The organism is Frigoribacterium sp. Leaf186 (assembly GCF_001423905.1).
In the GTDB taxonomy this organism is placed as follows: domain Bacteria; phylum Actinomycetota; class Actinomycetes; order Actinomycetales; family Microbacteriaceae; genus Frigoribacterium.
Genome location: NZ_LMPQ01000011.1, coordinates 2,942 through 60,085, shown reverse-complemented (window position 1 = coordinate 60,085; position 57,144 = coordinate 2,942). Strand labels below are relative to the sequence as shown.

General features: G+C 72.6%; 47 protein-coding genes (1 of these 47 running past the window's edge). 27 read left to right on the top strand and 20 right to left on the bottom strand.

The features are described 5' to 3' along the window. Both ASG05_RS11905 and ASG05_RS11900 read right to left on the bottom strand, forming a co-directional pair. Positions 1-1,314: the 5' end (the start) of an AAA family ATPase gene (locus tag ASG05_RS11905; RefSeq protein WP_056261016.1), read on the bottom strand. 1,689 nt of this gene lie to the left of the window's left edge; 1,314 of the gene's 3,003 nt are visible here — the first part of the coding sequence; the start codon lies at positions 1,312-1,314; the stop codon falls past the left edge of the window. Further along, positions 1,311-2,627, bottom strand: a complete 1,317-nt coding sequence (locus ASG05_RS11900) for an exonuclease SbcCD subunit D C-terminal domain-containing protein (protein ID WP_056261636.1) — start codon at positions 2,625-2,627, stop codon at positions 1,311-1,313. Before ASG05_RS11900 ends, ASG05_RS11905 begins: the two co-directional genes overlap by 4 nt. 207 nt (positions 2,628-2,834) lie before the next feature. On the opposite strand from ASG05_RS11900, the gene ASG05_RS11895 reads away from it, so the two are divergent. Next, positions 2,835-4,046: a M20/M25/M40 family metallo-hydrolase gene (locus ASG05_RS11895; protein ID WP_082486739.1), complete on the top strand. Its 1,212-nt coding sequence runs from the start codon at positions 2,835-2,837 to the stop codon at positions 4,044-4,046. Between the two features lie 130 nt (positions 4,047-4,176). Here the strand turns inward: ASG05_RS11895 and ASG05_RS11890 are convergent, their stop codons facing one another. The 3 genes from ASG05_RS11890 to ASG05_RS11880 form a co-directional block, all read right to left on the bottom strand. Then, positions 4,177-5,196 (bottom strand): hypothetical protein, encoded by a 1,020-nt coding sequence (locus ASG05_RS11890; protein WP_056261014.1) that lies wholly within the window; start codon positions 5,194-5,196, stop codon positions 4,177-4,179. A gap of 224 nt (positions 5,197-5,420) precedes the next feature. After that, complete coding sequence (prpB, locus tag ASG05_RS11885) at positions 5,421-6,320, bottom strand: methylisocitrate lyase (RefSeq protein ID WP_056261011.1); 900 nt, start codon at positions 6,318-6,320, stop codon at positions 5,421-5,423. After that, complete coding sequence (locus tag ASG05_RS11880) at positions 6,320-7,978, bottom strand: MmgE/PrpD family protein (RefSeq protein ID WP_082486738.1); 1,659 nt, start codon at positions 7,976-7,978, stop codon at positions 6,320-6,322. Before ASG05_RS11880 ends, prpB begins: the two co-directional genes overlap by 1 nt. A gap of 240 nt (positions 7,979-8,218) precedes the next feature. Here ASG05_RS11880 and ASG05_RS11875 point away from each other — a divergent pair, with 240 nt between their 5' ends. Next, the gene (locus ASG05_RS11875; protein ID WP_056261008.1) at positions 8,219-8,926 is read left to right on the top strand and encodes a hypothetical protein; all 708 of its coding nucleotides are present in this window, start codon (positions 8,219-8,221) and stop codon (positions 8,924-8,926) included. A 144-nt stretch (positions 8,927-9,070) separates the two neighbouring features. Here the strand turns inward: ASG05_RS11875 and ASG05_RS11870 are convergent, their stop codons facing one another. The 3 genes from ASG05_RS11870 to ASG05_RS11860 all read right to left on the bottom strand — a co-directional run bounded on the left by ASG05_RS11870 (position 9,071) and on the right by ASG05_RS11860 (position 12,599). Beyond that, positions 9,071-10,111 carry an acetamidase/formamidase family protein gene (locus tag ASG05_RS11870; RefSeq protein ID WP_082486737.1) on the bottom strand — a complete coding sequence of 347 codons (1,041 nt, stop codon included), beginning with the start codon at positions 10,109-10,111 and terminating at the stop codon, positions 9,071-9,073. After that, entirely contained in the window at positions 10,108-11,562 is a 1,455-nt protein-coding gene (locus tag ASG05_RS11865; RefSeq protein WP_056261006.1) for an APC family permease, read from the bottom strand. Before ASG05_RS11865 ends, ASG05_RS11870 begins: the two co-directional genes overlap by 4 nt. Before the next feature lie 110 nt (positions 11,563-11,672). Further along, positions 11,673-12,599: a proline iminopeptidase-family hydrolase gene (locus ASG05_RS11860; RefSeq protein WP_235491499.1), complete on the bottom strand. Its 927-nt coding sequence runs from the start codon at positions 12,597-12,599 to the stop codon at positions 11,673-11,675. 127 nt (positions 12,600-12,726) lie between these two features. Between ASG05_RS11860 and ASG05_RS11855 the strand changes: the two genes are divergently transcribed. The 3 genes from ASG05_RS11855 to ASG05_RS11845 all read left to right on the top strand — a co-directional run bounded on the left by ASG05_RS11855 (position 12,727) and on the right by ASG05_RS11845 (position 16,109). After that, positions 12,727-13,527, top strand: coding sequence for a FadR/GntR family transcriptional regulator (locus tag ASG05_RS11855; RefSeq protein ID WP_082486736.1), 801 nt, complete (start codon positions 12,727-12,729; stop codon positions 13,525-13,527). Between the two features lie 116 nt (positions 13,528-13,643). Further along, positions 13,644-15,371 carry an alpha-glucosidase gene (locus ASG05_RS11850; RefSeq protein WP_056261002.1) on the top strand — a complete coding sequence of 576 codons (1,728 nt, stop codon included), beginning with the start codon at positions 13,644-13,646 and terminating at the stop codon, positions 15,369-15,371. Positions 15,372-15,410: 39 nt separating this feature from the next. Further along, entirely contained in the window at positions 15,411-16,109 is a 699-nt protein-coding gene (locus tag ASG05_RS11845) for a hypothetical protein (RefSeq protein ID WP_056261001.1), read from the top strand. A gap of 150 nt (positions 16,110-16,259) precedes the next feature. On the opposite strand, the gene ASG05_RS11840 is transcribed toward ASG05_RS11845, so the two are convergent. Further along, a complete protein-coding gene (locus tag ASG05_RS11840) occupies positions 16,260-17,150 on the bottom strand; it encodes a siderophore-interacting protein (RefSeq protein WP_056260999.1) in 891 nt (296 codons plus the stop codon). 206 nt (positions 17,151-17,356) lie between these two features. Here ASG05_RS11840 and ASG05_RS11835 point away from each other — a divergent pair, with 206 nt between their 5' ends. Both ASG05_RS11835 and ASG05_RS11830 read left to right on the top strand, forming a co-directional pair. After that, a complete protein-coding gene (locus tag ASG05_RS11835) occupies positions 17,357-17,935 on the top strand; it encodes a MarR family winged helix-turn-helix transcriptional regulator (RefSeq protein ID WP_056260996.1) in 579 nt (192 codons plus the stop codon). A gap of 51 nt (positions 17,936-17,986) precedes the next feature. Then, the gene (locus tag ASG05_RS11830) at positions 17,987-18,493 is read left to right on the top strand and encodes a DinB family protein (RefSeq protein ID WP_056260993.1); all 507 of its coding nucleotides are present in this window, start codon (positions 17,987-17,989) and stop codon (positions 18,491-18,493) included. 156 nt (positions 18,494-18,649) lie between these two features. Here the strand turns inward: ASG05_RS11830 and ASG05_RS11825 are convergent, their stop codons facing one another. The 3 genes from ASG05_RS11825 to ASG05_RS11815 form a co-directional block, all read right to left on the bottom strand. After that, positions 18,650-20,815 carry a DEAD/DEAH box helicase gene (locus ASG05_RS11825; protein WP_056260991.1) on the bottom strand — a complete coding sequence of 722 codons (2,166 nt, stop codon included), beginning with the start codon at positions 20,813-20,815 and terminating at the stop codon, positions 18,650-18,652. A gap of 298 nt (positions 20,816-21,113) precedes the next feature. After that, positions 21,114-24,272, bottom strand: a complete 3,159-nt coding sequence (locus ASG05_RS11820; protein ID WP_056260988.1) for an efflux RND transporter permease subunit — start codon at positions 24,270-24,272, stop codon at positions 21,114-21,116. A gap of 185 nt (positions 24,273-24,457) precedes the next feature. Beyond that, complete coding sequence (locus ASG05_RS11815; RefSeq protein ID WP_056260985.1) at positions 24,458-25,897, bottom strand: PLP-dependent aminotransferase family protein; 1,440 nt, start codon at positions 25,895-25,897, stop codon at positions 24,458-24,460. 61 nt (positions 25,898-25,958) lie between these two features. Here ASG05_RS11815 and ASG05_RS11810 point away from each other — a divergent pair, with 61 nt between their 5' ends. Both ASG05_RS11810 and ASG05_RS11805 read left to right on the top strand, forming a co-directional pair. Further along, positions 25,959-26,585 (top strand): YitT family protein, encoded by a 627-nt coding sequence (locus ASG05_RS11810; RefSeq protein ID WP_056260983.1) that lies wholly within the window; start codon positions 25,959-25,961, stop codon positions 26,583-26,585. Between the two features lie 135 nt (positions 26,586-26,720). Continuing rightward, positions 26,721-29,015 (top strand): APC family permease, encoded by a 2,295-nt coding sequence (locus tag ASG05_RS11805; protein WP_082486735.1) that lies wholly within the window; start codon positions 26,721-26,723, stop codon positions 29,013-29,015. Between the two features lie 17 nt (positions 29,016-29,032). Here the strand turns inward: ASG05_RS11805 and ASG05_RS11800 are convergent, their stop codons facing one another. Beyond that, the gene (locus tag ASG05_RS11800) at positions 29,033-30,031 is read right to left on the bottom strand and encodes a LacI family DNA-binding transcriptional regulator (RefSeq protein WP_056260981.1); all 999 of its coding nucleotides are present in this window, start codon (positions 30,029-30,031) and stop codon (positions 29,033-29,035) included. A gap of 231 nt (positions 30,032-30,262) precedes the next feature. Between ASG05_RS11800 and ASG05_RS11795 the strand changes: the two genes are divergently transcribed. The 5 genes from ASG05_RS11795 to ASG05_RS11775 all read left to right on the top strand — a co-directional run bounded on the left by ASG05_RS11795 (position 30,263) and on the right by ASG05_RS11775 (position 36,882). Further along, entirely contained in the window at positions 30,263-31,516 is a 1,254-nt protein-coding gene (locus ASG05_RS11795) for an extracellular solute-binding protein (protein WP_056260979.1), read from the top strand. A 93-nt stretch (positions 31,517-31,609) separates the two neighbouring features. Then, the gene (locus tag ASG05_RS11790) at positions 31,610-32,698 is read left to right on the top strand and encodes a carbohydrate ABC transporter permease (RefSeq protein WP_056260977.1); all 1,089 of its coding nucleotides are present in this window, start codon (positions 31,610-31,612) and stop codon (positions 32,696-32,698) included. Next, positions 32,695-33,621 (top strand): carbohydrate ABC transporter permease, encoded by a 927-nt coding sequence (locus ASG05_RS11785; RefSeq protein WP_056260975.1) that lies wholly within the window; start codon positions 32,695-32,697, stop codon positions 33,619-33,621. The genes ASG05_RS11790 and ASG05_RS11785 overlap by 4 nt, the downstream gene beginning before the upstream one ends. Before the next feature lie 64 nt (positions 33,622-33,685). Then, positions 33,686-35,638 (top strand): glycogen debranching N-terminal domain-containing protein, encoded by a 1,953-nt coding sequence (locus ASG05_RS11780; protein WP_056260973.1) that lies wholly within the window; start codon positions 33,686-33,688, stop codon positions 35,636-35,638. A 305-nt stretch (positions 35,639-35,943) separates the two neighbouring features. Further along, entirely contained in the window at positions 35,944-36,882 is a 939-nt protein-coding gene (locus ASG05_RS11775; RefSeq protein ID WP_162240657.1) for a type IV toxin-antitoxin system AbiEi family antitoxin domain-containing protein, read from the top strand. Positions 36,883-36,982: 100 nt separating this feature from the next. Here the strand turns inward: ASG05_RS11775 and ASG05_RS11770 are convergent, their stop codons facing one another. After that, positions 36,983-38,101, bottom strand: a complete 1,119-nt coding sequence (locus tag ASG05_RS11770) for an NAD(P)-binding domain-containing protein (protein ID WP_056260968.1) — start codon at positions 38,099-38,101, stop codon at positions 36,983-36,985. A gap of 140 nt (positions 38,102-38,241) precedes the next feature. Between ASG05_RS11770 and ASG05_RS15985 the strand changes: the two genes are divergently transcribed. Both ASG05_RS15985 and ASG05_RS11765 read left to right on the top strand, forming a co-directional pair. Next, positions 38,242-38,439: a DUF3073 domain-containing protein gene (locus ASG05_RS15985; RefSeq protein WP_056227242.1), complete on the top strand. Its 198-nt coding sequence runs from the start codon at positions 38,242-38,244 to the stop codon at positions 38,437-38,439. Between the two features lie 13 nt (positions 38,440-38,452). Further along, positions 38,453-38,839, top strand: a complete 387-nt coding sequence (locus tag ASG05_RS11765; protein WP_056260967.1) for a VOC family protein — start codon at positions 38,453-38,455, stop codon at positions 38,837-38,839. A 127-nt stretch (positions 38,840-38,966) separates the two neighbouring features. Here ASG05_RS11765 and ASG05_RS11760 read toward each other — a convergent pair whose 3' ends face one another. Both ASG05_RS11760 and purM read right to left on the bottom strand, forming a co-directional pair. Beyond that, a complete protein-coding gene (locus ASG05_RS11760; RefSeq protein WP_056260965.1) occupies positions 38,967-39,188 on the bottom strand; it encodes a hypothetical protein in 222 nt (73 codons plus the stop codon). Positions 39,189-39,344: 156 nt separating this feature from the next. Then, positions 39,345-40,469, bottom strand: coding sequence for a phosphoribosylformylglycinamidine cyclo-ligase (purM, locus tag ASG05_RS11755; protein WP_056260963.1), 1,125 nt, complete (start codon positions 40,467-40,469; stop codon positions 39,345-39,347). 71 nt (positions 40,470-40,540) lie between these two features. Here purM and purF point away from each other — a divergent pair, with 71 nt between their 5' ends. From purF to ASG05_RS11740, 3 genes are all read left to right on the top strand, one after another. Further along, positions 40,541-42,001: an amidophosphoribosyltransferase gene (gene purF, locus ASG05_RS11750; RefSeq protein WP_056260961.1), complete on the top strand. Its 1,461-nt coding sequence runs from the start codon at positions 40,541-40,543 to the stop codon at positions 41,999-42,001. Between the two features lie 133 nt (positions 42,002-42,134). Next, positions 42,135-42,935 (top strand): ABC transporter ATP-binding protein, encoded by an 801-nt coding sequence (locus ASG05_RS11745; protein WP_200936841.1) that lies wholly within the window; start codon positions 42,135-42,137, stop codon positions 42,933-42,935. After that, entirely contained in the window at positions 42,917-44,491 is a 1,575-nt protein-coding gene (locus ASG05_RS11740) for a hypothetical protein (protein ID WP_056260959.1), read from the top strand. The genes ASG05_RS11745 and ASG05_RS11740 overlap by 19 nt, the downstream gene beginning before the upstream one ends. A 35-nt stretch (positions 44,492-44,526) precedes the next feature. Here the strand turns inward: ASG05_RS11740 and ASG05_RS11735 are convergent, their stop codons facing one another. Then, positions 44,527-44,934 (bottom strand): hypothetical protein, encoded by a 408-nt coding sequence (locus ASG05_RS11735; protein WP_056260957.1) that lies wholly within the window; start codon positions 44,932-44,934, stop codon positions 44,527-44,529. A 92-nt stretch (positions 44,935-45,026) separates the two neighbouring features. Next, positions 45,027-45,407, bottom strand: coding sequence for a sterol carrier family protein (locus tag ASG05_RS11730; RefSeq protein WP_056260956.1), 381 nt, complete (start codon positions 45,405-45,407; stop codon positions 45,027-45,029). 90 nt (positions 45,408-45,497) lie between these two features. On the opposite strand from ASG05_RS11730, the gene purD reads away from it, so the two are divergent. From purD to ASG05_RS11710, 4 genes are all read left to right on the top strand, one after another. Next, on the top strand, positions 45,498-46,766 hold the full coding sequence (gene purD, locus ASG05_RS11725; protein ID WP_056260954.1) for a phosphoribosylamine--glycine ligase: 1,269 nt from the start codon (positions 45,498-45,500) through the stop codon (positions 46,764-46,766). After that, positions 46,763-47,764, top strand: coding sequence for a phosphoribosylaminoimidazolesuccinocarboxamide synthase (locus ASG05_RS11720; protein WP_082486734.1), 1,002 nt, complete (start codon positions 46,763-46,765; stop codon positions 47,762-47,764). The genes purD and ASG05_RS11720 overlap by 4 nt, the downstream gene beginning before the upstream one ends. A 345-nt stretch (positions 47,765-48,109) precedes the next feature. After that, positions 48,110-48,955, top strand: a complete 846-nt coding sequence (locus tag ASG05_RS11715; RefSeq protein WP_056261613.1) for a VOC family protein — start codon at positions 48,110-48,112, stop codon at positions 48,953-48,955. 104 nt (positions 48,956-49,059) lie between these two features. Next, complete coding sequence (locus ASG05_RS11710; RefSeq protein WP_056260952.1) at positions 49,060-49,635, top strand: GNAT family N-acetyltransferase; 576 nt, start codon at positions 49,060-49,062, stop codon at positions 49,633-49,635. 128 nt (positions 49,636-49,763) lie between these two features. Here the strand turns inward: ASG05_RS11710 and ASG05_RS11705 are convergent, their stop codons facing one another. After that, complete coding sequence (locus ASG05_RS11705; protein WP_056260951.1) at positions 49,764-51,266, bottom strand: catalase; 1,503 nt, start codon at positions 51,264-51,266, stop codon at positions 49,764-49,766. Positions 51,267-51,351: 85 nt separating this feature from the next. Next, positions 51,352-51,864, bottom strand: a complete 513-nt coding sequence (locus tag ASG05_RS11700; RefSeq protein WP_082486733.1) for a Fur family transcriptional regulator — start codon at positions 51,862-51,864, stop codon at positions 51,352-51,354. Between the two features lie 131 nt (positions 51,865-51,995). On the opposite strand from ASG05_RS11700, the gene ASG05_RS11695 reads away from it, so the two are divergent. From ASG05_RS11695 to purL, 4 genes are all read left to right on the top strand, one after another. Continuing rightward, positions 51,996-53,372, top strand: a complete 1,377-nt coding sequence (locus ASG05_RS11695; RefSeq protein ID WP_082486732.1) for an acyltransferase — start codon at positions 51,996-51,998, stop codon at positions 53,370-53,372. 284 nt (positions 53,373-53,656) lie between these two features. Further along, positions 53,657-53,923, top strand: coding sequence for a phosphoribosylformylglycinamidine synthase subunit PurS (gene purS / locus ASG05_RS11690; RefSeq protein ID WP_056260949.1), 267 nt, complete (start codon positions 53,657-53,659; stop codon positions 53,921-53,923). Next, positions 53,923-54,618, top strand: coding sequence for a phosphoribosylformylglycinamidine synthase subunit PurQ (gene purQ / locus ASG05_RS11685; RefSeq protein WP_054144901.1), 696 nt, complete (start codon positions 53,923-53,925; stop codon positions 54,616-54,618). Before purS ends, purQ begins: the two co-directional genes overlap by 1 nt. A gap of 35 nt (positions 54,619-54,653) precedes the next feature. Then, positions 54,654-56,969 carry a phosphoribosylformylglycinamidine synthase subunit PurL gene (gene purL, locus ASG05_RS11680; RefSeq protein WP_056261610.1) on the top strand — a complete coding sequence of 772 codons (2,316 nt, stop codon included), beginning with the start codon at positions 54,654-54,656 and terminating at the stop codon, positions 56,967-56,969. The last annotated feature ends 175 nt before the right edge of the window (positions 56,970-57,144 follow it).

Genomic DNA, 57,144 nt, shown 5'->3' with positions numbered 1-57,144 from the left:
CCTGTCGGCCAGGGCCTCCCGCTCGACGACGAGCGAGGCCCGGTCGGCGGGCGCGGCGACGAGGCGGTCGTCGAGCTCACGGCGCCGCCCGTCGGCGTCGAGGAGTGATTGCTCGGCCGCCTCGAGGGCGACGCGGCGGGCGGGCAGGGCTCGTTCGGTCCGGGCCACCTCGGCCAGGAGGGCGAGTTCGGAGAGCCGGGCGTCGCGACGTGCGACGAGGTCGGCGCGTGCCGGGGCCCCCTCGCCTGCGGCGGTCCCGGTTCCGTCGCCGTCCGGGACTCCCCTGGTGGCCTCGGCCAGCCGTGACGCCGTGTCGCGCTCGGCGTCCGCCGCCCGCGCGACCGCGGCGAGGGCGTCGGTCACGGTGGCGGCCCGGGTCGCCGCGGCGACGCGCAGCCGGACCGTGACGATCTCGGCGTCGCCCTCGTCGAGACGCGTCTGCCGGACGATCAGGTCGGCCCGTCGGTCGAGTGCGGCCCGCAGAGCCCGCACCCGGTCGAGCGAGCGACGCGCGGTGTCTCGGGCCGCGAGCACGCGGGCACGGTCGGTCGCGGCGGCGGCGGCCGTGACCTCGAGGCCCTCGAGCACGACGGCCGCGCGGTCGGCGGCGAGGGCCTCGTCGAGGACGTCGGCGTCGAGCCCGCTCGCTTCGAGCAGCCGTGCCCGGGCCAGCTCGATCTCGCGGTCGGCGGCCTCGACGGACGCGTGGGCGGCCTTGCGCTGCTCGACGAGCTCGGCCGTCGTGCGCTCGTAGATCTCGGTGCCGAACAGCGACTGCAGGACTTCTTTGCGCTTCTCGCCCGTCGAGCGGAGGAAGGCCGCGAACTCGCCCTGGGGCAGGACGACCGTCTGGACGAACTGCTGCCGCGTGAGCCCGAGGATGCGCGAGATCTCGGCTCCGGCCTCTTGCGTGCTGATCGAGACGATCTCGCCGTCGACGGCGTCGGGAGACGAGAGGCGCCAGAGCTTGGCGGTCGCGTTGGCCGGCGTCGTGCCGGTGCCCCGCGCCTTGGGCCGCCGGTACGCGGGGGTGCGGCGGATGCGGTGGACGCCCGCGCCGTTCTCGAACACCAGCTCGACGAAGGGCTCGACGTCGGGCGCGGCGTGGTGGCTGCGCAGCCGGTCGGGCGTCGACGCCGAACCGGCCAGGCCGCCGTAGAGGGCGAAGACGACGGCGTCGATGATCGTCGACTTGCCCGAGCCCGTGGGCCCCTCGAGCAGGAAGGTGCCCGAGGCGCCCAAGGCGGCGAAGTCGATGCTGTGCTCGCCGGCGTAGGGCCCGATGGCCCGCAGGGTCAGCCGGTGCAGGTTCATTCGCTCGTCTCGCTCGCCCTGGCGGCCTCGTAGGCGCTGCGGACCACGGCCAGCTCGGCCTCGCTGGGCGCCCCGCCCGAGGCGAAGGCGACGAAGTCGGCCGTGACCTCGATCGGGTCGGACTCGGCCGTCACGGCGGCGAGCCTCGGCGCGTCGACCGCGCCGACGGGCGTGTGGTGGATGGCCAGAGCGTGCGGGAAGTGCTCGGCGACGCGCGCGTAGAGCCGCTCGGGGTGCACCGGGTCGGTCACGAAGACCCGCAGCCAGGCGTCGCGAAGGTCGTCGTGACGCCCGTCGAGCAGGGCGTCGAGGGTGTCGGTCACCTCGGCCAGGCGCCTCGGCACGGGGGCGGGGACGAGCTCGACCGAGACGGACCCGTCGGCGGCCAGGTCGACGATGGTCGACGACTTGACCTGGTGGCGTTCTCCGAACGAGAAGGCCAGGGGCGAGCCCGAGTAGCGCAGGCGACCCGACGCCCCGACCCTCTGGGCCCCGTGCAGGTGGCCGAGGGCGACGTAGTCGACGCCCTCGAACGCGGTCGAGGGCACCGAGTCGACGCCGCCGACCCGGATGTCGCGCTCGCTCTCGCTGCGCTCGGGTGCGCTCGGCACGTCAGGGCCGCCGGAACGTGCCGCATCGGCATCGGCGTCGACTTCGACATCGACACCGGCGTCGATGTCGACTTCGGCATCGACACCGCCGTCGCCGTCGGCGTCGGCGTCGGCGTCGACATCGGCCTCGGCACCGGGGGCCCGCGCGGCCACCACGAACGCGTGCGCCAGCACGACCGACCGCGTGCCCGGCCGCCCGGCGAGGTCGTCGCGCACCCGCTGCATCGCCGCGCCGACGACGGCTGCATGCGAGCGGGGCAGGGGTTCGTCCGCCTCCGCCGGGGCGAGCGTCCGGCGCACGCTGTCGGGGTCGAGGTAGGGCAGCCCGTAGAAGGCGACCGGGCCGTCGGGGTCGTCGACGACGACCGGGTCGTCGAGCAGGTCGACCGACGCCCGCAGGTGCAGCCCGGGCCGCATGAGCTCGGCCGCGAAGCCGAGTCGCACGGCCGAGTCGTGGTTGCCCGGCGTCACGACCACCGTCGCGTGCTCGGTGAGCCCCGCGAGGGCCCGGCCGAGGAGGCGCACGCTGGGCACCGCGGGCACCGCCCGGTCGTACACGTCGCCGGCCACGACGACGACGTCGACCGACCGCTCGACGACGAGCCCGACCAGGTGGTCGACGAACGCGCGCTGGTGCTCGTGGAGGTCGACCCCGTGCAGCGTGCGACCCAGGTGCCAGTCGCTGGTGTGCAGAATGCGCACGGCGCCCCTCTCGTCGGTGTCGTGGTCGGTGTCGTGGTCGGTGTCGCGGTCGGTGCCGCGGTCGGTGCCGGAGTCGGTGCCCCGACTGTATCGGGGGCCTCCGACAGAGCCGGCCGCGCCTCCTCGGGTCCGCTGCCGCGCCTCCTCGGGTCCGCCGCCGCGCCTCCCGGCCGGTCGCCGCCACGCCCGTGGGAGTGAGATGGTCAGATGCTCGCGAACCACGGCGGGCCCGACGAGAGCGAGACCGTGAGCCCCGACGCCCTGCAGCCCGACCAGGTCACCGCCCTGCGCCGCGAGGTCGAGGCGCGCCTCGACGCGATGGTGGCCGACCTGACGACGTACGCGAGCCTCGAGACGCCGTCCGACGACGTCGACCTGCTCGAGGCGGGGCTCCGCTGGATCGAGGCCTGGCTCGGCGAGACCGTCGGCCCTCCCGCCGACCGACGCGTGCACGTCGTCGAGGGCTACGGCGACACCGTCACGCTCGACTACCCGTCGCCGTCGGGGTCGACCGAGTGGGTGTCGGCGCTCTGCCACTACGACACGGTGTGGTCCGAGGGCACGACGGCCACCTGGCCCGTGACCGTCGAGGGCGACCGCATGACCGGCCCCGGGGTCTTCGACATGAAGTCCGGGCTGATCCAGCTCGGCAACGCCCTCGCCGTCGGCGACCGGCTGGGGCTGCCCCGCCCGAACGTCCGCCTGCTGCTCAACGGCGACGAGGAGGTCGGCAGCATCGCCTCGCGCGACGCGATCGAGCGCGAGTGCGGACGAGGAGGCGCGGTGTTCGTCTTCGAGTCCGCCGCCGACGGCGCCGTCAAGACCGCCCGCAAGGGCGTCGGCATCTTCGAGGTCGAGGCCTTCGGGGTCGAGGTCCACGCGGGGCTCCACCCGCGCTCGGGTGCCAGCGCCGTCGACGAGATCGCCCGGGTCGTCATGACGCTGCACGCGGCCGCCGACTTCGACGCGGGCACCTCGCTCAACGTGGGAGTCCTGCAGGGCGGCACCCGCACCAACGTGAAGGCCGGGTACGCCCGGGCCATGGTCGACGTCCGCGTCACCTCGACCGCCGAGGCCGAGCGCATCGAGCGGGTGTTCGCGGGGCTGACCGCGCACGACCCCGAGGCGTCCGTGACGGTCACCGGTGGCTGGAACCGCCCGCCGATGGAACGCTCGGCCGCGACCGGCGCCCTGTACGAACGAGCCGCAGGGGTCGCGTCGTCGCTCGGCTTCGAGCTGCGCGAGGTGTCGGTCGGCGGTGCGAGCGACGGCAACTTCGCGGCGGCGCTCGGCCTGGCCGTGCTCGACGGGGTGGGCGGCGTCGGCGGCGGTGCCCACGCCCGCCACGAGTGGATCAGCGTGCGCGGCATGGTCGAGCGGACCGAGTTCGTCACCGCCCTGCTCGCCGACCTCGCCTGACCGCCCCGCCCGCGCCTCCTGCACCGCACCGCACCGCCGAGTGGACACCACGCCGCCGCACGACACGGCGCCTTGTCCACTCGGCGGTTCGGTGCCGCGACGCCGCCCACCCCGTACAGACACCGCACCCTCACGACCACGACGCCGAAGCCCGGCCCGACCGCAGCGGCACCCCGCCACGCCGCACGATCGCGGCCAGCCGTCGCGGATCGAGCACGTCGTCGATGTCGCACCTCTCGACGCGTCGGACCCGGCCCGTCCCCAGGAGCTGAGCCTCGCGCTTCTTCTCCCGTCGAACGACCTCGGCCGGGGACGAGCCCGCGAGCATGCGAGGGTCCGAGTACTTGCCGAAACCGTCGAACTCGAGCACGAGCCCGAAGTCGGCGAAGAAGAAATCGCATCGTCCGACGAATCCTCGAGCGTCGAAGAACTCCTCCTGCAGGACCGGCTGAGGCGCACCGAGCCGATGCAACGCGACTCGCACGAGCGACTCCCCTCCGTTCTCGGACAGGGGCGTGGCGAACGACAGCGCCCGCTCGAGTGCCCCTTCACCCCGTCGTCCGACCGTGCGGCCGGCCATCACCTCGAATCGGAGCCGGAATTCGTCGCGCAGATCGTCGACTCGGGCGCGCATCTCGTCGACCCTCGGAAGCCGACCCGCGACCAGGAGCCGACGACGCATCACGCCGTCGAGACAGAGGACGCCGTCGTCGAACCCCGACGACCTCGCGACGTCGTAGGCAGTCCGCAACTCGCTCGTGACCAGCAGGTCGCCGACCCGCTCGACCTCGTGCTCCTCGAGACCGCCCGCGTGCTTGACGAGGACCGGCGTGGTCTGGGTCGAGGCCCGACGCCGGTCGATCACGTGCACTCGGGGCGGGTCGCCCTGGACGCTCGGCAGCCCGTGTACCGCGACGGCCGACCCGTGGGAGACGACGCAGTCGGCGGGGAGCGCGGCCACGGCAGCCCGCACGCGGACGACGTGGCGACGCCAGGGCTTCAGCCGGGCCCAGCCCTCCGACGGTACGTAGACGCCTCTCTGGACGCGGACGAGTCGCCCCGCAGCGGCATCGCGTCGCAGGGCGCGCGCCTCACGTGACTGTGCGCCCGGCGTGGCGGAGAAGATCAGAGCGGGAAGGTCGTCGTCCATCCGTCGATGTTCGGGCGCCGATCGAAGCCAGCCGCGCCTCCGGAACCTCGCTGTGGACGACCGCCTGCCTCCCGCGCCCTGTGGACGAGACGACCTGTGTGCTCCGAGCACCGCAGAGTGGACAAGGCGCCGCCGCATGACGCGGTGCGCTGTCCACTCGACGGTGTCTGGCACCGGCGTCAGCGGGCGGCCGGTCAGCCCTCAGCTTTCAGCCCTTAGCCCGGTCAGCCCTCCAGCGTGAAGTCGTAGACGCCGGCGTCGAAGCGTGCGTAGCCGGGGTAGTCGATCAGCTCGTAGAGCTCGGCCCGGGTCTGCATGGTCGGCACCTGCGACTCGAGCGTGCCGTCGGCGGCCAGGGCGTCGAGGGCCCGGGCGGCCGCGCCCATCGCGGCGCGCATCAGCGACACCGGGTGGATGACCATGCTCACCCCGACGTCGTGCAGCTGCTGCCGGGTGAACAGTGCGCTCTTGCCGAACTCCGTCATGTTGGCCAGCACCGGCACGTCGAGCGCCGAGCAGATCGCCTCGAACTCGCCGAGGTCGGCCATCGCCTCGGCGAAGATGGCGTCGGCGCCGGCGTCGACGAGGGCCTGCGCCCGGTCGACCGCCGCCTGGAGCCCGTCGATCGCCCGGACGTCGGTGCGCGCCATGATCACGAGCGACGGGTCGCGTCGGGCGTCGACGGCGGCCCGGATGCGCCCGGTGGCCGTGGCCGCGTCGACGACCTGCTTGCCGTCGAGGTGGCCGCAGCGCTTGGGGTTGACCTGGTCCTCGACGTGCAGCCCCGCCACGCCGGCGGCCTCGAGGGCTTGCACGGTGCGGGCGACGTTCATCGGCTCGCCGAACCCCGTGTCGGCGTCGACGAGCACGGGCAGGTCGGTCATCGACGCGATCTGCCCGGCGCGGGTGGCCACCTCGGTCAGCGTGGTCAGGCCGATGTCGGGCAGCCCGAGCTCGTTGGCCATGACGGCGCCCGACACGTAGACGCCGTCGAAGCCCTTCTGCTCGATCAGGCGGGCGGTCAACGGGGTGAACGCCCCGGGGAACGTCAGCGTGCGCTCGTCGGCGAGCCCGGCCCGGAACGCCGCACGCTTGTCGGCCGCGGTCACCGTCGAGTACAGCATCAGAACAGCCCGCCGGGCTGGTCGGCCGCACCCGCGAGGGCGTCGGGCGCGACGATGCCGAGCCGGCGCACCTCGTCGGCCGTCAGCGAGGGGAGGCGCGTGGCCAGGTCGACGAACCGCTCGACCTCGGCGTCGGGCAGCACGCCCTCGGCCAGCGTGCGGAACTTGCGCACGTAGTCGTCACGCCCGAAGGGGCGCGCCCCGAGGGGGTGCGCGTCGGCGACGGCGATCTCGTCGACGAGGGTCGTGCCGTCGACGAACTCGACCTCGATGCGGCCGCCGAAGGCCTTCTCGGCCGGGTCGGTCGAGTGGTACCGGGCCGTCCACGCGGGGTCTTCGGCCGTGGTGATGCGCTGCCACAGGTCGACCGTGTCGGGCCGCTGCGCGCGGGCCGGGGCGTAGCTGCGCTCGTGGTGCCACTCGCCGTCCTGCAGGGCGACGGCCACGATGTACGGGATCGAGTGGTCGAGCGTCTCGCGGCTGGCCGTGGGGTCGTACTTCTGCGGGTCGCCGGCGCCCGAGCCGATCACCACGTGGGTGTGGTGGCTGGTGTGCAGCACGATGCTCCGCACCTGTGACGCGTCGCGCAGCGCCGGGTGCGAGCGGCCGAGCCGGCGGGCCAGATCGATCCACGCCTGGGCCTGGTACTCGGCCGAGTGCTCTTTCGTGTAGGTGTCGAGGATGCCCCGCTTCGACGCCCCCGGCGCCGGCAGCGGCACGTCGTACGAACCGGTGGGCCCGTCGAGCAGCCAGGCGATCACGCCGTCCTCGCCCTCGTAGATCGGCGCAGGGCTGCCCTGCCCGCGCATCGCCCGGTCGACGGCCTCGACCGCGGCCTTGCCGGCGTACGCCGGGGCGTAGGCCTTCCACGACGAGATCGCGCCCTTGCGGGACTGCCGCGTGGCGGTCGTCGTGTGCAGCGCCTGGCCGATCGCCTGGTGGACCACCTCGGTCGACAGCCCGAGCATCGTGCCGAGCCCGGCGGCGACCGACGGCCCGAGGTGGGCGACGTGGTCGATCTTGTGGGCGTGCAGGCTGATGGCGCGGACGAGGTCGACCTGCACCTCGTACCCGGTCACGATGCCGCGCAGCAGGGCCGCGCCGTCGAGCCCGCGGTGCTGTGCCACGGCGACGAGGGCCGGGACGTTGTCGCCCGGGTGCGAGTACTCCGCCGCGAGGAACGTGTCGTGGAAGTCGAGCTCGCGCACGGCGACCCCGTTCGCCCAGGCGGCCCACTCGGGCGAGACGGGGTGCTCGGGCGCGACGCCCGTGACCTGCGAGCCCGCGCCTCCCGTGGTCGGCGGGTGCGCCAGCGCCTGGTCGCGGGCGACCGCGACCGGGGCGCGCAGCAGCGACGCGGCCGAGACCGCGGCGTTGTCGATCAGGCGGTTGATCACCATCTCGGTGACGTCGTCGTCGATCGGGGCGGCGTCGGTCGCGAGCGCGGCCAGGCGCCAGGCGAGCTCGTCCTCGCGGGCCAGCGGCTCGTCGCTGCGGTGCACGCGCACGGTGTGCACCACGAGGTCGGCCGTCGGGGCGGTCGGCCCACCCGTCACCCCGGACGAGGAGGCGCGGGTCGCGTCGACCCCGCCACCCGCGTCGGTCGTCGCCCCGGCCTCGTGCTCGTGCTCGGACGCCTGCTGGTGCTGCGTGCTCATCGGCCACCCTCTCTGGTGGGGCGGACCTCGTCGGGCCCGCCGTGCGCCGTCGTCGGTGACGGCCGTGTCGTTGCCGACCAGTCTCGCATCCCGTGCCGGACCGGGGCCGAGCCGCCGCCGTGACGCGATCGTGACCCGCGCGGGGCCCAGGTCATCCTGACGGACGAGTCCGCGGGGCAGACCGATCGGTACCGTCGGAGTCGACGAGCACCGGTCGTCGACGAGCAGGAGGGCACGATCATGACGCACACGACCACGAAGCACACGGCGATCACCACGGGGGCGACCATCGGCCTCGTCCTGGCCCTCGCGACCGGCTGCACGCCCGGCCCCGGCGGCGCGACCCCCGACCCGTCGGCGTCCGGCTCGGCGTCGACCGGCCCGACCGCGTCGTCGACGGCCACCCCGACGGCCACCCCGTCGGGCACGCCGACGCCCGAGCCGACCGCGACCGACCCCGGCGGGTCCGGCCCCGTCGCCGTGCCGACCGACTGCACCGAGATCGTCGACCAGGCGACTTACGCCTCGACCTTCGGCGACATCCCCCTCAACCCGGTCGAGTTCGGCGGCTCGGGCACCAGCTCGGGCGTGGTGACGCCGTCCACCCCGGCCGCCGGGGCCACCGCCCGCGACGTCGTCGCGGTGGCGACCGAGCTGTCGTGCCTCTGGCGTGACCCGCGCTCCGACGTCTCGGGCATCTCGGTCGCGATGGGCCACCTCGAACCGGCGGCCGGCGCCGCGGCCCTCGACGGCTTCGCGTCCGAGGGCTACACCTGCACCGCACTCCACGAGGGTCGCAGCTGCCAGCTCGTCACGCCCGACCCGCAGTACCCGGTCGACCGCACCCAGACCTACTGGGTGAGGGACGACGTCGTCGTCACCGTCGACCAGACGAACGTGCCGACCGACGACCTGATCGGCTCGATCGCGACGCGCCTCTGGGGCTGACGCCGCGCCTCCCGGGCCTGTCGCACCGTCACCTGGACGTCGCACCGCCGAATGCGGCGGTGCGACGTCCAGTCGGCGGTGCGATGCGGAGCGGCGCCGCGCGACGCCCCGCCCGCGGCGCGACCCCGCCCGCCGCGGCGTGCGCTAGAGGACGCTCTTGGGGACGCGGTGCAGCGTGACGGCGCCGACGGCGGCGAACGGGTGCAGCGGGTCGGGCGCCGCCGAGCCGGTCGGCCCGCCGAGCCGCGAGTGCCCGACCGCGCTGAGCACGGCGTAGGCGTCGCCGCGCGACCAGCCGTGGTCGTCGACCAAGAACGAGAAGGCGTCCTCGTAGCCGCGCCGGACGCTCTCCTGCACCGGGTCGCCCAGGCCGACGAAGATCCAGTCGTCGGCGGTCTCGATGCGCGGCGCCCGCAGACCGAGCCCGGGCACGAGGTCGACCGAGACGACGGCGGTGCCCTCGGCCTCGATCGCCACGAACGACGACTCGCCCTCGGCCATGATCGCGTGCACGTCGCCGATCGAGAGGTACGCGCCCTCGACCATCACCGGCAGGTAGACCGTCGAGCCGACCGTGTTCTCGGTGACGTCCATGTTGCCGCCCTGGGGGTACGCGGGCATGATCGTCGAGTTCTCGCCCTCGGCCGGAGCGGTGCCCATGCAGCCGATCATGGGCCGCGCGTCGAACACGTGCCGGTCGGTGACGTGCACCCCGTCGGAGTCGATCGGCACGCGACGGGTGAACATCTCGTCGCCCATCACGTGCTGCAGCGCACCCGACCCGGGCAGGCTGACCGACCAGCCGTGCTCGATCAGCCGGATCTCGTGCACCGTCACGGCGAGCGCGTCGCCCGGCTTCGCGCCCTCGACGTAGACCGGCCCGGTGACCGGGTTGATCGGCACCGACAGCTTCGCCAGGTCGTGGTGCTCGTGCAGCTCGGCGTAGACCGCGTCGCTCGTCTCGAAGCCGATGCGCTCGCCCGTCCCGGGTTCGATGCGCAGCGCCGGCTCGACCGAGGCGGTGAAGCCCGGGCGGCCGTGCTCCTTGCCGAGGAAGTGGTCGATGCCGTCGTGCCGTGGCCCCGAGGAGGCGCGGGTCGGCTCCCCGACGGAGGCCCCGGCCCCCGGGTCGGTCCCGGCGCCCTCGGCAGCAGCGCCGTCGCCGGCAGAACCCGCGGCGGTCATGCGTCGTGCCGCTCGGAGTCGGTGGCGGGGGTGGACGCGACCGCGGCGTCGTCGGCACCCTGCCCGAGGGTCGGCGCCGCGCCTCCTCGGCTGCGGTAGTAGAAGAAGACCCCGGCGCCGACGACGAGCCAGATCAGCCCGCCGATCTTGGCCGCTGGTGCGGCGTTGACCAGCACGTAACCGATGATCACGAACCCGACCACGGGCACGACGAGGTGCAGCAACCAGTTGCGCGACTTCTTCTTGACGACGTAGTGGACGACCACCGACACGTGCAGCAGCATGAAGCCGAACAGTGCCCCGAAGTTGACCAGCGACGAGATGACGTCGATCTGGCCGACGAAGAACAGCACGAGCACGGCCGACAGCGCCGACACGACGAGGATGGCCGCCTGCGGCACCTGGCGCGTGTTGATCCGCGAGAGGAACGCGGGCAGCTGCCCGTCGCGGCTCATCGAGAACAGCAGGCGCGAGGTCGCGGCCTGCGCGGCCATGGCGTTGGCGATGCCGACGGCGAGCACGTTGACGACGAAGAACGCCGTCGCCCAGCCGCTGTTCGAGGCCTCGCGCACGAGGTCGAAGAAGGCGTTGCCGGCCTCCCCCTCGGGGAACGAGTCGCGGCCCGCGGCGAGCGCACTGGCGAGCCAGGTCTGCAGCACGAAGCAGAACGCGACGATGAACAGGGCGATGATCATGGCCTTGCCGGCCCCGCCGCGCTTGCCGGTGCTCTCTTCGGCGAGGGTCGAGATGCCGTCGAAGCCCAAGAAGCTCAGCACGGCGATCGACAGCGCGGACGCGATCAGGGGTGCGGTGACCTTGCTGGAGTCCCAGACCGGGTCGGTGGTGAACTCGGCGCCGGGGATGGTGCCGCCGTTGAGGGCCGTCACCGCGATGATGACGAAGATCACGATGAAGACGACCTCGATCGCGAGGAACACCCGGTTCATCAGCTTGATCGAGCTGATGCCCAGCAGGTTCACCGCGGTGTTGATCGCGACGAAGATCAGTGCCCACATCCAGCGGGCGGTGCCGGGGAAGATGCCGATCATCGACTCGGCGGCGAAGACGTAGAGCAGCGTCGGCACGAGCAGGTAGTCGAGCAGGATCGCCCAGCCGGCGAAGAACCCGGCGACGGGGTGGATGCCACGGCCCACGTACGAGAAGACCGAACCGGCCAGCGGGATCGACTTGGCCATCTGCGCGTAGGCGAGCGCCGTGAAGATCATCGCGACGAGGCCGACCAGGTAGACGAGCGGCACCATGCCCGACGAGGCGTTGTAGACGGTGCCGAAGATCGCCCAGGGCGCGATCGGCACCATGAAGATCAGGCCGTAGATCAGCAGGTCGCCGGTCGACACCGACCGCTTCAGCTCTTGCTTGTAGCCGTACTGCTCGAGTTGCTGCTGGTTGCTCAGCTCTCCGCCGTCGGCGGCCTTCGTGTGCAGGGACATGGTGTGCTCTCTCGCTCGGGTGGGGGTGGGTCGGTTGCGGAGGTGGGGACGCGGCCCGCGCCGGTTCGGNGGCGCGGGCCGCGCCGGTCAGGAGGCGCGGGTCGCGTCGGTCAGGAGGCGCGGGTCGCGTCGGCGGCGTCGTCGTGCGACGCCAGGAACCCGGCGACGACGGCGCGGAACGCCTCGGGCTGCTCGAGGTGCGAGCAGTGGCTGGCGCCGGCGAAGACGTGCGAGCGGACGTCGGCGATGCCGTCGACGAACGGCTGCCACGTCGCGGGGGTGGCCTCGTCGTGCTCGCCGGCGACGACGAGGGTCGGGGCGGTGACCGACGGCAGCCGGTCGACGATCGTCCAGTCGCGCATCGTGCCGATGACGTGGAACTCGTTCGGCCCGTTCATCGTGTGGTAGACGGTCGGCTCGGCCTCCATCTGCTCCTCGCTGTCGACGAAGTCCTGCGGCATGGGCACCACGCGGCAGACGTGACGTTCGTAGAACTCCTGCGTGGCCGCGAGGTACTCGGGGTCGATGGTCGTGCCGTCCGCCTCGTGGCGGGCCAGCGCCTCCTGGGTGTCGGCCGGCAGCTGCGCCCGCAGCTCGGCGGCGCCCTCGACCCAGAGCTGCATGGACGCGGGCGAGTTGCAGATCGCCAGGCTCGTCAGGCCGTCCGGTGCCGTCACGGCGATCTCGGCGCCCAGCATCCCGCCCCACGACTGGCCGAGCAGGTGGTACCGCTCGAGGCCGAGGTGGGTGACGAGGGCCTCGAACTCGGCGACGAAGAGGCTCGCCTGCCAGAAGCCGACCGGGGCGTCGGGCAGGTGGGTGCTGCGGCCGCAGCCGAGCTGGTCGTAGTGCACGACGGTGCGACCGGTCTCGTCGGCGAGGGCCTCGAGGTTGCGCAGGTAGTCGTGGGCCATGCCCGGGCCGCCGTGCAGCACGACGAGCGGCAGGGCGCCGTCGCGCGGCTCGTCGGGCGTGGTGACCCGGTACCAGGTCTCGGCGTCGTGGAACGGGGCGGTGCCGGTCGTGATCGTGGACATGCCGGTGAGCATGCACCCGCCTAAGGTCTCGCGACAAGACCTTTCTCGATGCCTTAATCTGCTCGTAACACGACGAGGCCTCGCGGGCGGTGCACGCGAGGGCGGTCAGGGGCGGGACGAGGACGCGATGAGCCAGGACGACAGCCGAGGAGGCGCGGGCGGCGCACGCCCGGACGTCGCGGTCGACGGCGCCCTCGGTGGTGCGCTCGGGGCGCCGCTCGCCCCCACGACCCGCGTCGACGACATCACCGACCGGCTCGTCACGGCCATCACGATCGGTGAGTACCTGCCCGGCTCGCGCCTGCCCCCCGAGCGCGACCTCGCCGCCTCGTTGCGCGTGGGCCGCATGACCGTCCGCGCCGCGCTGGCCCGGCTGGTCGAGCAGGGGCTGATCGTGACGCAGCGCGGGCGCGGCGGCGGCTCGTTCGTCCAGGCGCCGACGCCGGGCTCCGGGGCGGACGTCGTGCGCCGCACGCTCTCGGCGCGCTGGTCGGACCTCCGCGACACGAGCGAGGCGATCAGCCGGCTGCACGGCGTCGTCGCCGAGGCCGCTGCCGACAACCGCTCGAGCGACGACGTCGACCGACTGCACGACCGGCTCGAGCGCTACCGCGCCGCACCGTCGGGGCTCGCGTCGCAGCAGGCCGACGAGGCGCTGCACGTCGCGATCGCCGAGGCCGCGGGCAACGCCACGCTGCGCGGCGTGCTGTTCGACCTGGAGGCGCGGGTGAGCATCTCGGCGCCGGCGCACCTCTGGGGCGGGCCGGACGGCATGCGCGAGATGGAGCTGCGGGCCCTCGCCGACCACGAGGCGCTCGTCGCCGCGATCTGCGAGGGGCGGGCCTCCGACGCCGCGGCCATCGCTCGCGAGCACGTCAAGATCGACCTCGAGCTGCTCGAGCGCGAGCTCGGTCGCGCCGCGCCCTGACCCCGCACCCGCGCCTCCCCGCCCCACCCCCTCGATCGGCGCACAACACCTGCCTAGGCAAATCGCCCACTGCCGAACGCGAGGGTGCGCCGTCGCCACCGTGACAGGCTGGGCGCGTGAGCGACTCGACGACGAACGACACCACCCCCTCCGCCCCACCCGCCTGGTGGACGACCGCAACCGTCTACCAGATCTACCCGCGCAGCTTCGCGGACTCGAACGGCGACGGGGTCGGCGACCTCGGCGGCATCCGTCAGCGGCTCGGGCACCTGCGCGACCTCGGGGTCGACGTGATCTGGCTGTCGCCGATCTACCGCTCGCCCCAGGCCGACAACGGCTACGACATCAGCGACTACGACGACGTCGACCCGCTGTTCGGCACGCTCGACGAGTTCGACGCGCTGACGGCCGAGGTGCACGCGCTCGGCATGAAGCTCGTGATGGACCTCGTCGTCAACCACACGAGCGACGAGCACGCCTGGTTCGTCGAGGCCCGCTCGTCGCGCGACTCCCCGAAGCGCGACTGGTACCTCTGGCGCGACCCGCTGCCCGAGGGCGAGGGGTCGGACGCCGCCGGCACGCCCGGCGCCGGCACCTACCCGACGGCGTGGCGCAGTGCCTTCAGCGGCCCGGCCTGGACCCTCGACGAGGGCACCGGCCAGTACTACCTGCACATGTTCGCGTCGAAGCAGCCCGACCTGAACTGGGAGAACCCCGACCTGCGTCGCGCCGTCTTCGACATGATGAACCGCTGGCTCGACCGGGGCGTCGACGGGTTCCGCATGGACGTCATCAACCACATCGCGAAGGAGCCCTCGTCGCTGGCGCCGGGGGCGTCGCACTTCGTGATGGGCGGCCAGATCCACGACCACCTGCGCGAGATGCACCGCGAGGTCTTCGCGCACCGCAGCGACCGCGAGCTCATCACGGTGGGCGAGATGCCGGGCGTGACCGTCGACGACGCGAGGCTCTTCACGGCGGCCGACCGGCACGAACTCGACATGGTCTTCCAGTTCGAGCACGTGGGCCTCGACCACGGCCCCGCCTCGAAGTTCGACAACCTGCCGTTCGACCTCGTGGCCCTCAAGCGCTCGCTCTCGCGGTGGCAGGAGGGCCTCGCCGACCAGGGCTGGAACAGCCTCTACCTCGGCAACCACGACCAACCCCGCTCGGTGTCGCGCTTCGGTGACGACGGCCGGTACCGGGTCGAGTCGGCGACGCTGCTGGCGACCGTGCTGCACCTGCACCGCGGCACGCCGTACGTGTACCAGGGCGACGAGATCGGCATGACGAACGCCGGCTTCACCTCGATCGAGCAGTACCGCGACATCGAGTCGATCAACTGGTTCGACGAGTCGGTCGCGGCCGGTGCCGACCCCGAGGCCCTGCTCGAGTCGCTGCGCTTCCGCAGCCGCGACAACGCCCGCACCCCCGTCCAGTGGTCAGGAGGCGCGGCGGCGGGATTCAGCACCGGCACCCCGTGGATCGAGGTGGTCGCGAACCACGACGCCGTGAACGTCGAGGCCGACCGGGCGGCAGGCGACCGCTCGGTGTTCGAGCACTACCGGCGCCTGATCGCGCTGCGCAAGGAGTCGCCGGTCGTGGCGCTCGGGTCGTTCGAGCTGCTGGCACCGGACGACGAGCAGCTGTACGCCTTCACGCGCACGCTCGGCGACGAGCAGCTGCTCGTCCTGGCCAACTGGTCGGGCGAGCCCTACGAGCTCGATCCGGCCCTGCACCCGGCGCTGCGGCGCCGCTCGGTGCCGCAGGTCGTGATCGGCACCCGGCCCGGCGGGGCCGGGCTGACGCTCGCGCCGTGGGAGGCCCGCGTCCTGCGCGGCTGACCCGCACCTCCCCTCGCCGGCACCGGTAGCGTCGGTCGGGTGAGCGATCCCGACGACGCGCCCGCGCCTCCCGACGGCCCGACCGAGCCCGACCCGACACCTGCCGACCCGACACCCGCCGACCCGACACCCGCCGAGCTGCCGCACGGCTGGGTGCGCATCGGCGAGCGCCGCTGGTGGTCGACGTGGGTCGGGGCGACGACGGCGTTCACGTTCTTGCTGGCGTTCCAGGGCGTCAACTTCGTCTTCCGCATCGCCGAGGTGACCTTCCGCTGGGACCTCGCCCTGCTGATCGCCGTCGCGGTCACGGCCGGGATCTTCGCCGTGGTCACCCTCATCCGCAACGCCCGTGCCCCGCAGCCCTGGGTCGACCTCGACACCGGGCGGCTGCGCGCCGGCGACCGGCAGCCGATCCCCCTGGCCCAGATCGACCGGGCCGTCCTGACCACGGCGCCCGTCGGCAAGGGCGGTCGCGTCCTCGTGCTGCGGGTGACCGCGAAGGAGGCGCGGGTCGAGTTCATCCTGCGCGACCGGCAGGACGCGACGCTCGACCCGACCTCGACCGCCGTGCTGGTGGAGGCCCTGCGCCGCACCTCCATCGCCATGCCGACCTCGATCCACGACCCGAGCGGTCGCTTCGCGCGCTACAACTTCCCCGGCCACGTCGACCGCGACGACGCCGTCGCCCTCGTCGAGCACCCGCCCGCCGCCGGGGACCCGCTGCCCGCGGCCTGGTGACCGGCGCCTCCTCTGGCTCTCGTCCCCGACCTGGTCGCACCACCGTCGCGTCGTCGAACCACGCCGGAAGGTGGTTCGACGACCTGACGGTGGTGCGACCTCGTCGCCAGCCCCCTGCGCCGGTCTGGTCCGCGACCCCGGGACGGCCCGTCAGCGCTTCCAGTACCCCGAGAACGTGATGCGGTTCTTCGGCAGCCCCGCCGCGTGCAGGTGCCGCCGACCGCCGGTCGCCAGCGCCGACTCGCCGACGACGTAGGCGTAGGCCCGCGGGTCGGCCGCCGAGCGCGACAGCAGCGCGGCGAGCGCCCCCTCCCCCGGCGCGACGCCCGCGCCGCCGGCGTCGCCGCTGCCCACGCGGTCGGCGTCGCCGCCGAACGCACGCGGGTCGAGCTCGTCCCGCACGACCCACGTCACCTCGACGCCCGCCGGTGCGTCGAGCGGCCGCACGTCGGCACGGGTCGGCACCTCCTGGATCACCGAGCCTACGGAGGCGCGGTGCAGCGACCGCACGATGCCTTCCGTCCCCGGCAGCCCGGTCTCGTCGGCGACGAGGTGGATCTCGGTCGCGTCGTCGGGAGCGTTGAACAGCACGCCCTGGTCGAGCAGGCCGAGGGCGTCGCCGGGGCGGGCGGCGCTGGCCCAGATCGCCGCGCCTCCTTCGAGCTCGCCGGACCCGCCGCGGTGCAGCACGAAGTCGATGTCGAGCTCGGCGCGCGAGGCGGCACCGTCCGGCCCGGCGTGCGCCGGCCGGAACTCGCGCACCGTGTAGTTCGCGCAGTGCGGTCGCTCGGCCTCGGGGATCGCCAGGTACTGCGCGTACCAGAGCGAGGTCGCGGCCCGCGGCAACCTCAGCGACTCGCTGCCGGGCAGCTGCAGGAAGAGCCTGAACCACTGGTCGAAGCCCATGCCGCCGAACTCGTGCAGGTCGTCGCCGACGACGGTGACGCGCTGGAAGCTCGGCGAGACGCGTTCGGAGCGCAGCACCTCGAGGCGGTGCACTCGGGGGTCTGCGGGCTTGACGGGCGAACGACGGGTCGACATGAGGTAAGGCTAACCTAATAACATGCGGGTGGCGGTGGGCTCGGGGAGGACATGGCCCGAGGCCCAGGTCCTCCACCCGCACCCGTCGATCGATCCGCCCGGGTGATTCGAAGCTCGAACAACTCACCTGGCGAGGTAACCTGGGCTTCCCGGGGAGGCGAGTCGCGCCTCCTCGTCCGCCTCCGTCGCCTGCAGAGAGCCACCTCATGTCCGACGTCTCGCCCCAGCCGCCCGCCGGCTCCGCGCCGCCCCTCGACGACGAGGGCAAGCTCGACGTGACGCTGGTGCTCGAGGCCTACCGGTCGTTGCAACAGCAGGGCGACCGCGTGCAGAAGCTCGTCGCCGACTTCTTCGGCATGGGCACGACCGACCTCCGCTGCCTGACCTTCATCGCGAACGACCACGACACGACGCCGAAGCGGGCGGCCGAGTTCCTCGAACTGTCGACGGGAGCGACCACGAGCCTCGTCGACCGACTCGAGGGCGGCGGCTACATCATCCGGCAGCCGCACCCCTCCGACCGACGGAGCGTGCTGCTCGAACTCGCCCCCGCCGGGCGCGAGGCCATCGACCAGATCGACGAGTTCTACCGTCGCGCGTTCCGCGACGCGGTCGACCCCAACCACCTCGACTTCCTGGCCGTGGCGATGCGGGCCATCGGCGACTCGCTGACGCGCACGGCCGCGGAGGGCGAGGCCGTCGCCGGCGACGCGGGCGCGGGCGACTCCGCTGCGGGCGACGCCGTCGCGGGCGACGCCGTCGCGGGCGAGACCGCCGAAGCCTGAGCCCGCACGAGCCCCGGGCCGGGCGCGCGCGGCCGGTCGTAGGGTGGGCCGATGACCCCCTCGGACGTCCTCGTCGAAGCCTTCTCGCGCCTCCCTGCCGTCGCCGTGCGGGCGGTCGCCGACCTCTCGGTCGACGACCTCGCCTGGCGCCCCGACGACGAGGCGAACACGATCGCGTGGCTCGTCTGGCACACCGCCCGCGGGCAGGACGTCCAGATCGCCGACCTCGCGGCGACCGACCAGGTGTGGACGGCCGACGGCTGGGCCAAGTCGTTCGCCCTGCCGTTCTCGCCGGCCGAGATGGGCTACGGCATGTCGCCGTCCGACGTGGCCGCGGTGCGGGTCGACGCCGAGCTGCTCGTGGGCTACCTCGAGGCCGTCACCCTGCGGACGCGGGCCTACCTCGAGGACCTCGACGCCGCCTCGTACGACGACGTGGTCGACGAGGCATGGGACCCTCCGGTCACCGCCGGCGCCCGCCTCGTGAGCATCCTGAACGACTGCGTGCAGCACCTCGGCCAGGCCTCGTACGTCCGCGGCCTCTTCGACCGCCGCTAGCCCCTCGGCCGCCGGCCGCCATAGCGCCGCAACACCCCGAGCGGCGATACCGCGGCACCGCCGAGTGGACACGACACCCCCGCATGACGCGGTGTGATGTCCACTCGGCGGTGTCGTGTGATCCTGCAGGCCCCGACCGCGCCCCGAGGACGGCTGCTACGCCTGCACGCCCGCGAGCTCGTCGATCAGACGGTCGCCCGATCGGGCCTCGATCATCTCGGCGTCGATCTCGGCGCGGTCGAGCAGCTCCTCCATGCGACGGCGGCGCTGGCGCGTGATGAGGGTGACGACGGTGCCCTCCTTGCCTGCGCGGCCGGTGCGGCCTGAGCGGTGCATGTAGGTCTTGTACTCGTCGGGCATGTCGGCCTGGACGACGAGCTCGATGTCGTCGACGTGGATGCCGCGGGCGGCGACGTCGGTCGCGACGAGCACGTTGACCTTGCCGCTCGTGAGCAGCTGGAGGTTGCGCGTGCGTCGGGCCTGGTTCAGGTCGCCGTGCAGGCTCGTCGACCGGATGCCGGCGTCCTCGAGCTGGTCGGCGAGCTGCTCGGCGAAGGCGCGGGTGCGGGCGAAGACGAGGGTCTTGCCGCTGCCCGACGCGAGCTGCTCGATGACGGCCGTCTTGTCGCGCTGCTCGATCAGCAGCACGCGGTGGTCGATCGTGGCGCTGGCCTGGTCCTCGCCGGCGACCTCGTGCACGGCCGGATCGACCAGGAACTCGTCGACGAGCTTCGCCACGCCCTTGTCGAGCGTCGCGCTGAACAGCAGCTTCTGGGCGCGGGCGCCGTCGGGGCGGACCGTCGCGGTCTCGCGGATGATGCGCTGCACCGGCTCGAGGAACCCGAGGTCGCACATGTGGTCGGCCTCGTCGAGCACGGTCACGACGACCTCGCTGAGGTCGAGTCGACCCTGGTCGATGAGGTCCTCGATGCGACCGGGGGTGCCGATCACGATGTCGACGCCGCGGTTGAGAGCACCGACCTGGCGCTGCTGCGGCACGCCGCCGTAGACCTGCGTGGTGAACAGGCCGACCGAGCGGGCGATGGGCTGCACGGTGCGGTCGATCTGCATCGCGAGCTCGCGGGTCGGGGCGAGGATCAGCGCACGGGGCTTTCGGCCCATCTTGCGGTTCTTCGCACCGTTGTTCTCCATCAGCTTCTCGACCAGCGGGGCGCCGAAGGCGATCGTCTTGCCCGAGCCCGTGCGGCCGCGTCCGAGCACGTCGCGCCCGGCGAGCACGTCGGGGATCGTCGCCGCCTGGATGGCGAACGGTGCGGCGGCGCCCATCGAGGCCAGCTGGCGCTCGATGTTGTCGCCGAGGCCCAGGTCGCCGAAGCTCACGCCCTCGACGTCGGCCGCGGTGACGACCTCGGCCTTGAGCTTCTCGAGCTTGACGTCGTCCTCGGGCGAGTAGTGCGTGGCCGCGTCGCGCTTCGGGTAGAAGTCGCTCGACCGGTCGCCGACGCGTGCCGGGCGGTCGTTGCGGTCGCCGCGGTCGCTGCGGTCGAAGCTGCGGGGCGCGCGATCGTCACGGGCGGGTCGGTCGCCGCGGTCGAAACCACCGGATGCGCGGCCACCGCGCTCGGGACGGTCACCGTACGGACGCTGCGCGCGATCGTCGCGAGCCGGACGGTCGTAGCTGCGCGGGGCACGCTCGTCACGCGAGCGGTCGTCACGAGCCGGGCGGGCGTCGCGGTCGAAGCTTCGCGCCGGGCGGGCGTCGCGGTCGTACCCGCCGGAGGCGCGGCCACCGCGCTCGGGACGGTCACCGTACGAACGCGGTGCGCGCTCGTCACGCGAGCGGTCGTCTCGGGCAGGACGGTCGCTGCGGTCGAAGCTGCGGGGAGCACGATCGTCGCGGGCGGGGCGGTCGGAGCGGTCCCACGAGCGGGGCCCGCGGTCGGAGCCACGGGCGGCGTCGCGTCCGCCGTCAAGACCGTAGCCGCGAGCGGCCTCGCGGCCACCGTCGCGACCGAAGCGCGGGGCGGCGTCGCGTGCGCCGTCGCGGCCACGCTCGCCGTTGCGGCCGTCGAAGTCGCGGTTGCCGAAGCGGTTGCCGCCGGCCGACTTCTCGCGGGGCTCCCAGTTCGGTCGGCGGTCGTCCGAGCGGGCGGCGCCGGGGGCACGGTTGCCGCCGCCGTCACGGGTGCCGAACTCGCGGCGTCCGCGCTCGGCGCGCTCGCTCGCGTCCCAACGCTTCTTGGGGGCGGGGGCCCCGACCTCGTCGGCGCGGTGGCCGCGGTGCTTGGGGCTCTTCGAGCCGGCCTTGGGAGCGCCGCCGGTGCGGTCGGTGCGCGGGCGGGAGTTGTCGTAAGGAGACATGGAGGAGTTCTTTCCGGGCTTGTCAGAGATGACGCGAAGAAATACCCGGGCAGCCGTTGACCAGGACCGTTCACAATCGTGAATTCATCCCGTCGTGACTCGACGGGAATCCGGCCCACAAGACTTACAAACCCTCGTGCTGTTCAAAGCTGTGCATGATCGGCACCCACGGGTGCCGATGTGCGCGCGCCACAGGCGCGGTGTCTTGAGCCGACCCACCTACGATACCCGAGCCTCCCCCGAACCGGAAGCCCCGCCTCCTCGGCCGACCGGACCCGACACGAGAAGGACGTCACGGTCAGCCCCGGGCGGCCCCGGCCTCAGCCGCGCGGGCCCCGGCCTCGGCAGCCCGCCGATCGGCCCGGCGTTCGCCGATGCGCTCGTACAGGTAGTAGATGACCGGTAGCACGACGAGGGTCAGCACCGTCGACGACACGAGCCCGCCGATCACGACGATCGCCAGCGGCTGCGAGATGAAGCCGCCGTGACCGGTGACGCCGAGCGCCATCGGGGTGAGGGCGAAGATCGTGGCCGCCGCCGTCATGAGGATCGGCCGCAAGCGTCGCGACGCCCCCTCGAGCAGGGCCTCGCGCACCCGCAGGCCCTTGTCGCGGTACTGGTTCACCAGGTCGATCAGCACGATCGCGTTCGTCACCACGATGCCGACCAGCATGAGCACGCCGATCAGCGACGCGACGCCGAGGGGGACGCCCGAGGCCAGTTGCAGCAGGATCGCCCCGGTCGCCGCGAACGGGATCGACACCAGCAGCAGGATGGGCTGGATCAGGCTGCGGAACGTCGCCACCATCACGATGTAGACGATCAGGATGGCGATGAGCACCGCGAGGAAGAGCTGCGAGAACGCGTTGGCCTGGTCGGCCGTCGCCCCTCCGATCGTCGCGTCGGTGCCGTCGGGCAGGTCGACGGCCGCGACCGCGTCAGAGACCTCGGTGCCGGCGGCCGAGAGGTCGTCGGTCGAGGGCGTGATCGTCACGGTCGCCGAGCGCACGGCGTCGGTCGTCGTGACCGAGGTCGGCCCCGTCGTCTGCTCGACCGTGGCGATCGAGTCGAGCCGCACCGGCCCCGTCGGGCTCGGCAGCTCGAGGGCCCCGAGCTCGTCGATGGTCGCCGGCGGGGTCGGGTCGACGGTGTAGACGTCGACCGAGCTGTCGTCGATCTCGAGCGACCCCACCCGGAAGGGCTGGAGCGCCTGCGACACGATGCCACCCACGGCGACCTCGCTGTAGCCGAGTGCCGCGGCGGCCGCGCGGTCGACCTGCACGCCGATGATCGGCTGGGCCGCCTGCAGGTTCGAGCTCGCCTCGGCCGTGCCGGGCAGACCCTGCACCTTCGTCAGCACGGCGTCCGTCGCGGTCTGCAGGCTGTCGGGGTCGGGGGCGGTGACGTCGACGGTGATGTCGTTGCTCGTGCCGAAGCCGCTCGACGCCGACACCTCGATCTCGCCGGCGTCCGACACGTCGGCCAGCTGCGACCGCACGTCGGCCTGCAGTGCGTCCTGGTCGGCGCTCTCGTCGGTGGTGATCGAGTAGGTGACGGTGCTGTCGCCCGACCCGCCCAAGAAGCTCGCGATCGACGTGCCGCTCGACCCGATGGTCAGCTGCACCGTCTCGATGCCCTCGACGCCGTCGAGCACCTTCTCGACCCGGTCGGCGGCGTCGGACTGGGTCTGCAGGCTCGACGCCGGCGGCAGGGTCTGGGTGACGGTGAACGTGTTCTGGCCGCTCGCCCCGAGGAAGTTCGTCTTCATGAACGGGATGACGGCGCCCGTGCCCACGAGCACGAGCAGCGCGACGAGGATCGTCACGACCGGCCGCTTGAGGGTGCCCCGCAGCACCGGCACGTACGCGCGACGCAGGCGGTCGAGCGGCCGGGCGTCGGACGGGTCGGAGGCGCGGGTCGTCAGCGACTCGACCGTCGCGCCCTCGACGGCCGCGGCCTCGGCGCCCGGAGCGTGCTTGTGCGCCTTCGGCGCCCGGAGGAACCAGTACGCCAGCACCGGCACGATGGTCAGCGCGACGAACAACGACGCGACGAGCGCGATGGTGACGGTCAGGGCGAAGGGCCGGAACAGCTCGCCGGTGATGTTGCCGACGAACGCCAGCGGCAGGAAGACCACGACGGTGGTGACCGTCGACGCCGTGATGGCGCCCGCGACCTCGCGCACGCCCACCGTGATGGCCTCGAGCCGGTCGACGCCCGCCGTGAGGTGGCGCTTGATGTTCTCGATGACCACGATCGAGTCGTCGACCACCCGGCCGATGGCGATGGTCAGGGCGCCGAGGGTCAGGATGTTCAGCGTGTAATCGGCCGCCTGCAGGCCGATGAACGTGATGAGCACGCTCGTCGGGATGCTGATGGCCGTGACGATCGTCGACCGGATCGACAGCAGGAAGATCAAGATGACGACCACGGCGAAGACGAGCCCGAGCAGCCCCTCTTCGGCCAGCGAGTCGATCGACTGCTGGATGAACGGCGCCTGGTCGAACACGACGGTCAGCTCGACCCCGTCGCCCAGGTCGGAGGCGAGGCTCGGGATCGCGTCGCGGACGGTCTGCGACACGTCGACGGTGTTGGCGTCGAGGGTCTTGGTGATGGCGACCGTCAGGGCGTCCTGCCCGTCGACGCGGCTGATGGACGTGACGGGCGCGCCGGTCAGCTGCACGTCGGCGACGTCGCCGATCGTGGTGGCCGAGGTGGCGTCGAGCAGCGGCAGGGCACGGATCTCGTCGACGTTGGTGAGTCGCTGACCCGCCTGGATCGACAGCGTCTTGCCGTCTTGCGTGATGGTGCCGCCGGGGATCAGCGTGCCGTTGGCGTCGAGGGCGTCCTGGAAGGCGGCGGTCGTCAACCCTCTCTCGGCGAGGGCCGTCTGGTCGGGCGAGATGGTGACGCGCTGACCGGCGTCGCCGTAGATCGAGGCCTCGCGGACGCCGTCGAGCTTCTGCAGGTCGGGCACGGTGACGTTCGTCAGGCGGTCGACGAGCGCCTGCGAGTTCGCCGAGTCGTAGCCCGTCACGGCGATCTGGATGACCGGCAGGTCGGCCAGGCTGCCCGTGACCACCTGGGTGTCGACGGAGTCGGGCAGCGTCAGGCGGTTGATGGCCGACTGGATCTTCTGCTCGGCCGAGTCGAGGTCGGTGCCGTAGGTGAACTCGGCCGACACCGTGCTCTGCGAGGTGCTCGACGTCGCCGAGGTGCCCTCGAGCCCGGGGATGATCTGGACGGCTTGCTCGATCGGCGTCGAGACGTCCTCGTTGACGACCTCTGGCGTGGCGCCCGGGTACGAGCTGACGATCGCGATCTGCGGGAACTGCACGTTCGGCGCGAGCTCTTGCTTGAGCGAGGTCAGGGCGATGCCGCCGAAGACGGCGACGACGATGGTGACGAGGGCGATCAGCGCGCGGTTGCGCAGGCTGAAGACGGACAGCAGGTGCACGGTGCTCCGGTGGTGAGGGGAGAGCGAGGGAGGAGGCGGCGGACGACGTCCACCGCACCTCCATTGTCACCAGCCTCTCTGGGAACTCGCGGCGGCTTCTTGCACGCCGCGCAGGACGACGACAGCTCGCCCGGGTGGGGACGAGCCGATGCCCCGCGGGGCCGAGGAGGCGCGGGTCGCGCCCCTCAGACCACCTCGGCCAGCAGCGGCGAGGCCGGCGCCTGCACGCCGTCGATGCCGTCCCACGCGGCGCGCAGGGCGGCGAGCGCGCGGTCGGTGTCGCTGTCGGCGTAAGAGAACGGCACGCGCACGAACCGCTCGAAGGCCCCGTCGACGCCGAAGACCGGACCGGCGGCGAGCAGCAGCCCCTCGCGGCGGGCGGCCAGGGTGAGCTGTGAGCTGACCGGTGCGCCGAGCCCGACCCAGGTCGTGAGCCCGCCGGCCGGCGACGGCACCTGCCACGACGGGAACTGCTCGCGCAGGCCCCGGACGACGCGGTCGCGACCTCGTCTCAGGTGACCGGCCCGCGCCTCCAGCACGCGGTCGAAGTCGCCGAGCAACTCGGCGACGACGAGTTGCTCGAGCACGGGCGTGCCGAGGTCTCCGGCCGAGCGGGCGCGCACGAGCCGGTCGACGAGCGGGCGCTCGGCACGGATCCAGCCGATCCGCAGCCCGCCCCAGAGCGACTTGCCGACCGAGCCGATCGAGACCGCCCGGCCGTACGCCGCCATCGGCCGGGGGGCGTCCCGACGGTCGTCGATCGCCATCTCGGCCATCGTCTCGTCGGCGATCACCACCGTGCCCTCGGCGGCGGCCGCCTCGAGGACGCGCACGCGCTGCTCGGCGGGCATGGTCGCCCCCGTCGGGTTGTGGAAGTCGGGCATCAGGTACGCCACCGGGGGGCTCGTCCGACGCAGGGCCTGCATCAGCGACGCCTCGTCCCACCCGTCGTCGACGGTCACGCTGACGGGCACGAGCCGTGCCCCGGCCCCGCGCAGGGCCTCGAACGCGTGCGGGTAGCCGGGCGCCTCGACCACGGCACGGTCGCCGCGCGAGACGAGCACGCGGGCGAGCAGGGCGATGGCGTGCTGGGCCCCGAGGGTGACGACGATCTGGTCCGCGCTCGTCGCGAGCCCGCGGCGTCGGTACCGCTCGGCGATCGCCTCGCGCAGCACCGGCCGCCCGACCGGGTCGTAGCCCGAGTCGTCGAGGTAGGCGCCCAACCGCCCCGCCGCACGCTGGGCCGCCTCGGCGATGCCGTCCACCGCGGGCAACGCCGCCTTGGTCAGGTCGAGCAGCCCCTCGGTGGTCGTCGGGCGCGGCACCGAGGCGCGCGCCGGCAGGCGGACGACGCTGCCGCTGCCCCGCACGCTGTCGACGTGCCCCGAGTCGCGCAGGGCCGCGTAGGCCGAGGCCACGGTGGTGCGGCTGACTCCGAGGTGGGCGCAGAGGTCGCGCTCGGACGGCAGGCGCGTGCCGACCGGCAGCCGCCCGTCGAGCACGAGCAGGCGGATGCGGTCGGCGAGCGCCAGGTAACCCGGAGCCGAGGAGGCGCGCCACGAGTCGAGCAGGGCGTTCAACGCCCGAGACGAGACGGTGGTGGCACCGTGGTCGAGGTTGGTCACGCGGCCACCCTAGGCCGATTGGCCTCTTGCCACCAGGCCAGTCGGGCGATTGGATCGACCCATGCTCTTCTCCCGCCGCCTGCTCCAGCTGTTCGTCGGCCTGATCGCCTACGGCTTCGCGATCGCCCTGATGGTGCGGGCCGGCATCGGCGTCGCCCCGTGGGACGTGCTGTCGCAGGGCCTCTCGCAGCGCACGGGCCTCTCGTTCGGCACCGTCACGTTCGTCACGAGCCTCGTCGTCCTGCTGCTCTGGATCCCCCTGCGCCAGCGGCCGCGCTTCGGGACGCTCGCGAACACCCTGATGATCGGCCCGGTCGCCGACCTGGGCCTGCATCTGCTGCCCCAGCAGACCGTGTGGTGGGCGCAGGGCCTGACCTTCGCCGGCGGCCTGCTGTTGCTCGCGGTCGCCAGCGGCCTCTACATCGGCGCCGACTTCGGGCCGGGGCCGCGCGACGGCCTCATGCTCGGGCTGCACACCCGGCTCGGCTGGCGGGTGGGCGTCGCCCGCACCGTCATCGAGGTCACGGTGCTCGCCGTGGGCTGGCTGCTCGGCGGCCAGGTCGGCATCGGCACGGCGGCCGAGGCCCTGCTGATCGGGCCGCTCGTCGCGGTCACCCTGCCGCTGTTCGCGCGGCGCCGGGTGGCGACCTCCGTGGTCGCCCCGGCCCGCGCCTCCTCGTCCGCCTGAGCGGCGCCCCGCCGTCGCCGACGCACCCCCGGCCCTCTGCAGTACGAACCAGTTCGGACGAACCCTCCCTGATCGGGAATAAACCGCCCGCGAGCGAAGTTGACAGCCCCTCGCACGGGAGTAGAGTCGCCGCTCGTGACCAACGACACCCGGTCGCCGAAGCGCTGGCTGATCGGTGAACCCCTCCCCTCGGAGAAGCTCGAGGGGCAGCTGCTGCCGAAGCACCTCGCACTGCCGATCTTCGCGAGCGACCCGCTCAGCTCGGTGGCCTACGCGCCGCAAGAGCTGCTGATGATCCTGCTGATCGGCGGGCTCGGGTTCCTCACGCTGGCCCCCTGGGTCGCCGTGGCCGTCGTCGTGCTGCTGCTCGTCGTCGTGGCCTCGTACCGTCAGCTGATCAAGGCGTACCCGTCGGGCGGCGGCGACTACGAGGTCGCCCACAGGAACCTCGGCGAGAAGGCCGGCCTCGTGGTCGCCTCGGCGCTGCTGGTCGACTACGTCATGACGGTGGCGGTGTCGGTCGCCTCGGGCGTCGACAACATCATCTCTGCCGTGCCCGAGCTGGCGCCGGTGCGCGTCGAGCTCGCGATCTTCTTCGTCGTCCTGCTGGCCGCCGTGAACCTGCGGGGCGTCCGCGAGTCGAGCAAGGCCTTCGCCGTGCCGACCTACCTCTTCGTGTCGAGCGTCTTCGTCATGATCGTCATCGCCCTCGTCCGCACGGCGCTCGGCGACCCGCCCGTCGCCGAGAGCGCCGACTACACGGTGCAGGCCGACCAGCTCACGCAGGCCGCCTTCGTCCTGTTGCTGCTGCGCGCGTTCTCGAGCGGCTGCTCGGCCCTGACCGGCGTCGAGGCGATCGCCAACGGCGTGCCGGCGTTCCGTCGCCCCAAGGTGCAGAACGCCCAGAAGACGCTCGTCCTGATGGGCAGCATCGCCATCGTGCTGTTCGCCGGCCTGGTCGCGGTGGCCCTCATCGCGAAGGTGCACTACGCCGAGGACGCCTGCGACCTGCAGGGCTTCGTCGACTGCGCCACCACGCCGCAGCGCAGCCTCGTCGCCCAGATCGCCAGCGCGGTCTTCGGCGGCGCCCTGTTCGGCATCCCGTTCTACGTGATCCAGGCCTGCACGGCGGCCGTGCTGCTGCTCGCGGCGAACACGGCGTTCAACGGGTTCCCGTTGCTCGGTTCGATCCTGGCCCGCGACCAGTACGCCCCGAAGGCGCTCAACACGCGCGGCGACCGGCTGATCTACTCGAACGGCGTCATCGTGCTGGCCCTCGTGGCCTGTGCCATCCTGCTCGTGTACCAGGCCAGCGTGACGGGCCTGATCCAGCTGTACATCATCGGCGTCTTCGTGTCGTTCACGCTCGGGCAGACCGGCATGGTCGTGCACTGGACCCGCATGCTGCGCGAGGGCTGCGCCGACCGCGGCGCCGTCTACCGTGCCCGGGGCATCAACGCGTTCGGCGCCCTGCTGACGGCCTCGGTGCTGATCGTCGTGACGGTGACCAAGTTCACGCACGGCGCCTGGCTGGTGTTCGTCATCATGCCGATCCTGTTCGTGCTGATGCTCGGCGTGAACCGCTACTACCGCGACGTGCTGGTCGAGATCGAGCCCGACGCCACGACGCAGTTCGGCTCGCACGGCGACCACGCGATCGTGCTGGTCGGCACGATGCAGAAGCCCGTGCTCAAGGCGCTCGACTACGCCATCGCCGCGCGTCACGAGTCGCTGGAGGCGATCCACGTCGGCATCGACGACGAGGCCACGGCGCTGCTGCAGCGGCAGTGGGCCGAACAAGACATCGACGTGCCGCTGCGCATCGTCGCCTCGCCGTACCGCGACATCAGCATGCCCCTGATCAAGTACATCAAGGCGCACCGCGAAGAGCACGGCAGCGAGGTCGTGACGGTCTACACGCCCATCTACATCGTCGGCCACTGGTGGGAGGCCGCCCTGCACAACCACAAGAGCCGCCGCATCCGCCAGAAGCTGATGCTCGTGCACGGCGTGACGATCTCACTCGTGCCGTGGCTGCTCGACTCGTCCGAGGTGCTCTACGGCCGCAGGTCACGGCCGATCCCCGGTCAGGACCGTCGCGGCGAGCCGATCCGCCCCCGCCCGGTCCCCCGCCGGGTGCTCGAGCCGGCCGGTCGCCGGTCGGGTGCCGCCGGTGGCGCCCTGGGTGCCGACGCCGGCCCCGAGGGCCGTGCCGGCGCGGCGGTCGAAGGAGGCGCGGTGCAGCGTGGCCTCGACGCCCAGCCCGGTCAGGGCGGCGCGGCCGGCACGGCCGGCTCGAAGCCCGGGCCGAAGCAGACGCCGCGTGCCCCGGGTTCGGCCAAGGGCAACCGCGGAGGCGGTGCCGCCGCCCGCAAGGCGCGCTCGGCCGCCCGCAACTCGACCGGCACCGCCCCCCGCAAGAAGAAGTAGCCGCGCCTCGGGGCGCGTCAGCGCCAGATCGTGCGCGGCCGCAGCAGCCGGTGCCTCGGCTCGCTGTCGTCGAGCAGCAGCGACAGCACGGCCCCCGCGACCTCGACGAGCGGCTGCTCGACGCTCGACAGCCCGAGCGCCGAGGCGACCGGGGTGTCGTCGTAGCCCACGACCGGCACCGTCGAGCCGAGCACGACCGACGCCCCGAGGGCGAGGGTGTCGCTGGCGCACACCACGGCGTCCACCGTGACTCCCGCGGCGAGCGCCGAGCGCACGGCGGCCGAGGCGAGGGGCACCGAGTCCTCGACGGCCAGGTCGAGGGCGTCGATCGAGGCCGGGTCGAGCGCGCCCCGCGACCCGAGGGCGTCACGCCAGCCGCGCCTCCTGTCGTCCCCGGCGCCCGACCCCTCGGGCCAGCCGAGGAAGGCCACGTGGGTCGCGCCGCGCGCCAGCAGGTCGTCGGTCGCCGAGGCCACACCGGCCCGGCCGTCGACGTCGACCCAGCGGTGCTGCGGGTCGCCCATGTCGTCGAGCCCCCAGGGCCGTCCGAAGGTGACGAAGTCGGCACCGGCGTCGATGAGCCACTCGGTGCGCGGGTCGTCGAAGAAGGTCGAGGTGAGCACGAAGCCGTCGACGTCGGCACCATCGAGCAGGCGGCGGAACTGGGCGATCTCGTCGTCGGGCCCGGCCGCGGTGTACAGCAGGATGCGGTGGTCGCGGGCGTCGGCCTGCTCGGTGACGGCGTGCAGGAAGCGGTCGAGCACCGCGCCCGAGATGCCGTTCTGCACGGGGTCGAGCCGGATGCCGATCGTCGAGCTCTTGCGGGTGCGCAGCCTCCTCGCCGACGCGTGCGGGCGGTAGCCGAGGTCGGCGATGGCCCGCTCGACGCGACCCCGCGTGTCGGGGCGCACGATGTCGGGCGCGTTGAGCACGTTCGAGACGGTCTGCCGAGAGACCCCGGCGACCGATGCGACGTCGCTGACGGTCGGGAGGCGCGGTGCGGGCACCCGAGTCATCTCGCCCTCCGCCCCGGCGCCGGTCGGCGGCCTCCGGTCACGTTACCCCAGGGCTCGGGCGCCCCCGGCGGCTCCCAGCGCTCCGGTCTTGACACCCGCCGGGCGGCCTGCTTACTCTGACCTCACGGATTTGATCGATCAAATAGATCGTCCACCCCGCTCCACCCGGCACCACACCCCGACCCGACCACAGCACCCGCACCATCGCAACGACGCGACGAGAGGCCCACCATGCGACGACGCACGACCCGCCTGGCGGCAGCAGCCGCCCTCACGACCATCACCGCCCTGGGCCTCACGGCCTGCGGCTCCGGTTTCAGCGAGGGGTCGGGCGCCGCGAGCGACGGCGCCCTCACCAGCAGCGACGACTCGCTCACCGTGCTGATCGGCTCGAGCGGCGACGCCGAGACGAAGGCCGTCACCGACGCCGTCGCGAGCTGGTCCGACGACTCGGGCACCGGCGCCGAGGTCAGCGTGGCCTCCGACCTGCCGCAGCAGCTCAGCCAGGGCTTCGCCTCGGGCAAGCCGGCCGACGTGTTCTACGTGTCGACCGACACGCTCGCGGGCTTCGCCGGCAACGGCAGCCTGCTGGCGTACGGCGACCAGCTCGCGAACAAGGGCGACTTCTTCCCGACCCTCGTCGACAGCTTCACGCTCGACGACCAGTTCTACTGCGCGCCCAAGGACTTCTCGACCCTCGGCCTGATCATCAACACCGACATGTGGGCCGCGGCCGGCCTGACCGACGCCGACGTCCCGACCGACTGGGACTCGCTGAAGGCGGTCGCCGCCAAGCTCACGACGGCCGACCACGTGGGCCTGGCCTTCAGCCCCGAGTACGCCCGGGTGGGCGCGTTCATGGCGCAGGCCGGCGGCGCGGTGACCAACGCCGACGGCACCGAGGCGACGCTCGACTCGCCCGAGAACGTCGAGGCGCTGACCTACGTGAAAGACCTGCTGACCAGCGGCGACGCCGCGTTCTCGAGCGACCTCGGCGCGGGCTGGGGTGGCGAGGCCTTCGGCACGGGCAAGGCGGCGATGACCATCGAGGGCAACTGGATCACCGGCGCACTCACCAACGACTACCCCGACGTGTCGTACCAGGTGGCCGAGCTGCCCGCCGGCCCCGGCGGCCAGGGCACGTTGCAGTTCACCAACTGCTGGGGCATCGCCGCCGACAGCCCCAACCAGCAGGCCGCCGTCGACCTCGTCGAGCAGCTGACGAGCACCGACCAGCAGCTCGCCTTCGCCGACGCGTTCGGCGTCATGCCCTCGATCCAGTCGGCCGCCGACACCTGGAAGTCCGACAACCCCGACCAGGCCGCGTTCCTCGACTCGGTCGAGTTCGCCCAGGGCACGCCCACGCAGGACGGCTCCGCCGCCGTGATCAGCGACTTCAACTCGCAGCTCTCCGGCCTCAAGGACGGCGACCCGAAGACGATCCTCGAGTCCGCGCAGAAGAACTTCGAAGCGATCCTCCAGTAGCCCTCGGGGCACCGCGCCTCCCCCGGCGCGGTGCCTCGAGCTCCCCGACCCGAGACAGCGCACGAAAGAGACAGCGCACGAAAGGCAGTCCCCATGACCGCGATCTCGACCAAGGCCCCCCGCCGGCGCAGCGCCGTCTCGCGCGGCGAGGGCCTCTCGGGCTGGTTGTTCGTCTCGCCCGTGCTGATCGTCCTCGGCCTCTTCCTGGCTGTTCCGGTGCTGATGGCCCTCTGGGTCAGCGTCTCGGACTGGACCGGCCGGGGCTCCCCCTTCGCGGCCGGCGTCGGCTTCGTCGGGGCGCAGAACTACCGAGAACTGCTCGGCGGCGGCGGCCTGGCCGAGCGCGACTTCGGCCTGAGCCTGCGCAACAACGCCTGGTACGTGATCCTCGTCGTGCCGATCCAGACCGCGGTGGCCCTGCTGCTCGCCGTGCTGGTGAACCGCCAGGTGCTGCGCGGCCGCGGGTTCTTCCGCACGGCGTTCTACTTCCCGTCGGTGACCAGCTCGGTCGCCATCACCGTGCTGTGGCTGTTCCTGTTCTCGCAGAGCGGCGCCGTGAACAAGCTGCTCTCGTTCGTCGGCGTCACCGGGCCCGCGTGGTTCAACGATGCCAGCGGCGTGCTGCACAACCTGCTCGCCGTCGTCGGCGTCACGCAGCCCCCGGCCCTGCTGGCCGACCACACCGCCCTCGGCGTCAGCTGGTGGGACTGGCTGGCCGGGCCGTCGGTCGCGATGTCCGCGTTCATCCTGATGGCCGTCTTCACCACCAGCGGCACGTTCATGCTGCTCTTCCTGGCGGCCCTGCAGAACCTCGGCGGCGACGTGCAAGAGGCCGCGATGATGGACGGCGCGAGCGGCTGGCAGCGCTTCTGGCGCATCACGCTGCCGCAACTGCGACCGACGCTCTTCACGGTGCTCACCCTCGGCCTCATCGGCACCTGGCAGGTCTTCGACCAGATCTACACCGGCACCCAGGGCGGCCCGCAGAAGACCACGCTGACGCCCGCCTACCTCTCGTACACCTCGGCGTTCGGCGAACAAGAGTGGGGCCGCGGCGCGGCCATCGCCTTCGTGCTGTTCGTCATCATCGTCGCGTTGACGATCCTGCAGCGCATCGTGCTGCGCGAACGGGCCGTGTCGAAGAGACGCACCCGGCTCTACACGACAGGAGTCGAGCGATGACCACCACCGCACCGATCGCCGACCGGGTGAACCCCTCCTCGCCGGTCGCGCCTCCCCCGCCCTCGCCCCGACCCGTCGGCCGAGAGCCCCGCAGCACGCGACGCGTCGCGGGCACCTCGGTGCTCTACGCCGTGCTGATCGTCATCGCGGCGATCTACATCCTGCCGTTCCTGATCAACGTCGCGACGTCGTTCAAGACCGACCCCGAGGCGGCCTCCGACCCGCTGGCGTTGATCCCGATCACGCCGACGGTCGCCGCCTACCGCCAGCTGTTCCTCAACAGCGACTTCCCGACCTGGTTCCAGAACTCGGCGATCGTGACGATCGTGGTGACGCTCGGGCGGGTCTTCTTCAACTCGCTCGCCGGCTACGCCCTGGCGCGGCTGCAGTTCCGGGGGCGCAACGTCATCTTCGTGCTGCTGATCGGCGTGATGGCGGTGCCGACGGTCGTGCTGCTGATCCCGAAGTTCCTGGTCATCAACCAGCTCGGCATGTACGACTCGTACTCGGGCATGATCGTGCCGCTGCTGACGGACGCCGCCGGGGTCTTCATCATGAAGAACTTCTTCGAGTCGATCCCCCGCAGCGTCGAGGAGCAGGCCCGCATCGACGGCGCCGGCACCTTCCGGGTCTTCTGGTCGATCGTCCTGCCGATGGCCCGGCCCGCGCTCGTGACGATCATCATCCTGTCGTTCCAGGGGTCGTGGAACGAGCTCTCGCACTTCATCGTGTCGACCCAGTCGCCCGAGCTGACCACCCTGACCAAGGGCGTCGCGAGCCTCGCCTCGGGGCAGCTGAGCCAGGGGTCGCAGTACCCGATCAAGCTCGCGGCCGCCGCGGTGATGACCATCCCGGTCGCGATCGTCTTCTTCGTCTTCCAGCGCCGCATCATGAACGCCAGCGCCGGGGCCGTCAAAGAGTGACCCGCACCGCGACCCCCACCCCGTCGCACCCCACGCCCGCCACCCGGAGCCCCAGGAGCCCCCGATGACCCAGACCTCCCCCCTCGACTCCGACCACGCCGAGCGGTCCGCCCCGACCCCCGGCCTCCAGCCCTTCCTCGCCGCCGAGACGGTCGTCCTGCGAGCCCCCGCCCAGGCCTGGTCGGCCGCCGACGGTTCGATGGGGGCGGCGACGATCCACGGCGTCTACCTCGGCGACGTGCGTCTCGTCGCCGGGCACGGCATCACCGTCGACGGCCTCGTGCCCGAGCACGTGGCCACCGTGCCCCTCGGTGCCTCGGCCGTCCGGTTCGAGTCGCTGCTGCGCGGCCTCGACGACGCCGGAGCCGACCCCGACGTCCGCCTGAGCTCGCTCCGCGACGTCACGACGACGGGCGTGCACGAACGCCACACGATCACCTCCCGGCTGGGCCGCGAGCTCACCGTCACCGTCGCGGCCACCCTCCGGCCGGACGCCTCCGCCATGGACCACGTCAAGGCCGGCATCGCGGGTGAGCCCGTGCGCGACGTGACGTTCGCGGTCGACGGCACCCGCGCCTCCTGGCGGGCCGACGGCGTGCACGTCGACCTCGAGCCCCGAGGAGGCGCGGTGCGGGCGACGCTCGCCGGCCTCGTCGTCGAGTGGGTCGCCGTCGTGCCCGCCCGGGGCTCGGTGACGGTCGGACTCGACCTCGTCGCGACCGCCCCCGATGCCGTGGTCCGGGGCGTGCGCACGCCGCTGCACTGGGCCGACCTCGACCCGGCACCGCGCGACGACCGGCTCGCCCGCTGGGTCGACCGGGCCCGCGACGACCTGGCGGCGCTCCGCCTGACCACGACGACGTCGCCCGACGACGTCTTCTACGCCGCCGGGGCGCCCTGGTTCTTCACGCTCTTCGGTCGCGACTCGCTGTGGGCCGCCCGCTTCACCCTGCCCCTCGACCTCACGGTCGCGGCCGGCACGCTGCGGGTGCTGGCGGGCCTGCAGGGCACCCGGCACGTGCCCGAGACGGCCGAGCAACCCGGCAAGATCATGCACGAACTGCGGCAGCAGACGCTGACGATCCCCGGTGAGGACGTCAGCCTGCCCCCGCTCTACTACGGCACCGTCGACGCGACGGCGCTCTGGGTCTGCCTGCTGCACGACGCGTGGCGCTGGGGCCTGCCGGCCGCCGAGGTCGAGGCGCTGCTGCCGCACCTCGAGGCGGCCCTGGCCTGGATGCGCGACTCGGGCGACAGCGACGGCGACCTGCTGCTCGAGTACGTCGACGAGACCGGGCACGGCCTGGCGAACCAGGGCTGGAAGGACTCCGGCGACAGCGTCCAGTGGCGCGACGGCAGCCTCGCCGAGGGGCCGATCGCACTCTGCGAGGTGCAGGCCTACGCGTACGAGGCGGCGGTGCACGGGGCCGACCTGCTCGACGCCTTCGGTCGGGCGGGCGGCGACGCGTGGCGCGACTGGGCGGGGCGCCTGCGCGACCGGTTCCGCGCCTCCTTCTGGGTCGACGACGCCGCGGGCGCCTACCCGGCGATCGCGCTCGACGCGGCCAAGCGGCCGGTCGACACGGTCACGAGCAACCTCGGGCACCTGCTCGGCACCGGACTTCTCGACCCCGACGAGGAGGCGCTGGTCGCCCGCCGCCTCGTCTCACCCGAGCTGTCCAGCGGCTTCGGCCTGCGCACGATGTCGACCGACAGCGCCGGCTACTGGCCCCTGAGCTACCACGGGGGCAGCGTCTGGACCCACGACACGGCCGTCGCGATCCAGGGCCTCGCCCGAGCGGGGTTCCCCGCCGAGGCGGCCCGGCTCGCCGAGGGCCTGCTGTGCGCGGCGCCGGCCTTCGACCACCGCATGCCCGAGTTGCACTCGGGGGACTCGTCCCGCGAGGTGCCGTCGCCCGTGCCCTACCCCGCCTCGTGCCGCCCCCAGGCCTGGTCCGCCGCGGCCGCCGTCGCCGTCTGGTCCGCCACGCACGACGTCCACCCGCCCCGCCGCTGACCCCGGCCCGCCCGCGTTCCCCACACCCCCACCTCCCACCCCACCCCCTCGTCCGGCGCTCAACCCCCGCCTAGGCAAATCGCCCACCGCCGCACCACGGGGTCAGACGCCCCCACCACCTGCCCCACCCCCTCGTCCGGCGCTCAACCCCCGCCTAGGCAAATCGCCCACCGCCGCACGACGGGGTCACACTCCCCCACCTCCCTCCGCGCATCTCTCCTCCCCACCGGCAAGATGCTCGTCTCCCTCCCCAGCCCGTCGTCGAAACCTCGGCCCCCGCACCGCAGAGTCCCAGCATGGGCTGCATGGAACACCGACCACGTGTCGTCGACGAGCTGCTGACCTCGTCGGCCCTCGTCCGCTCCGGCCTCGACGACCGGCACCTCCGGCACGCGGCGGATCGCGGCCGCCTGACCCGTGTGTCCCGGGGCGTCTACCTCGACACCACGCGATGGGGCGACCTCGAGCCGGAGGACCAGCACGCCCTCCGGGTGAACGTGCTGCTGCGACGATCGTCCGCGCGACTCGTGGCGTCCCACTCCGCGGCGGCCGTCGTGTGGGGCCTTCCCCTGCTGCACAGGCCGCCCCCTGAGGTGCACGTCATCGACCCGGGCCGCCGGACGAACTCCCGAAGCACGACGATGGTGCGGCACGCCCTCCCGCTGCACGAGGACGAGCACGTCGCCCGTGACGGCCTGGCCGTCACCTCGCCGGCCCGGACGGCGGTCGACCTCGCCCTGGCCCACGGCCTGCACGCCGGGTTGATGGCCTACGACCACGGCCTGCGCGAGGGCCTCTTCCGTCGCGACGACCTCGAACGCTGCCTCGCTGGGCGTCGGCGCTCCCCCCGCCGGAAGATCGCCGACCTCTGTCTGCAGCTGGCGGACGAGGGCTCGATGACGCCGATCGAGTCGGTGAGTGCAGCCACGCTCCACCTCCTGGGCCTGCCTCGGCCGGTACGCCAAGAGCCCTTCTTCGACGAGCGGGGAAAGATCGGCGAGGTCGACTCTTGGTTCCCGCAGTTCGGCGGGGTCGGAGAGGCGGACGGTGACGTGAAGTACACGAGCGTGGAGAGGAGGGGCGGACGAGACCCTGCACAGGTGGCGATCGACGAGAAGTCTCGCGAAGACCGCATCCGTGCCGTGCCGCGCGTGCGGCAATTCAGCCGGTGGGGCTACGCGGTGGCGCTCTCGCCCCCGCGGCTCGAGGCCAGGCTCCGCTCCGCGGGGTTCCCCCTCCCGTGACGACCCGTGTCCCGCGTCCACCCGACGTCACCCTCACGGCGCTGCTCGGCGTCACCCTCACCGGCACCGCACGGCGCTACCCGGGCCCGGCGGTACGCCCTCACCCCCGGCGTTCGGCGTCGCTCCCCGACAGCCGCGCGACGACCTGACGGGCGATGGCGCGCCCGGCACGGTTCGCCCCGATGGTGGAGGCCTGCGGCCCGTAGCCGGCGAAGAACAGCCGCGGGTCGAGCGTCGACGCGCCGCCTTCGACGCTCACCCCTCCGTCGGCCGACCGCAGCCCGAGCGGAGCCAGGTGTCGCAGCTCGGGCCGGAACCCGGTGGCCCACACGATCGCGTCGGCGTGGGCGAACGTGCCGTCAGCCCAGCGCACGCCGTCCCGCTCGATCGCCGAGAACATCGGTCGTTCGACCAGCAGGCCGCGCTCGATGCCCGAGACGAACCGTCGGGTGCGGGGCACGCCGGTGCCGCTCACGATGCTCGGCAGCGCCTGCCCGGCGCGGGCCGCGCGGTCCTGTGCGGCGACCGCCGCGACGGCCGACTCGACGTCGAGCTCGCCCTGGTCGAGCCAGTCGACCGGTCGACGCGTCACCCACGTGGTCGAGGCGGCGACGCCGTCGAGTTCGAGCACGAAGCCGATCGCGCTCGTGCCGCCGCCCACCACGACCACGTCGAGCCCCTCGAGTTCGGACGCGGCCCGGTAGTCCGAGGTGTGCAACTGCCTCCCCGCGAACGTGTCGCGCCCCGGGTACCAGGGCACGAACGGCGCCCCCCAGGTGCCGGTCGCGTTCACGACGACCTCGGCCCGCACCGACCCCGAGGAGGCGCGCCCCACCCATCGCACCGCGAACCCGTCACCCAGCCCGGTCACCCCGGTCACCTCGACCGGGCGTCGCACGTCGAGCTCGAGTGCCGCCTCGTACCGGGCGTACTGCTCGGCGACGACGTCGCGGGCCGGGGCCCGGCGGTCGGCCGAGTCGAAGCCCAGCCCGAGCCCGGCCATGCCGGGCAGGTCGTGGACGCGGTGGGCGGCACCCAACCGAAGGCTCTCCCAGCGGTGCTGCCACGCGCCTCCGGTCCCGGGCCCCCGGTCGAGCACGACGAGGTCCCGCCCGACCTCGAGCCCCAGGCGCCGCAGGTACCACGAGACCGACAGTCCGGCCTGCCCCGCACCGACCACGACGACCCGCGTCCGCTCGCCGTCGCCCCCAGAAGTCATCCCGACCATCATGCCCGTCCGGGGCGGCAGCCGGGGATAGGGGTACATGATAAGATCGGTCCAGTTTTGCAACAGTCATCCGTCGGCAGTTCCCGGGTCGTCCGACACCGTTTCCGGGCCGAGTTCAGAGGGGGTCACGCATGGGGCGCGGCCGTCAAAAAGCCAAGCACACCAAGGTCGCCAGAGAGCTGAAGTACTTCAGCCCTGACACCAACTACGGTGCACTCGAAAAAGAGTTGGCGACGAAGAACGACTCCGGCGACGAATACGTCGACAAGTGGGCCGACGACTTCGACGACGAATACGACACCGAGCACGACCAGAACAAGAGCGCCTGAGGCCCGACGGCTGATGTCCTCTTCGTCCTCGTCGCCCGTGTGGGAGCAGGTCGTCGTCGATTCGAGCGACCCCGCAGGGCTCGCCCGGTGGTGGGCCGACGCACTCGGTTGGGTCGTGGTCTCGTCCGACGACGACGAACCCGAGATCCGCTCGACGCCTGACACGCTGCCCGGGCTCCTCTTCGTCCACGTGCCCGAGGCCAAGACGCTCAAGAACCGGCTGCACCTCGACTTCCGCCCCACCCCGGTCGACGGCCAGAGCCGCGAAGCGACGCAGGCGGCCGAGGTCGAGCGTCTCGAGTCGCTCGGTGCGGTCCGAGCCCAGGTCGGCCAAGACGACGCCGACGTCTCGTGGGTCGTGCTCGCCGATCCCGAGGGCAACGAGTTCTGCGTCCTCTGACCGGGGACGCCACCCCTCCCCTCATCCGCCGCGGCGCGTGACCGACACGACGACGGCCCCTCGATCTCGAGGGGCCGTCGTCGTGTCGCGGGCCCGACCGGTGCGATCACCGATCAGGAGGCGCGGGTCAGCGCCCGACGAGCGTCGCGACCGCGGGCAGCAGCCCCACGACCAGCAGCAGGAACATGCCGCCGGCGGTCAGAGCGGCGACCTTGCGGCCGCCGGTCACGGGCGACGACTCGGAGCGGAGCGGAGCCGGCTCGGCGGGGACGCGGCTGACCCGGGCGCTCCGGGGAGCAGCGACGGTCGCGCGGGAGACGGGCGAGAGGGGGATGCGGGTGGTGGTCATGGGTCGACTCCTTCGTCGTCCGATCTGACGTCGTCGTCAGCGCGCCCGGCACGGGCGTGGACCCATCGTACGTCCGCGACGTGGCCGGCGCCATCCAGCACGCGCGGGTGCCCCGCAGCGCCCGACCTCCGCCGGGATCGCGAACGCGACCAGACGTCAGCCGGCGTAGTCCCCGACGAGCCGCACCGCGCCTCCGTCGACTCCCTTGGCGCCCTGCTCGAAGCCGGCCAGGTCGCGTCGCCCGGTCGAGACGGTGCCGACGGGCCAGGTCGCGATGCCGTCGGCCTCGAGGGCCGAGGTGACGGCGGCGGCCCGCGACGCCGCGACGACGGCGATCATGCCGATGCCGAGGTTCCAGGTGCCCTCGCTCGACTCGAGGGTCGAGCCGGCCAGGTCGCTCAGCACGCGGAACACGGGCAGCGGCGACCAGGTCGAGCGGTCGACCTCGGTCCACGAGCCGCGGGGCAGCACGCGGGCCAGGTTGGCCGCGATGCCACCGCCGGTGACGTGGCTGAGCGAGTGGACCGCCCCGTCGAGCGCCGGGTCGTCGAGCACCCGCAGCAGGGGCGAGGTGTAGAGCCGGGTCGGTTCGAGCAGCGCCTCGCCGACGGTGCCCGAGAACTCGGGAAGGGCGTCGTCGTAACCGAGGTCGCGCGAGGCCAGGATGTGCCGCACGAGCGAGAAGCCGTTCGAGTGCAGGCCCGACGAGGCCAGGGCGAGCACGACGTCGCCGTCGCCCACGAGGTGCGGGCCGAGCTGGCGCCCCGACTCGACCGCGCCCACCGCGGCACCCGCGACGTCGTAGTCGTCGGGGCCGAGCAGGCCCGGGTGCTCGGCCGTCTCGCCGCCGACGAGGGCCGTGCCGGTCTCGCTGCAGGCCCGGGCGATGCCCTCGACGATCGAGGCGATGCGGGTCGGCACCACCCGGCCGCACGCGATGTAGTCGGTCATGATCAGCGGCCGCGCGCCCACCACGACGATGTCGTCGACCACCATGCCCACGAGGTCCTGCCCGATGGTGTCGTGCTTGTCGAGCGCCTGGGCGATGGCCACCTTGGTGCCGACGCCGTCGGTCGAGGTGGCGAGCAGCGGCCGCTCGAAGTCCTTCAGGAACGACACGTCGAACAGCCCGGCGAACCCGCCGAAGCCCCCGACGACGCCGGGGCCGTGCGTGGCGGCCACGGCAGCCTTCATCAGCTCGACCGCGCGGTCGCCGGCGGCCGTGTCGACCCCCGCGGCGGCGTAGGAGGCGCTGGTCGAGTGGGCTGGGGAGGTCGCCATTCGTTCATCCGTTCGGTGTCGCTCTAGACTGTCGCGGTAACCCCAACTCTACGGTCTGGAGCCAGATCCGCATGTGCGGCATCGTCGGTCTCGTCGCGCACGAGCCAGCAAATCAACTCGTCTACGACTCGCTCCTCCTGTTGCAGCACCGGGGGCAGGACAGCACCGGGATCGCCACCGCCGAAGGGGGCATCTTCCACGTCCACAAGACCAAGGGGCAGGTCCGCGAGGGGTTCCGCACCCGCGACATGCGCGCCCTGCTCGGCAACATGGGGCTCGGCCACGTGCGCTACGCCACGAAGGGCGCGGCCAGCAACGAGCAAGAGGCGCAGCCGTTCTACGTGAACGCTCCCTACGGCATCGTGCTGATCCACAACGGCAACCTGACGAACACGCGCGAGCTCACCAGCGAACTCTTCCACGTCGACCGGCGGCACCTCAACACCAACAGCGACACCGAGCTGCTGGTCAACGTCCTCGCGCACGAGCTGCAAGAGCAGGTCAACGGCAGCGAGCTCGACCCCGAGCAGATCTTCGCGGCCGTCAGCCGGGTGCACGACCGCGTGCAGGGCTCGTACGCCGCGATCGCGATGATCGCCGGCCACGGCCTGCTCGCGTTCCGCGACCCGTTCGGCATCCGCCCGCTCGTGCTCGGCCGCCGTCTCGCGGCCGACGGCGTCCGCGAAGAGTGGATCACCGCCTCCGAGTCGCTCGTCCTCGAGTCGGGTGGCTACGAGATCGTCCGCGACGTCGCTCCCGGCGAGGCCGTGTTCATCTCGCTCGACGGGCAGATGGTCTCGAAGCAGTGCCACGCCAGCCCGCGCCTGATCCCCTGCTCGTTCGAGTACGTCTACCTGGCCCGCCCCGACTCGATCATGAACGGCATCTCGGTCTACGACGCCCGCCTGCGCCTCGGCAACCGGCTGGCCGACACGATCGCCGCGCACTCGCCGATCGGCGACATCGACGTCGTCATGCCCATCCCCGACTCGTCACGGCCCGCTGCCATGCAGGTCGCGCAGAAGCTCGGCATCGAGTACCGCGAGGGCTTCTACAAGAACCGCTACGTCGGCCGCACCTTCATCATGCCGGGGCAGGCCGAGCGCAAGCGCTCCGTGCGCCAGAAGCTGAACGCCATGTCGAGCGAGTTCAAGGGCAAGAACATCCTGATCGTCGACGACTCGATCGTCCGCGGCACCACCTCGCGCGAGATCGTCGAGATGGCCCGGGCCGCCGGGGCGAACAAGGTGACCTTCACCTCGGCCGCTCCCCCGGTGCGGTTCCCCCACGTGTACGGCATCAACATGCCGTCGCGACACGAGCTCGTCGCCCACGACCGCAAGATCCCCGAGATCGCCCGCGAGCTCGGCGCCGACCACCTCATCTACCAAGAGGTCGCCGACATGCAGGCGGCCATCACCGAGGGCAGCGACGTCACCGAGCTCGAGATGAGCTGCTTCACGGGCGACTACGTCACGGGCACCGTCAGCCCCGAGTACCTCGCCTGGGTCGAGGCCAACCAGCTCAGCTAGGCGTCCGTCCCGAGCCGACCCGCGCCTCCTGCGCCGTGTCGTCGACCCGGGTCCACCCGCCACCCGCGCCTCGCCCGGGCTTCCACCCGTCGGGGGAGGCGCGGCGTCGGCGGGCGTCCCTAGGCTGGGGGCCATGAGCGACGTCGGCATGCCCCGCCCCGAACCGACCGCGACGCCGCCCGCGTCCGCCCTGCAGATCACGGGCCTCCGCAAGGCGTTCGGCGACAAGGTCGCGGTCGATGGCATCGACCTGACCGTGCCCGCGGGGTCGTTCTTCGGCCTCGTGGGCCCGAACGGCGCCGGCAAGACGACGACGCTCTCGATGGCCACCGGGTTGCTGCGTCCCGACGCCGGACGCATCGAGGTGCTCGGCGTCGACGTCTGGTCCGATCCGACGCACGCCAAGTCGCTGGTCGGCGTGCTGAGCGACGGCATCTCGCTCTTCGACCGCCTCACCGGCGAACAGCTCGTCACCTACCACGGCCTGCTCAACGGCATGACCCGCGAGACGACGGCCCAGCGGGTGGGAGACCTGCTCGACCTGCTCGACCTCCGGTCGGCGGGCGGCACGCTCGCGGTGGACTACTCCGCGGGCATGACCAAGAAGGTCGCGCTCGCCTGCGCGCTCGTCCACGCCCCGCGCCTCCTCGTCCTCGACGAACCGTTCGAGTCGGTCGATCCGATCTCGGCCGCCAACATCCGCGACATCCTGCACGGCTACACGCAGAACGGCGGCACGGTCATCGTGTCGAGCCACTCGATGGACCTCGTCCAGCGCATGTGCGACCACGTCGCCGTCATCGCCGCCGGCCGGGTGCTCGCGGCCGGCACGACCGACGACGTGCGCGCCGGCTCGACCCTCGAAGACCGGTTCGTCGAACTGGTCGGCGGGCGTCAGCACAACGAGGGGCCGTCGTGGTTGCGCACCTCCTGAGCCTGCGCTGGCGGGTGCTGCTGAACGGCTTCAAGCGCAGCACCTGGCAGATCGTCGCCGCCGTCCTGGGCGGGCTCTACGGCCTCGGCGTGCTCGCCGCCGTCGTCGCCGGGCTCGTGGCCCTCGCCTTCGCACCCGAGCGGTGGGCCTGGACGGCCGGCGTGCTCGGCGGCTCGCTCGCCGTCGTGGGCTGGGTCGTCGTCCCGTTCATCGCCAGGGGCTACGACCAGACCCTCAGCGTCTCGAAGCTGCGCCAGTTCCCCCTGCCCGCCGACCGGCTGCTCGTCGCCCTCTTCATCACCGGCCTGCTGGGCATCCCCGGCATCGTCACCCTCGTCGCCGCCCTCGCGACGACCTTCAGCTGGGTGCAGCACCCCCTGTCCGCCGTGCTCGCCCCGTTCTGCGGGGTGCTCGGGGTCTTCGTCTGCGTCGCGGCGTCCCGCGCGGTCGAGACGGCCACCAGCGCACTCGGCGCCAAGCGTCGGTACCGCGAGCTGATGAGCGTCGCGATCTTCGTGCCCCTGATCCTCGCCGGGCCCCTGATCGGGCTCGTCGGCCAGGGTCTCAGCTCGATCGGTGACGACCTGCCCCGGGTCGCCCACGCCCTGTCGTGGAGCCCGCTCGGCGCCGCGTGGTCGATCCCCGGCGACGTCGCGCTGGGCCGACCGGGCGAGGCCGCCCTCAAGGCCCTGATCGCGCTGGCCACGCTGGCCGTGTTGCTGCTGCTCTGGCGGCGGGGGTTGGCGACGGCGCTCGTCGCTCCCCCGGCCGTCACCGCCACCGCGGCGTCCAAGGGCCTCGGCCTCTTCGCACGCTTCCCGGCGACCCCGACGGGCGCGGTCGCCGCCCGTGCGGCCGTCTACTGGCTGCGCGACCCGCGCTACGGCGGCTCGCTGATCGTCGTCCCCCTGATGCCGGTCCTGGCCGTCTTCCTCTCGTTCTCGCTCGACACGACCTGGCCGCTCTACGCGATCGGTCCGGCGGTCGCGGCGCTGCTCGCCATCACCCTGGCGGCCGACGTCTCGTACGACGGCACCGCCTTCGCCGCGCACCTGTCCACCGGGTTGGCGGGCTCTGCCGACCGGGCGGGCCGCGTCCTGACGCTCTCGCTCTTCGCGGTGCCGGCGGTCGTCGTCGCCACGCTCGTCCCCCTCGCCGTGATCGGGCGGTTCGACACGGCCCCGGCACTGCTCGGCGCCGGCCTCGGGCTGCTGCTGACCGGCTTCGGGGTCTCGAGCATCGCCTCGGCCCTGTACCTCATGCCCGTGCCGGCGGCGGGCGAGAGCCCCTTCAAGTCACCGCCCGGTGCCAGCGTCACCTCGGCGCTCGGCCTCTACGCGTCGTGGGCGATCGTCTTCGTCCTGTCGCTGCCCGAGCTCGTGCTCGCCGTGGTCGCGCTGGTGCGGGGTTCGGTGCTGCTGGGGCTGCTCGCCCTCGTGGTCGGGGTCGTCCTCGGGGCCGTGTTCATGCTCGTGGGCATCCGCCGCGGTGGGCGTCTGCTCGACGCCCGCGGTCCCGAACTGCTCACCCGCCTGCGACGGGCCCGAGGCGCCTGACCTCGTCCCGGGCGGTCGGCGGCGTTTCACGTCCGTCAGAGACGGTCCGCGTCACCGTCCGTCAGCGACGGTCGATCGACCTCGGGCTCGTCGACCGGAGCCTCGAGCCTCTCGCGCTCGACCTGGACCCGCTTCGCCCCGCGGCTCGTGACGCGCTCGGCGACGATGGCCACGACGCAGCCGACCGTGCCGCCGATGGTGAGGCCCCAGAGCGAGATGTACCCGTAGGTCTGCGCGACGCCCTCGCCCGAGTCGAACGGGAAGAGCGAGGTGACGACCAACGACACGACGACGCCGAGGGCGGCGCCCATGATCAAGAAGACCGGCACCTTGGGCGCGCGGCGCACGGTGACCTCGTCGCGTTCGACGACCGGCTCGCCGACGGGCCGACCGGGCTCGACGACGGGCTCGGGCTGCTGCTGGTCGTCGGGTGCGTCGGTCACCAGCCCATCATCCCAGAGCCGGGCCGACGCCGCCGCCGCCCGTCTCGACGTCGAGCAGGGCAGCCGCCCCGCTCGAGCCCAGGAGGCGCGGGTCAGCCCCGCTGCCAGGCGATCGGCACGTAGCCGGTCAGGTCCGCCCTGCTGCCGGAGGCCGACACGAGCGCCCCGGCCCGCGCCTCCTGCCAGCTGAGGTCGCCGGTCGCGAGCCGCACGAAGGTGGCGGCGTCGGTCTCGACGACGTTGGGCGGCGTGCCGCGGGTGTGGCTGAGCCCCTCACGGAACTGGACGGCGCCGAACGGCGGCACCCGCACCTCCACGGTGGCCCCGGGTTCACCGTCGGCGAGCACCTGCAACAGCCAGCGGACGGCCGTGGCGGTCACCGGTCGGGCCGCGGCCCCGCCGTCGGCGAGCGCCGCCCGCACCTCGCCCACCGCGGCCGATCCCACCGTGTCGTCGATCCGCGCCCTGGCCATGGGCCCACGCTACCCGCGCCTCCGCGCCCCGCACCGCCCCTCCACCGCCCGGACTCGGCACCGCAGCCGACGCTCGGTAGGCTGTCGCCCGTGCGAATCCTCGTCCTCGGTTCCGGTGCTCGCGAGCACGCCATCATCACCGCCCTGCTGCGCGAAGACGCCGGTCACGAGATCGTCGCGGCTCCCGGCAACGCGGGCATCGCCGACCAGGTCGGCATCGTGCACCTCGACCCGTCGAACGGTGCCGTCGTCACCGAGTACGCCCTCGAGAACGACGTCGAGCTGGTCGTCGTCGGCCCCGAGGCACCGCTCGTCGCCGGAGTCGCCGACGCCCTGCGCACGCGGGGCATCCCGGTCTTCGGGCCCGGCAAGAAGGCCGCGGCGCTCGAGGGCAGCAAGACCTTCGCGAAGCGCATCATGGACGCCGCGGGCGTGCCGACCGGCCGTGCCACGCGCGTGGGCACCCTCGACGAGGCCGTCGCCGTGCTCGACGACCTCGGCTCGCCCTACGTCGTCAAGGCCGACGGGCTCGCCGCCGGCAAGGGCGTGCTGGTGACCGACGACCGCGACGCGGCGATCGAGCACAGCACGTACTGGCTGCAGCACGGGCCCGTGCTGGTCGAGGAGTTCCTCGAGGGCCCCGAGGTCTCGCTGTTCTTCGTCAGCGACGGCCACACCGTGGTGCCCCTCAGCCCCGCGCAGGACTACAAGCGCCTGCTCGACGGCGACGCGGGCCCGAACACCGGCGGCATGGGCGCGTACTCGCCGCTGCCCTGGCTGGCCGACCGGTTCGGCAGCGAGAAGGACTTCGTCGACGAGGTGCTCGACACCATCGCCACCCCGACGGTGCGTCAGCTCGAGTCCGAGGGCACCCCGTTCATCGGGCTGCTCTACGCGGGGCTGATCCTCACCGAGCGGGGCGTGCGCGTCATCGAGTTCAACGCGCGCTTCGGCGACCCCGAGACACAGGTCGTGTTGCCCCGACTGCTCACGCCGCTCAGCAGCCTGCTGCTGGCTGCCTCGACCGGGTCGCTCGGCAACCACGAGTCGCCGCGGTTCTCGTCCGACGTGGCGGTCACGGTGGTCCTCGCGAGCGAGGGCTACCCCGAGGGCGCGGTCAGCGGTCGTGCCCTGCACGGGCTCGACGACGCGACGGCCGTCGCCGGCGTCCACGTCGCCCACGCCGCGACCGCCCGGCTCGACGACCGGTTGATCGCCACCGGCGGACGAGTGCTCAGCGTCGTGGCGCAGGGCTCCGACTTCACCGAGGCGAGGGGGCGCGTCTACGACGCACTCCAGCGCATCGAACTCGAGGGCGGCCAGTACCGTCACGACATCGCCGAGCGGGTCGCCCGATGAGCGCCGCCGACGGCTCGGTGCCCGCAGCCGCCTCGACGCCCTCCGCCGACGCCACCGCAGGAGGCGCGGGTCACCAGGCCCCGCCCGTCGCCCCCGGCATTCCCCCCGCCCTCACCGGCTGGGCGCCCGTCTACTCGGGCAAGGTCCGCGACCTCTACGTCCCCGCGCCCGTGGCCGGTTCGGTCGGCGACGCCGCCACCCTCGAGGACACCGAGCACGTGCTCGTCGTCGCGAGCGACCGGGTCAGCGCGTTCGACCAGGTGCTCGAGCCCGGCATCCCCGGCAAGGGCGCCCTTCTCACGCAGCTCAGCCTCTGGTGGTTCGCCCAGCTGTCGACCGTGCCGAACCATCTCGTCGACCCGACCACCGCCTCCGTGGCGTTGCCGGCGCGGGTCCGTGACCGGGCGATGCTCGTGAAGCCGCTCGACATGTTCCCCGTCGAGTGCGTGGTGCGCGGGTACCTCGTCGGCAGCGGCTGGAAAGAGTACGAGCAGCACGGCACGGTGTGCGGCATCGCGTTGCCCACCGGGCTGTCGGACGGCGACCGCCTGCCCGAGCCGATCTACACCCCGGCCTACAAGGCACCGCTCGGCGAGCACGACGAGAACGTCTCGTTCGAGCGCACCGTCGAGCTGGTCGGTGCCGAGACCGCGGCCGCGCTGCGCGACCGCTCGCTCGAGATCTACCGGCTGGCGTCCGCCGTGGCCGAGGCCCGCGGGGTGATCCTCGCCGACACGAAGTTCGAGTTCGGCGCCGACCGCACCACGGGCGAGATCACGCTGGGCGACGAGGTGCTGACGAGCGACAGCAGTCGCTACTGGGATGCCGAGGTCGACGCCGCGGGCGACCGCACCCAGAGCTTCGACAAGCAGATCGTCCGCGACTGGCTGTCGGCCAACTGGGACGGCATGGGCGAGCCCCCGCCCCTTCCCGACGAGGTCGTCGCCCGCACGGCCGCCCGCTACCGCGAGCTGATCGAACGCCTCACCGGCCGCTGACCCGGGGCCCGGCCTCGGCGGCGGCCCCGCCCCGCCCGGCCCCCGGCCTCCACACCGCGTTTCGTGCAGTGCACCGCGTCGAGACCCGGTGCGCTGCACGGAACGCGGTGCGCTCTCGGTCGGGAATTCGCGAAGCCGCTGGCCGGTTCCGTTCGATGACACGTCACCGACCGGGTGACCATCCGACCCGAGCAGACCGAGGGCCCCATGACCGAAACCTCCGCGACCGACGCGACCCGCGCCTCCTCGCCCTCTGCGACCTCGCCCTCGACCCGCCGCCAGGACCAGGCCCCGGGCGCGAGCGCGAGCGCACGTGCGACCGACCTGCTCGCCGCCGACACCGGCATGGGAGCCGTCACCCTCCGGGTCGCCGACCTCGACGCCATGACCGCCTACTACCGGGACGCGGTCACGTTGACCGTGCTGGTCGCCGACCAGGCGGCGGGGCGGGTCGTCCTCGGACGCGGCGCGACCCCGATCGTCATCCTCGAGCACGCCCCCGAGCTGAGGCACGCCGGGCCGCGAGAGGCCGGGCTCTTCCACACGGCGATCCTGTTCGAGACCGAGGCCGACCTCGCCGCCGCCGTCTACAGCGTGGCGACCCGCCACCCCGGCACGTTCACCGGCAGCGCCGACCACCTCGTCAGCAAGGCCTTCTACTTCACCGACCCCGAGGGCAACGGCATCGAGCTCTACTGGGACCGTCAGCGCAGTGAGTGGTCCTGGACCCACGGACAGGTCGACATGGCGACGCTCGCCCTCGACCCCGCCGCGTTCGTGCAGCAGAACGTCACCGAGGAGGCGCTGGCCGGCTCCGCGTCGCGTCCCGCCACGGTCGGCCACGTGCACCTGAGCGTGGGCGACGTCGAGTCGGCCCACCGGTTCTACGTCGAGCAGCTGGGCTTCGAGACGACCACGCGGTTCGGGCCGCAGGCGCTGTTCGTCAGCGCCGGCGGCTACCACCACCACATGGCGATGAACACCTGGACGAGCGCGGGCGCCGGACGCCGCCAGCTCGCCCTGGGGCTCGGCCTCGTGCGCATCGAGGTGCCCACGGCCGACGACCTCGGCGCCCTCGGCGAGCGCCTCGGCCACCACGGCGTCGCCACCCGGGACGACGGCCGCGTGCTGGGGTTCGACGACCCCTGGAACAACCAGCTCGAGGTGACGGTCCGACCGCAGGCGAGCTGACCCTCGGTCGTAGTCGACGCGCCCCCTCGGTCCCAGGGGGGCCGGCCCTCCGGTCCGCGCAGCCCGGCGGTCGCCGACGCGGCACCCGTCGATACGGTGGGTCCATGTCCGACTCCGATGCCGCCCCTCCCGTCTTCTCGACCACCCGTGAGGGCGACCTGACCCTCGACGACCACGAGGCGGTCGCCGCGATGCTCGCCCGGTCGTTCCCGAGCTACGACCACTGGTACGCCGGTGCCCGCAGCTGGGCCGGCATGCAGCCCGAGCTGCGCGTCGTGGCCCGCCAGGGCGACGTCGTCGTCGCCCACGCCGGCCTCCGGCGTCAGTTCGTCACGGTCGGCGACACCGACCTGCTGGTCACGGCGGTCGGCATGGTCGCCGTCTCGCCGACGCTGCAGGGCACGGGCGTCGGCGGCGAGCTGCTGCGGCAGGTGGACGCGGCGTTGAGCTCGCTCGACAGCGGGTTCGGCCTGCTCGAGACCGGAGACGACGTCCAGGGATTCTACCGACGCGGCGGCTGGCTGCCGCTCGACGGCCTCACGGCGCACTACACGGCGTTCAGCGCCGACGGAGCCGGCGTCCTCGTCTCCCAGGACCACGGCTGGCTGCTGCGCGAGGGCTCGCACACCCTCGCCGACTGGCCCACCGGCGAGCTGCACTGGAACGGCCAGATGGTCTGACGGCGCATCCGGCACGCCCGACCCGGGCGTGCCGGGTGCGCCTGGCCGGGCGACCGGCCGAGACGCCGAGGAGGCGCGGCTCCCGTCGAACGGGAACCGCGCCTCCTCGGGTCTGACGCGGTGGCGGACTACGCCGGGACGCCGACCTCGATCGGGTCCTCGTTCGAGCCGGGAGCCTCGGGCTCGACGCCCGCACGGACCCGCTGGCCGAGCGTCGCGTCGACGTTCGTCCAGTACTGGTAGACGCGCTCGCGCAGCGCCGGCTGGGTCACCTTCGAGACGTGGCCGACGATGTTCTGCACGAGGCGGTCGCGCTGGGCGTCGTCCATGACCTCGCGGACGAGCGTGCCGGCCTGGCCGAAGTCGTCGTCTTCGGGGTGGAGGGTCGCCGCCGAGCGGACGAGCTCGCCGTCGGCCTCCCACCCGCCGGTGTCGCCCGCGGCCTGCGGGTCGGCCGCGGGGCCGCCCACCGAGTTGGGCGCGTAGACCGGAGCCGTCGCCTCGCTGAAGTGGTAACGCGCGGCGCCGTCCTTCGAGTACGAGTGCACCTCGGTCTTGGGCATGTTGACCGGCAGCTGCTGGTGGTTGACGCCCACGCGGTAACGGTGCGCGTCGGCGTAGCTGAAGATGCGCGCGAGCAGCATCTTGTCGGGGCTGGCCGCGATGCCGGGCACGAAGTTCGACGGCGCGAAGGCGGCCTGCTCGATCTGCGCGAAGTAGTTCTCGGGGTTGCGGTCCAGCGTCATCTTGCCGACCTCGATCAGCGGGTAGTCGCTGTGCGGCCACACCTTGGTCAGGTCGAACGGGTTGAAGCGGTAGCCGGCGGCGTCCTCGTAGGGCATGACCTGCACCGACAGCGTCCAGGTCGGGAAGTCGCCGCGCTCGATCGCCTCGGACAGGTCGCGGATGTGGAAGTCGGCGTCCTCACCGGCGATGCGGTCGGCGTCGTCCTGCGTGAGGATCTCGTTGCCCTGGTCGCTCTTGAAGTGGTACTTGACCCACGAGCGCTGCCCCTCGGCGTTGATCCACTGGTAGGTGTGCGAGCCGAAGCCGTCCATGGTGCGCCACGAGGCGGGCAGGCCACGGTCGCCCATCAGCCAGGTGACCTGGTGGGCCGACTCGGGCGAGAGCGTCCAGAAGTCCCACTGCATGTCGTGGTCGCGCAGGTGCGAGCCCGGCAGGCGCTTCTGCGAGTGGATGAAGTCGGGGAACTTGATGCCGTCGCGGATGAAGAAGACGGGGGTGTTGTTGCCGACGAGGTCGTAGTTGCCCTCGGACGTGTAGAACTTCAGCGAGAAACCGCGGGGGTCGCGCCACGTGTCGGGGCTGCCCTGCTCGCCGGCGACGGTCGAGAAGCGTGCGAGCATCTCGGTCTCGACGCCGGGCTGGAAGAGCGCGGCGCGGGTGTACCGCGAGACGTCGCCCGTGGTGACGAACGAGCCGAAGGCTCCGCCGCCCTTGGCGTGGACGATGCGCTCGGGCACCTTCTCGCGGTTGAAGTTGGCGAGCTTCTCGACCAGCTTGTGGTCGTGCAGGACGATCGGGCCGTCGGCGCCGACCGACTGCGAGTGCTCGTCGCTGGCGGCGGGGGCGCCGTTGTCGGTGGTGGTGATCTTCTTCGCGTCGGTCATGTGTCCTCTTTCGTTCGTGGTTCGTCGTCGTGTGGGTTCGGGGGCGCCGGAACGCGGCGGGGTGGGTCGGGGCGGGCGAGGGCGGTCAGGCCGCCGGGACCGCCGGGGTCGGGGTGCCTCGACGACCGGACGAGGAGGCGCGGGTCGGCTCGTCGCCGTCCGCCCCGTCGGCCTCGGCCGCCCGACAGGCCGGGCACAACCCCCAGAAGGTCACCTCGGCGGTCTGCACGAGGTACCCCGAGTCGTGCGAGGGGGTCAGGCACGGCGCGTGGCCGACGACGCAGTCGACGTCGGCGACCGACCCGCACACCCCGCAGACCACGTGGTGGTGGTTGTCGCCCGTGCGCAGTTCGTAGAGCGCGGCCGAGCCCGCGGGCTCGATGCGGCGGACCAACCCGGCCCCGGTCAGGGCGTTCAGCACGCCGTAGACCGCCTGCACCGACGTGCCGGGCAGGTCGAGGGCGACCCGCGCGAAGACCTGCTCGGCGGCCGCGTGCGGCGACGGCTCGAGGGCGCGCAACACGGCGAGCCGGGGCTCGGTCACGCGCAGCCCGGCGGAGCGCAGGGCCTCGCGGGGGTCGACGGTCGGATCGGTCATGGGTCCAGTGAACCACTCTTTTGATCCGATCAAAACAATTGAGTCGTCCTCGGAGGTTCTTCTCGGGCTTTCGGGCGTCCGACCTGTGGACAACCCCTCCGAGCGGACGACGCTTCGCTAGCGTCGTCGACATGAGCACCACCGCCACGACGCCGTCGTCAGCCACCCCCGTCGTCCCCCCGGGGCGCGACCTCGTCGTCGACCTGGCCCGCGTCTTCTGCGTCCTGCTCGTCGTGGCGATCCACGTGATGATGGTCGGCATCGCCGTCGACGACTCGGGGGCCGTCGTGGCGACCCAGCCACTGCAAGAGCAGTCGTGGTTCGCCCTCTCCACCTGGGCCGGCCAGATCATGCCGCTCTTCTTCGTCGTCGGCGGGTTCGCCAGTGCGACCGCGTGGGTCGGCGCCCGCCGCCGAGGTGACGACGCCGGCGACTTCGTCCGCGGTCGCCTGCTCCGCCTGGCCCGCCCGGCGAGCGCCGTGTTCGTCGTGCTCGCCCTGGCCCTCGTCGTGGCGACCGCCGTCGGCGTCGACCCCGCCGTGCTCGACGTCGCCGCCACCGGCGTGGGCACCCCGTTCTGGTTCCTCGCCGCGTACGGCATCACCCAGCTGTGCGTGCCCCTCATGGCCCGCTTGCACGCCCGGCGTCCGTGGTCGACGCTGCTCGTGCTCGCCGTCGGCGCCGTGGCGGTCGACGCCGTCCGCTTCGGCACGGGCGTCACCTCGGTCGGCCTCGTCAACCTGGCGTTCGTCTGGCTCTTCGTGCAGCAGCTCGGCTTCGCGTACGCCGACGGGCTGTTCACCCGCACGCCGCGACTCGTGCTGTGCGTCGTGGCCGCCCTCGGCTACGCCGCGCTCGTCCCGCTGACGACGGCGGGGCCGTGGTCCGACGACATGCTGCGCAACCTCAATCCGCCGACGGTGCCGCTCATGGTGCTCGGGGTGGCCCAGGTCTGCGTGCTCTCGCTCGTGCACCCGCTCCTCTCGCGCCTGATGTCCACCGCAGCCGCGCGGGCCGTCGTCTTCGCCGTCGGCAGCCGCGGCATGACGATCTACCTGTGGCACCTGCCCCTGCTCATCGCCGTCTCCGGCGTGGTCCTGGCCCTCGGCGGCCCGCTGCCCGAACCGGCCACGGCCTCGTGGTGGTGGACGCGCATCCCGGTCTGGGCCCTGGTCATCGGCCTGGCGTGCCTCGTCTCGCTGGCGACCGGGCGACTCGAGCGGCCACCGCGAGCGCTGCCCACCGGCCGGCGCCGCGCCTCCTGGTGGTCGGTCGGCGCCGCCGCCGTCCTCACGATCGCTCCGCCGTTCGACGTCATGCAGCAGGGGCTCGACCTGCGCAACGCGATCGCCGGTGCCGTCTGCCTGCCGTTCGCGATCTGGTTGCTCGGTCGGTCTCGCCCTGCCTCCCGGGCGGCGAGCTCGGGCGCCACCTCGGCACGGGCCGCCTCCGGCCGCGCCTTCTCCGACCGCGCCGTCTCGTCGAGCGACCAGGCCACGAAAGGGTAGACGCCCGGCCGACGGGGGAATCGGCCGGGCGTCCGGCGGTCTCGGGGCGGATCAGGAACCCGTCGACCGGAAGCGAGACAGGAGGCCCGATCACGAGGCCCGTGCCCTGTCCGCTGCGACCACTCTGCGGCGCGTTCCCATGATCCGGCTGACAAGAGCCTCGCATTCTGCTGACGATCGGCGACCGCGGGCCTCCGCCGTCGTCACGGGCACCACCAGGAGGCGCGTGCGGCTGCCGTAGACTCGTCGCGTCCACCCGTTGACGCCTCTTCAGGAGTAAACCAGTGCCCACAATCGTCGTCGAGGTCATGCCCAAGGCTGAACTGCTCGACCCCCAGGGCAAGGCCGTCGCCGGCGCCCTGTCCCGTCTCGGCAAGGGGGCGTTCACCGACGTCCGCATCGGCAAGCGCTTCGAGGTCACCGTCGAGGGCGAGGTGACCGACGCCGTCCTGGCCGACGTGCGCGAGCTCGCCGACGACATGTTCTCGAACTCGGTCATCGAGGACGTCGTCTCGATCACCGTCGCCGACGACGCTCCCGCCGCCCGCTGATGCGCGTCGGCGTCGTCACCTTCCCCGGCTCCCTCGACGACCGTGACGCGCAGCGCGCGGTCCGACTCGCGGGCGGCGAACCCGTCGCCCTCTGGCACGGCGACCACGACCTGAAGGGCGTCGAGGCGATCATCCTGCCCGGCGGCTTCAGCTACGGCGACTACCTGCGCGCCGGCGCGATCGCTTCGTTCTCGCCGATCATGGCCGACGTCGTCGACGCTGCGAACGCCGGCATGCCCGTGCTGGGCATCTGCAACGGGTTCCAGATGCTGGCCGAGGCCCGTCTGATCCCGGGTGCGCACACCCGCAACGCGCACCAGCAGTTCATCCGTCGCGACCAGCGCCTCGTCGTCGAGAACGCCCGCACCGACTGGACGAACGGCTTCACCGAGGGGCAAGAGATCACCATCCCCCTCAAGAACGCCGACGGCCGCTTCATCGCCGACGCCGAGACGATCAAGCGCATCGAGGGCGAGGGGCAGGTCGCGTTCCGCTACGTCGGCGTCAACCCGAACGGCTCGATGGACGACATCGCCGGCGTCACGAACGCGCGGGGCAACGTCGTCGGCCTCATGCCGCACCCCGAGCACGCCGTCGAAGAGGGCTTCGGCCCCGACACCCCCGCCGCGATGTCGAGCGGCGTCGACGGCCTGACCTTCTTCACGTCCGTTCTCGAGAGGGCCCTCGCCAAGTGACCGACCAGACCGACCGCGCCCCGCACGACGCCGAGATGATCGACGTCCGCCCCGAGGGCCACGTGCCCGACACCGTGGCGAACGCCGCGGCGACCCCCGAGCGCGAGCAGCCCTACGGCGCCCTCGGCCTCAAGGCCGACGAGTACGCGACGATCCGCGAGATCCTCGGCCGTCGCCCCACGAGCGGCGAGCTCGCCATGTACTCCGTGATGTGGAGCGAGCACTGCTCGTACAAGTCGAGCAAGATCTACCTGCGCCAGTTCGGCCAGAAGGTCTCCCCCGCCATGAAGAAGAACCTCATGGTCGGCATGGGCGAGAACGCGGGCGTCGTCGACGTCGGTGGCGGCTGGGCCGTCACCTTCAAGGTCGAGTCGCACAACCACCCCAGCTACATCGAGCCGTTCCAGGGTGCCGCCACCGGCGTCGGCGGCATCGTCCGCGACATCATCTCGATGGGCGCGCGCCCCGTGGCGGTCATGGACCAGTTGCGCTTCGGCGACATCGACGCGGCCGACACCGCCCGCGTGGTCGACGGAGTCGTCGGCGGCATCAGCTTCTACGCCAACTGCCTGGGCCTGCCCAACATCGGCGGCGAGACCTACTTCGACGCGGTGTACCAGGGCAACCCCCTGGTCAACGCGCTGGCGGTCGGCGTGCTGCGCCACGAAGACCTGCACCTGGCGAACGCCCGCGGCGTCGGCAACAAGGTCGTTCTCTTCGGCGCTCGCACCGGGGGCGACGGCATCGGCGGCGCGTCGATCCTCGCGTCCGACACGTTCTCGTCCGGCGGGCCCACCAAGCGCCCCGCCGTCCAGGTCGGCGACCCGTTCGCCGAGAAGGTGCTCATCGAGTGCTGCCTCGAGCTGTTCCGCGACGAGCTGGTCGAGGGCATCCAAGACCTCGGTGCGGCCGGCATCAGCTGCGCGACGTCCGAGCTCGCCTCGAACGGCGACGGCGGCATGTTCATCGAGCTCGACAACGTCCTGCTGCGCGACCCGTCCCTCACGGCCGAAGAGATCCTGATGAGCGAGAGCCAGGAGCGCATGATGGCCGTCGTGCGCCCCGACAAGCTCGACGCGTTCCTCGCCGTCGTGGCCAAGTGGGACGTCGAGACGAGCGTGCTCGGCGAGGTCACCGACACGGGCCGCCTGGTCATCAACTGGCACGGTGAAGAGATCGTCAACGTCGAGCCCCGCACGGTCGCCGTCGACGGCCCCGTGTACGAGCGCCCCGTCGCCTATCCGAGCTGGATCGACGCCCTCCAGGCCGACGGCGCCTCGTCGCTGCCGCGCCCCACGGGCAACGCCGTGCTGCGCGAGCAGTTCCTCGAGCTGCTCGGGTCGCCGAACCTGGCCGACAAGAGCTGGGTGACGAACCAGTACGACACCTACGTGCTCGGCAACACGGCGCTGAGCTTCCCCGACGACGGCGGCATGATCCGCGTCGACGAAGAAAGCGGGCTCGGCTTCGCGATCGCGACCGACGCCAACGGGCGCTACTGCCAGCTCGACCCCAAGCAGGGCGCCCGCCTGGCGCTGGCCGAGGCCTACCGCAACGTCGCCGTCACCGGTGCCGTGCCGGCCGCGGTCACCGACTGCCTGAACTTCGGCAGCCCGGAGGACCCCGAGGTCATGTGGCAGTTCTCGCAGGCCGTCGAGGGCCTCGCCGACGGCTGTCTCGAGCTCGAGATCCCGGTCACCGGCGGCAACGTCTCGTTCTACAACCAGACCGGCACGAAGCCGATCCACCCCACGCCCGTGGTCGGCGTCCTCGGCGTGATCGACGACGTCGCCAAGCGCATCCCCTCGGGCTGGCAGGACGAGGGCGACAACATCTACCTGCTCGGCACCACCGCTCTCGAGCTCGACGGCTCGGCCTGGGCCGGAGTCGTGCACGACCACCTCGGCGGTCGTCCGCCGGCGGTCGACCTCGCGGCCGAGGCCCGGCTCGCCCAGCTGCTGCACGCGGGCGGCGACCAATCGCTCATCGCGGCGGCGCACGACCTGAGCGACGGCGGCCTGGGGCAGGCCCTCGCCGAGGCGGTCCTGCGCTTCGGCGTCGGCGCCCGCGTCTGGCTCGGCGAGGTGCTCGAACGCGACGGCATCGACGTGGCGACCGCCCTGTTCAGCGAGTCGACCGGTCGCGTGATCGTCTCGGTCCCCCGTGAGGACGACGTGCGCTTCCGCGGCCTGTGCGAGGGACGCGGGTACCCCGTGGCCCGCATCGGCGTGACCGACGCCGAGTCCGGTTCGCTCGAGGTGCAAGACGTCTTCACCGTGTCGATCGACGAGCTGCGCAGCACCCACCGCGGCACCCTGCCGGCTCGCTTCGGAGCCACGATCGGCGAATAGGCCCCCGCGCCTCCCCGATCCGGGCGAGTCCGTCGGAACCGGTCGTCACCAGACGACCGAGCCCCACGGACTCGCCCGTCTTCGTCTGCGGCCTGTTCCCCTGCCGACGGTCCGACGTCGCCGTTCCGCCCCGTAGGGCCGTGCCAGCCGACCAACAGGACCAGAACCGACCCGG

Excerpts from the sequence above, each read along its gene's own strand:
- ASG05_RS11895 (WP_082486739.1), top strand. The coding sequence starts at position 2,835 with ATGCTCGCGAACCACGGCGGGCCCGACGAGAGCGAGACCGTGAGCCCC.
- ASG05_RS11890 (WP_056261014.1), bottom strand. The coding sequence starts at position 5,196 with ATGGACGACGACCTTCCCGCTCTGATCTTCTCCGCCACGCCGGGCGCA.
- prpB (WP_056261011.1), bottom strand. The coding sequence starts at position 6,320 with ATGCTGTACTCGACGGTGACCGCGGCCGACAAGCGTGCGGCGTTCCGG.
- ASG05_RS11880 (WP_082486738.1), bottom strand. The coding sequence starts at position 7,978 with ATGAGCACGCAGCACCAGCAGGCGTCCGAGCACGAGCACGAGGCCGGG.
- ASG05_RS11875 (WP_056261008.1), top strand. The coding sequence starts at position 8,219 with ATGACGCACACGACCACGAAGCACACGGCGATCACCACGGGGGCGACC.
- ASG05_RS11870 (WP_082486737.1), bottom strand. The coding sequence starts at position 10,111 with ATGACCGCCGCGGGTTCTGCCGGCGACGGCGCTGCTGCCGAGGGCGCC.
- ASG05_RS11865 (WP_056261006.1), bottom strand. The coding sequence starts at position 11,562 with ATGTCCCTGCACACGAAGGCCGCCGACGGCGGAGAGCTGAGCAACCAG.
- ASG05_RS11860 (WP_235491499.1), bottom strand. The coding sequence starts at position 12,599 with ATGTCCACGATCACGACCGGCACCGCCCCGTTCCACGACGCCGAGACC.
- ASG05_RS11855 (WP_082486736.1), top strand. The coding sequence starts at position 12,727 with ATGAGCCAGGACGACAGCCGAGGAGGCGCGGGCGGCGCACGCCCGGAC.
- ASG05_RS11840 (WP_056260999.1), bottom strand. The coding sequence starts at position 17,150 with ATGTCGACCCGTCGTTCGCCCGTCAAGCCCGCAGACCCCCGAGTGCAC.
- ASG05_RS11835 (WP_056260996.1), top strand. The coding sequence starts at position 17,357 with ATGTCCGACGTCTCGCCCCAGCCGCCCGCCGGCTCCGCGCCGCCCCTC.
- ASG05_RS11830 (WP_056260993.1), top strand. The coding sequence starts at position 17,987 with ATGACCCCCTCGGACGTCCTCGTCGAAGCCTTCTCGCGCCTCCCTGCC.
- ASG05_RS11825 (WP_056260991.1), bottom strand. The coding sequence starts at position 20,815 with ATGTCTCCTTACGACAACTCCCGCCCGCGCACCGACCGCACCGGCGGC.
- ASG05_RS11810 (WP_056260983.1), top strand. The coding sequence starts at position 25,959 with ATGCTCTTCTCCCGCCGCCTGCTCCAGCTGTTCGTCGGCCTGATCGCC.
- ASG05_RS11800 (WP_056260981.1), bottom strand. The coding sequence starts at position 30,031 with ATGACTCGGGTGCCCGCACCGCGCCTCCCGACCGTCAGCGACGTCGCA.
- ASG05_RS11795 (WP_056260979.1), top strand. The coding sequence starts at position 30,263 with ATGCGACGACGCACGACCCGCCTGGCGGCAGCAGCCGCCCTCACGACC.
- ASG05_RS11790 (WP_056260977.1), top strand. The coding sequence starts at position 31,610 with ATGACCGCGATCTCGACCAAGGCCCCCCGCCGGCGCAGCGCCGTCTCG.
- ASG05_RS11785 (WP_056260975.1), top strand. The coding sequence starts at position 32,695 with ATGACCACCACCGCACCGATCGCCGACCGGGTGAACCCCTCCTCGCCG.
- ASG05_RS11780 (WP_056260973.1), top strand. The coding sequence starts at position 33,686 with ATGACCCAGACCTCCCCCCTCGACTCCGACCACGCCGAGCGGTCCGCC.
- ASG05_RS11775 (WP_162240657.1), top strand. The coding sequence starts at position 35,944 with ATGGAACACCGACCACGTGTCGTCGACGAGCTGCTGACCTCGTCGGCC.
- ASG05_RS11770 (WP_056260968.1), bottom strand. The coding sequence starts at position 38,101 with ATGACTTCTGGGGGCGACGGCGAGCGGACGCGGGTCGTCGTGGTCGGT.
- ASG05_RS15985 (WP_056227242.1), top strand. The coding sequence starts at position 38,242 with ATGGGGCGCGGCCGTCAAAAAGCCAAGCACACCAAGGTCGCCAGAGAG.
- ASG05_RS11765 (WP_056260967.1), top strand. The coding sequence starts at position 38,453 with ATGTCCTCTTCGTCCTCGTCGCCCGTGTGGGAGCAGGTCGTCGTCGAT.
- ASG05_RS11760 (WP_056260965.1), bottom strand. The coding sequence starts at position 39,188 with ATGACCACCACCCGCATCCCCCTCTCGCCCGTCTCCCGCGCGACCGTC.
- purM (WP_056260963.1), bottom strand. The coding sequence starts at position 40,469 with ATGGCGACCTCCCCAGCCCACTCGACCAGCGCCTCCTACGCCGCCGCG.
- purF (WP_056260961.1), top strand. The coding sequence starts at position 40,541 with ATGTGCGGCATCGTCGGTCTCGTCGCGCACGAGCCAGCAAATCAACTC.
- ASG05_RS11745 (WP_200936841.1), top strand. The coding sequence starts at position 42,135 with ATGAGCGACGTCGGCATGCCCCGCCCCGAACCGACCGCGACGCCGCCC.
- ASG05_RS11730 (WP_056260956.1), bottom strand. The coding sequence starts at position 45,407 with ATGGCCAGGGCGCGGATCGACGACACGGTGGGATCGGCCGCGGTGGGC.
- ASG05_RS11720 (WP_082486734.1), top strand. The coding sequence starts at position 46,763 with ATGAGCGCCGCCGACGGCTCGGTGCCCGCAGCCGCCTCGACGCCCTCC.
- ASG05_RS11715 (WP_056261613.1), top strand. The coding sequence starts at position 48,110 with ATGGGAGCCGTCACCCTCCGGGTCGCCGACCTCGACGCCATGACCGCC.
- ASG05_RS11710 (WP_056260952.1), top strand. The coding sequence starts at position 49,060 with ATGTCCGACTCCGATGCCGCCCCTCCCGTCTTCTCGACCACCCGTGAG.
- ASG05_RS11705 (WP_056260951.1), bottom strand. The coding sequence starts at position 51,266 with ATGACCGACGCGAAGAAGATCACCACCACCGACAACGGCGCCCCCGCC.
- ASG05_RS11700 (WP_082486733.1), bottom strand. The coding sequence starts at position 51,864 with ATGACCGATCCGACCGTCGACCCCCGCGAGGCCCTGCGCTCCGCCGGG.
- ASG05_RS11695 (WP_082486732.1), top strand. The coding sequence starts at position 51,996 with ATGAGCACCACCGCCACGACGCCGTCGTCAGCCACCCCCGTCGTCCCC.
- purQ (WP_054144901.1), top strand. The coding sequence starts at position 53,923 with ATGCGCGTCGGCGTCGTCACCTTCCCCGGCTCCCTCGACGACCGTGAC.
- purL (WP_056261610.1), top strand. The coding sequence starts at position 54,654 with ATGATCGACGTCCGCCCCGAGGGCCACGTGCCCGACACCGTGGCGAAC.